Here is a 57,671-nt window from a genome sequence, read left to right as displayed (position 1 = left end):
GGAGCAGCAAGGAGAACATGGTTTTCCGTCGGCGGTGGAATCCCGGAAGCAGAACGGCCCGGAAGACCGGGCCGTTGGTGCGGAGCATCAGGATCAGTTGGCCTTGTGGATCGCGCGCTTGTCCACCGCCATGGCCGCATCGTGGATCGCTTCGGACAGGGTGGGGTGCGCGTGGCAGATGCGGGCCAGGTCGTCCGCGGAGCCGTTGAACTCCATCGTGATGACGCCTTCGTGCACAAGCTCCGATACACCCACGCCGACCAGGTGCAGGCCGAGGATGCGGTCGGTCTCGGCATGCGCGAGCACTTTCACGAAGCCGGCCGGTTCGCCCATGGCAACGGCGCGTGCGATCGCCGCGAACGGGAAGCTGCCCGCCTTGTACGGAATGCCTTCGTCCTTGAGCTGCTTCTCGGTCTTGCCGACCCACGCAATTTCCGGCTCGGTGTAGATGACCCACGGCACGGTGTCGAGGTTGACGTGGCCGGGCAGGCCGGCGATCAGTTCGGCCACCGCGATGCCTTCTTCGAAGCCCTTGTGCGCCAGCATCGGGCCACGCACGCAGTCGCCGACGGCCCACACGCCATCCACGCCGGTGTGGCAGTGGTCGTCCACTTCGATCTGGCCGCGCTCGTTGAGCTTCACGCCGGTACCGTCGGCCAGCAGGCCCTTGCTGGCGGCCTTGCGGCCGACCGCGACCAGCAGCTTGTCGACCGTCAGGGTCTTCTCGCCTTCGGCATCGGCGTAGGTGACCACGACTTCCTTCTTCTTGCCCTTGCCGGTGACTTCGGTCTTGCTGACCTTGGCACCCAGGCGGATGTCCAGGCCCTGCTTCTTGAATTCCTTGGCGGCGGTCCTGGCGACTTCCGCGTCGGCGGCGGCCAGGAAGTCGGGCAGGGCTTCAAGGATCACGACCTCGGCGCCCAGGCGCTTCCACACGCTGCCCAGTTCCAGGCCGATCACGCCGGCGCCGATCACGGCCAGGCGCTTCGGCACTTCGGTGAAGTCCAGCGCGCCGACGTTGTCGACGATGGTCTCGTTGTCGAACTTGGCGAACGGCAGTTCGATGGAATCCGAACCGGCGGCGATGATGACGTTGGTGCCCTTCAGCTCGACTTCGCTGCCGTCGTGCTGCTTCACCTTGACCACGTTGCCCGGCTGCAGCTGGCCGAAGCCGTAGTACGGGGTGATCTTGTTCGCCTTGAACAGCATCGCGATGCCGCCGGTGAACTGCTTCACGATCTTGTCCTTGCGGCCAACCATCGCTTCGACGTCGATCTTCGCGTCCTTGAAGCTGATGCCGTGGTCGCCGAACAGGTGGCCCATGTTCCAGAACTGGCGCGAGGAATCCAGCAGCGCCTTGGAAGGCACGCAGCCCACGCGCAGGCAAGTGCCGCCCAACGCGGGCTTGCCGTCCTTGCCCAGCGCGGCGTCGATGCACGCGACCTTCATGCCCAGCTGCGCGGCGCGGATGGCGGCGTGGTAGCCGGCCGGGCCGGCACCGATGACGACGACGTCGAATTGTTCAGCCATTTGGAAGTCCTTTGCTTGTCCCTTCTCCCGCCGGGAGAAGGTGGCGCGAAGCGCCGGATGAGGGTGTGGCGGAGCAGGGATGCCGGACGACGCGGCGGCGGTCGTACCCTCATCCCAACCCCTCTCCCGCAGGGAGAGGGGCTCGGTGCATCACATGCCGAGCAGCATGCGGTGCGGGTTTTCCAGCTGGTTCTTGATATCCACCAGGAACAGCACCGCGTCCTTGCCGTCGATGATGCGGTGGTCGTAGCTCAGCGCGATGTACATCATCGGCGCGGCGATGACCTGGCCGTTCTCGACGATCGCGCGATCCTTGATGGCGTGCATGCCCAGGATGGCGCTCTGCGGCGGGTTGACGATGGGCGTGGACATCAGCGAGCCGAAGGTGCCGCCGTTGGTGATGGTGAAGGTGCCACCCTGCAGGTCGTCCAGGCCCAGCTTGCCGTCGCGCGCCTTCTTGGCGTACTCGGCGATGCCCTTCTCGATGTCGCCGAAGCCCATGCGCTCGACATTGCGCAGCACCGGCGTGACCAGGCCCTTCTCGGTGGAGACGGCGATCGAGATGTCGGCATAGCCGTGGTAGATGATGTCGTTGCCGTCGACCGAGGCGTTGACGATCGGGTGGCGCTGGAGCGCATTGGCGGCGGCCTTGGCGAAGAAGCTCATGAAGCCCAGCTTGATGCCATTGGCCTTCACGAAGTCGTCCTGCAGTTCCTTGCGCATCTCCATGACCTTGGCCAGGTTGACCTCGTTGAACGAGGTGAGCATGGCGATGGAGTTCTTGGACTGCATCAGGCGCTCGGCGATGCGCGTACGGATGCGGGTCATCGGCACGCGTTCTTCCGGACGCGCGCCACCACTGACGCCGGCGGTCTTGCCGCTGGCGTAGTTGATGAGGTCTTCCTTGGTCACGGCGCCCTTGCGGCCGGTGCCTTCGACGTTGGCCGGGTCGATGCCCTGGGTGACGGCGGTGAAGCGGGCGCCCGGCGGCAGGCCGTCGGTGCTGGCGGCAGCCGGAGACGGCTTGGTGCTGGACGGCGCGGCCGCGTCGGCCTTGGCGGCTTCGGCCTTCGGCTGCACTTCCTGCGCACCGGCGGCAGGCTTCTTCTCTTCGGCGGCAGCGGGCGCGGCGGCGGCCACGGCACCTTCTTCGATGATGGCCAGCAACTGCTGGCTGGTCACCGTGTCGCCTTCCTTGAACTTGATTTCCTTCAGCACGCCATCGACGGGCGAGGGCACTTCCAGCACGACCTTGTCGGTTTCCAGGTCCATCAGGTTCTCGTCGCGCTTGACCGCGTCGCCCACCTTCTTGTGCCAGGCGGCGATGGTGGCATCGGAGACGGACTCGGGCAGAACCGGAACTTTGACTTCAGTGGCCATGGGATGGGACGTCCTGGTGGTGTTGTTCTAGGAATTTTGGGGTTTATTCGGCAACGTTGTCGTTGCCGAGCTTGTTGACCAGCGCATCGGCGACCAGCTTCAGCTGTTCCTCGACATGCTCGGCGAAATGGCCGGCGGCAGGCGAGGGTGAGCGCGGGCGGCCGGCATAGTGCAGCGACTGCTTGTCCGCCAGGCAGGCCTGCAGGTGATGCTTGATCTGGTACCACGCACCCTGGTTCTGCGGCTCTTCCTGGCACCAGACCACTTCGGTGGCCTTGCCGTAGCGCTTGAGTTCGGCGGCCAGCTGCTCGCGCGGGAACGGGTAGAGCTGCTCGATGCGCAGGAGGGCGACGTCGTCCTGGCCGCGCTTTTGCTGGTCTTCCACCAGGTCGTAGTAGACCTTGCCCGAGCACGCGACGACGCGCTTGACCTTCTTGGCATCGGCGCCGGCGTCGGGGATCAGGTGCTGGAATTCGCCATTGGCCAGTTCATCCAGGGTGGACACGGCCAGCTTGTGGCGCAGCAGCGACTTCGGCGTCATCACCACCAGCGGCTTGCGGGTGGTCATGCGCATCTGGCGGCGCAGCATGTGGTAGCACTGGGCGGGCGTGGTCGGCACGCAGACCAGCATGTTCTCCAGCGCGCACAGCTGCAGGAAGCGCTCCAGGCGGGCGGAGCTGTGCTCCGGGCCCTGGCCTTCGTAACCGTGCGGCAGCAGCAGGGTCAGGCCGCTGATGCGGCCCCACTTGGCTTCGCCGGCGGCGATGAACTGGTCGATCACCACCTGCGCGCCGTTGGCGAAGTCGCCGAACTGCGCTTCCCAGATGCACAGCGTGTTGGGATCCGTGGTCGAGAAGCCGTACTCGAATGCCATTACCGCTTCCTCGCTGAGCAGCGAGTCGATGACGGTCGCCTGTTCCGGCTGCTCCACCAACTGGCGCAGCGGAAGGTAGTAGCTGTCGGTTTTCTGGTCGTGCAGGATCGCGTGGCGGTGGAAGAACGTGCCGCGCCCCGCATCCTGGCCGACCAGGCGCAGACCATGGCCTTCGGCCAGCAATGTGGCGTAGGCCAGGTTCTCGGCAAAGCCCCAGTCGGCCGGCTGTTGGCCGGCGGCCATCTTCACGCGGTCTTCGTAGATCTTCGCCACGCGCGGATGCAGCACCACGCCTGCCGGGATCGTGGTGATGATCTTCGCCAGCGAATCCAGCGACGTGCGCTTGACCTTGGTGTCGACCGGATCGCTGAGCTTGCCGGACAGGTAGCGCGACCAGTCGATCGCCAGCTCGTCGCCCTTCTGCTTGGCCAACTCGGTGGTGTACTCGCCCGAATCCAGCTTGTTGCGGTACTCGTCCACCAGCGCCTTGCCGCCCTCGGTGGGGATGATGCCCGCACTTTCCAGCTTGGCGGCATACATCTCGCGGGTGGTCGCGTGCTTGCGGATGGTCTGGTACATCACCGGCTGCGTCGCAGCGGGTTCGTCCGCCTCGTTGTGGCCGTGGCGGCGGTAGCACACCAGATCGATCACCACGTCCTTCTTGAACTGCTGGCGGAAGTCGTACGCCATCTGCGCCACGAAGACCACCGCTTCCGGATCATCACCGTTCACATGGAACACGGGGGCGCCGACCATCTTGGCGACATCCGTGCAGTACATGGTGGAACGGGCGTCTTCCTTGTTGCTGGTGGTGAAGCCGATCTGGTTGTTGATCACGACATGCAGCGTGCCGCCGACGGCGAAGCCGCGCGCCTGCGACATCTGGAACAGCTCCATCACCACGCCCTGGCCCGCGAACGCGGCGTCGCCATGCATGATGATCGGCAGCACGGTCTGGCGCGCGGTGTCGGTGCGGCGCTCCTGGCGCGAACGCACGCTGCCGGCCACGACCGGGTCGACGATTTCCAGGTGCGACGGGTTGAAGGCAAGCGCCAGGTGGACCGGGCCGCCGGGCGTGGCGATGTCGGCGGAGAAGCCCATGTGGTACTTCACGTCGCCGGCGTGGGCCAGGCTGTTGTCGTGTTCGAACTTGCCTTCGAACTCGTCGAACAGCTTGCGCGGACTCTTGCCCAGGGTGTTGACCAGCACGTTGAGACGGCCGCGGTGGGCCATGCCGACCACGATGTCCTTGACCCCACCTTCGCCCGCGCTGCGGATCATGGTGTCGAGCAGCGGGATCAGCGCGTCGCCACCTTCCAGCGAGAAGCGCTTCTGGCCCACGTATTTGGTATGCAGGTAGCGTTCCAGGCCCTCGGCCGCCGTCAGGCGCTCCAGCGTGCGGCGCTTGGCCTCCGCGGACAGGCCGAACTGGCCACCGGCGGTTTCCAGGCGCTGGTACAGCCACTGGCGCTGGTCGACTTCCGGGATATGCATGAACTCGACGCCGATGGGGCCGGTGTAGGCCGCCTTCAGCCGAGCCAGCAGGTCACGCAGCTTCATGCGCGTGTTGCCGCCGACATTGCCGGTGCTGAACTCGCTGTCGAGATCGCGCTCGGACAGGTTGTGGAAGGCCAGGTCCAGGTCCGGCGGATTGACCGGCGGGGTCAGGCCCAACGGGTCGAGCTGCGCCCCCAGGTGCCCGCGCGAACGATAGGCGGTGATCAGGCGACCCACGTTGCGCTCGCGCTCGTCGCCGCCGGCGGCCACGACATGGCCGTTGTTGGCGGCCTGGCGGGCGGCGTCGGTGATCTGCTGGATCACCACCGAATGCGGGACATCACCCGCCTCGTGGCCCTTGAATCCGTCGAAGTAGGCCTTCCACTTGGGGCCCACGCTGTCCGGGGCGACGAGGTATTGCTCGTACAGGTCTTCGACGTAGGAGGCGTTGCCCCCGTTGAGCTGCGAGGATTGCGCGAACTGCTTCAGGAGATTGTCCACGATGGCGATGGCGTGCTGTGGGTAGTCGAGGGGGCGCTTGCGGCCCATATCGCGCTGTGTCTCACGCGCATGGACGAAAACCCGGAAATTATACCCCCATGCCGGGAGGGGGGCGTAACCGGATTGGACTAAAGGCGCAGGTTGCGGGCAGGCGATGCGGCCGGGCGTGGCGACGGCGGTGCCTGATCAGATGCCCAGCGCACGGTATTCCGTCACGGGACGCGCACGCTCCCACATCCGGGTGAACTCGTCGCTCAGCTGGCGGGCACGGCCGGCATGCGTCAGGCCGGCTTCGCCGTCGAAGCGATGGCCCAGCGGCCGGTGGTAGTAGCCGTGATCATCGTTGGCGACGAAGGCGGCCGTATAAGACAGGTCGACCGGGTCCTGCACTTCGCGGAAGGCGAACACGCTGGGCAGGCGCTGCCCGAGCCCGATCAGGGGAGCCAGCATGCGCTGGGGCGTGCCGGCATCCTGCAGCAGCACCTGGATCTGTGCGCCTGTCTGGCGGGTGGCGAAATGGCGGACTGCATCCACTACGGAGGGAGCATCCCACAGGCCCGGGTCCAGCGCGCGACTGCAGATCACCAGCGTCCGCCGGGCCTGGGCCACGATGGCCGTGGTGATGGCGACCGCTTCGGCGCGATGGGCGATGGTGGCGGGTCCGGACAATGTGCGGCGCATGCCCTGGTGCTCGATGCCGGCTTCGAAGAAGCGCTCGCCTTCGGGCAGGAAACCCAGGCGGGCATAGAAGCCTTCGGCATCGACCTGTGCGTGCAGTGACACGTCGGGCCAGTGGCGACGGCGCGCTTCCTCCAGCAGTGCGCCCAGCATGGCCGTGCCGACCCCCCGGCCACGCCAGGCCGGGAGCACCGCCATGCGACCGATCCGGTGGTCGGGCGTCAGGCGCGCAGTGCCCATGGCATGACCGGCGCCGTCGCGGGCGAGCACGTGATGGCTGAGCGGGTCCAGCGCATCGCGTTCCAGATCGCGGGGGACCTGCTGTTCCTGCACGAATACGGCATCCCGCACCTCGTGCAGCGGCGAGGAAGTGGTGGCGTAGTCGACGGCTTCGACGTGATAGTCCTGCGCGGCCTTCATGCGTCTTCGTCCTGCGGGTCGGGATCGTCGTCGTCGAACGCCAGCTGATAGTGGCCCTGCGCGGCGAGCGCCATCACCGCGTCGCGGCCGGCATCGCTGAGCGCGCCGTACGTGGTGCTATCCAGTCCTTCCAGCGCCGCCAACTGCTGGGCGTCCTTCACCGGCAGGGCATAGTCCAGGCCATTGCAGAACAGGCTGGCGCCCTGGCGGCGGCGGCGCCATGCGAAACGCGAGAAAGGATGACGCAACAGGCGTGCTCCCTGTTGCAGGTCCCATTCCATTTCGATGCGGGACGGCGTCTCCGGCGCGGGCATGACATCGCCGGACGCCCGATACGTGGTGATGAAGCGGCCGAACCAGTCCCCCACGAGGTCGGGGTCGTTCATGCGCAGGGCATTCAGCGCCTCGACCACGCGCTCCATCGCACGGGCGTCGATTTCGTTGGGGTCCTGCGGAGCCGTCAGGTCTTCGTCGTGATAACGCACGGCCTCGTCGGCATCGGCGATGAGCGTGTCCAGGTAGTCGCCGATCAGTTCCGCCGACGAGGGCGCGCGCATGCCTACCGAGAACGTCAGGCAGGCGTTTTCCGCCACGCCGTGGTGAGGCACCAGCGGCGGCAGGTAGAGCATGTCGCCTGGCGACAACACCCACTCGTGCGTGGCATTGAAGTCGCGGAGCAGCTTGATCGCCACATCGTCCTGGAATGCCAGGTTGGGGGCGGCATTTCCCATCGCCACGCTCGCATCGATCATCCAGCGTCGTTCGCCCTGTGCCTGCAGCAGGAACACGTCGTAGTGGTCCACGTGTGCGCCGACCGAACCGCCGGTGGCGGCGAAGCTGATCATGATGTCGTCCACGCGCCAGCGCGGGAGGAAGCGGAACTTCTCCAGCAGCGCGCGTACGTCGGGATCCCACTTGTCCACGTCCTGCACCAGCAGGGTCCAGTCGTGGTGCGGCAGGCCGGGGAAATCCTCTTCCTGGAAGGGGCCGGTGCGTACATTCCACGTGCCGGTGTCGCGGTCCAGGCTGATCAGCCGGGCCAGGACGCCTTCCTCGCAGGCCAGCCCGGCGAGGTCTTCAGGCTGCACCGGGGTCTCGAAATCCGGGAACGCATTGCGGATCAGCAGTGGCCGCTTGTGCCAGTAGTCGCGCAGGAAGCGTTCGGCAGGCATGCCGAGCGGGAAATCGCGGGTCGCATCGATCTCGAAGGGAAGGGAGGAGGACCGCGAGGACTTTTTCTTGTTCATGGGTTCGGATTCGCGCGGCGGCAAACCGGGCATGGGAGAGGGTGGCCAGCGTCGCGAAGGGCGAGGCGCCGGGCATTGATGCCGATCAAGGCGACGCGCTCGTCAGGGCGATGGCGTGGCGGCTTCATCGGCGAGCCGTTTGTCCAGGCGCACGGTGGCGGACTGCGCATACGCACGGCAGGCGGCGGCGTCCACGAGCGGACTGTCCGCACGGGGGCCGATCCGCGTCCACAGGCGGCTCGCGGACGGGTGGGGCGTGACGAGAATGCCGCAATCGAGCGCGGCGATGCGTGCCAGCGTGTCGCGGAAGGCCGCGACGTAGCCTGGATGCGCGGCGTCGTCGCTATAGCGATACACATCGTCGGAGATCGCGGTCAGGCTGTCGGCGTAGACCATCTTGTGGCAGGCGTCGCCTTCACAGGAGCGCCAGGTCCAACTGGTGCCGCCGGGTGTATGCCCGGGCGACGCGACCGCTTGCAGGGCCAGCGGGCCGACGCGCACCACGCCGTCATCGGCGAGCGTGATGACATGCCCGACCGGAGTGATGGGTTCCGCCACCTCCAGCTGCGGGTCGCGGCGGTCCGGCATGCCGCGTTTCAACGTGTCCACGGCGGGTGCGCGCGCATACACGGGCGCGCCGGTGGCACGCTGCAACTCCGCCAGGCTGCCGGCATGGTCGTAGTGCTCATGCGAGAACACGATGGCGCGCACATCCTCCGGCTTGAAGCCGAGCGTACGGATGTTGGCAAGGATCTGCGCGCCGGCCTGCGGCGTGGCGGCGTCGACCAGGATGTGGCCTTCGTCGGAGGTCACCAGCAGTGCGCTGATGCCGCAGGTGCCGACGTACCAGGTGTTGCCGTAGACCCGCAGCGGCGTGGCAGGGTCGTTCCAGCCGGCGTCATCGGTGCAGGCCTTGGCGGCAGGCGTGTCGGAGGCGAGCGCGGCGGTCGGAAGGGCGAGGGCAAGCAAACCGCAGAGCAGCGTGGCGCGAAGCATCATGTGGCAATCTCGTCGTAGCCGCGATTGACGAACTGCAGCAGGCACCAGCCATGGCCCCAGGGATCGGCCAGGCGGACGATGCGGCCCCAGTTCGTCTCGCGGATGGAGGTTTCCTGTACCAGACCCGCCTGCAGGGCGCGGTCGAGGGCAGGTTCAAGGGATTCCACCACCACGTCCAGGTGCACGGGCGTCCAGTGGCGGGTGTAGTCGCGCTGCGTGTCCGTCGTCGCGCCGGAACCCGCGGCGTTCTGCAGCAGGTAGATGGGCGCCTGCGCACCCAGCAGTTCCACGCCACCATCGCCGAAACGGCGCGCGGCGGCCAGGCCGAATGCGTGCGTGTAGAGCGCTTCCGCTGCGGCCAGATCGGGTACGTCGATGTTGATCAGCAGGTGCATCGTCGTCCCGTCCGGCTCGGCCCCGGTCAGATGCCGCGCGCCAGTCGTTCCGCCAGGCCGGTGTAGCTGCCGGGTGTCATCTTGCGCAGGCGCTGCTTGGCATCTTCAGGCAGGTCCAGCGTTTCGATGAACGCACGCATCGAATCGGCCGTGATGCCCTGGCCGCGGGTCAGCGCCTTGAGCTGTTCGTACGGGTTCGGCAGGCCGTGGCGACGCATCACCGTCTGCACGGCTTCGGCCAGCACTTCCCAGGCGGCGTCGAGGTCGGCGTCCAGGCGCTGCGGGTTCACTTCCAGCTTGCCCAGGCCCTTGGCCAGCGAATCCAGCGCCACCTGCGTGTGGCCGAAGGCCGTACCCAATGCGCGCAACACGGTGGAGTCGGTCAGGTCGCGCTGCCAGCGGCTGATCGGCAGCTTGGCGCTGAAATGCTCGAACAGCGCGTTGGCGATGCCGAAGTTGCCTTCCGCATTCTCGAAGTCGATCGGATTGACCTTGTGCGGCATCGTCGACGAACCGACTTCGCCTTCCTTCAGGCGCTGCTTGAAGTAGCCCAGCGAGATGTAGCCCCAGATGTCGCGGGCCAGGTCGATCAGGATGGTATTGGCGCGGCGCGCGGCGTCGCCGATTTCGGCCACGTTGTCATGCGGCTCGATCTGGGTCGTGTAGGGGTTGAACACCAGGCCCAGGCCTTCGACGAGGCGCTGGGCGAAGGCGGGCCAGTCCACGTCGGGGTAACTGGCCACGTGGGCGTTGTAGTTGCCCACCGCGCCATTGATCTTGCCGGTCAGCTCGACTGCGGCGATCTGCGCGCGCTGGCGCTCCAGGCGCGCCACCACATTGGCGATCTCCTTGCCCAGCGTGGTCGGCGATGCCGTCTGGCCGTGCGTGCGGGACAGCATCGGTTGTGCGGCCTGCGCGTGGGCCAGCGTGCGCAGCGTCGCGGCGACGCCGTCCAGTGCGGGGAGCAGCACTTCGCGGCGCGCCTGTTCCAGCATCAGGCCGTAGGACAGGTTGTTGATGTCCTCGCTCGTGCAGGCGAAGTGGACGAATTCCAGCGCCGGCGCCAGTCCGGCATCGTCCTTCAGCTGTTCCTTGATGAAGTACTCCACCGCCTTGACGTCGTGGTTCGTGGTGCGCTCGATTTCCTTCACGCGTGCGGCGTCGGCAACGCTGAAGCCATCGGCCAGCGCGCGCAGCTTCGCCGTCGCCGCCGGGGAAAAGGCGGGCAGCTCCACGATGCCAGGTTCGGCGGCCAGCGCCAGCAGCCACTCGACCTCCACCTTCACGCGGGCGCGGATCAGGCCGTATTCCGAGAAGATCGGACGCAGCGCATCGACCTTGCCGGCGTAGCGGCCATCGAGGGGGGACAGGGCGAGCAGGGACGAATCCGACATGGGCGCGGGGGAGGGAGCTGAAAGGGAGCGTTCCATTTTACCCCGGGAAAGCGGCGATCCGGCCTGGCGTATCCTGTGGCCCCCGCCAGCCGCCGGCTTCCTTGCCGTCGCGCAAGCCGTGAATCCCTCCAGGAGACGGTGATGACCCAGAAGAAGACCGCAGGCAAGCCCCGCGTCGCACGCACCCGTATCGAGCACGACAGCATGGGCGAACTGCAGGTGCCCGTGGACGCGCTATGGGGTGCGCAGACCCAGCGGGCCGTGCAGAACTTCCCGATTTCCGGGCGGCCGATGCCGCGCGGGTTCATCCGTGCGCTCGGGCTGGTGAAGGCGGCCGCCGCCGACGTCAACGCCGCCCTCGGCCTGCTGCCCAAGGGTATCGCCAAGGCCGTGCAGGCGGCCGCGCAGGAGGTTGCCTCCGGAGCGCACGATGCGCATTTCCCGATCGATGTCTACCAGACCGGATCGGGCACCTCGTCGAACATGAACGCCAACGAGGTGATCGCCACGCTGGCGACGCGTGCGGGCAAGGCGGCGGTGCATCCGAACGACCACGTCAACCTGGGGCAGAGCTCCAACGACGTCATCCCGACCGCCTTGCGCGTCGCGGCGCAACTGGCGGTGATGGAGGACCTGCTGCCGGCCATCAGGCACCTGCGCAAGACCATCGATGCGCGTGGCAAGGCGCTGGCGAAAGTGGTCAAGACCGGCCGCACGCACCTGATGGATGCGATGCCGCTGACCTTCGGCCAGGAGTTCTCCGCGTGGTCGGCGCAGCTGTCCTCGGCCCAGGCCCGCATCGAGGACACGCTCACGCGCGTGCGCCGGCTGCCGCTGGGCGGCACGGCGATCGGGACCGGCATCAACGCCGATCCGCGCTTCGGTACACGCGTGGCAAAGGTGTTGTCCACGCTGACCGGTACGCGCTTCGAAAGTGCGCAGAACAAGTTCGAGGGGTTGGCGGCGCAGGACGACGCGGTCGAACTGTCCGGCCAGCTCAGCGTGCTGGCCGTCGCGCTGACCAAGATCGCCAACGACCTGCGCTGGATGAACTCAGGGCCGTTGGCGGGCCTGGGCGAAGTGGAGCTGCCGGCGCTGCAACCGGGCAGTTCCATCATGCCGGGCAAGGTGAATCCGGTGATCCCGGAGGCCACGGTGATGGTGTGCGCGCAGGTGATGGGCTACCACACCGCCGTGACGGTGGCCGGCCAGACCGGCAACTTCCAGTTGAACGTCACCCTGCCGCTGATCGCGAACAACCTGCTGGACGGCATCCAACTGCTGTCGAACGTGACGCGGCTGCTGGCGGATGACTGCATCGCCGGCCTCAAGGTGCGTGGCGACCGTGTGCAGGAAGCGCTGGACCGCAATCCGATCCTGGTGACGGCATTGAACCCGGTGATCGGCTACGAGAAGGGCGCCGCCATCGCCAAGCAGGCCTACAAGCAGAACCGGCCGGTGCTGGATGTGGCGCGCGAAGTCACCGGGCTGCCGGAAAAGACGCTCAGGCCGCTGCTGGACCCGGCCGTGCTGGCCAAGGGTGGCATCCATGGCAAGCCGGGGGGCGGGGGCGGTTGAGGGTGTCGCCGCGCGTCAGTCGCGCGGCGGCCACTCGCCGGGGATCTTCGTCCCCGACAGCATCGCCAGCGCGCCTTCGCACATCTGCTGCTTCTGCTCGGGCGTGCCGGTGTCCAGCCGGCCCAGTCGTTGGGCCAGGGTGCGCTCCCGGTATCCGGCCAGCGTGTCGCCGGGTTCGAATTCGGCCAGTGTCAGCAGCCGTCCTCGTTCAATCTGGTCCTGGTGGGTGTTGACGTAGCGAAAGTACGCCGGCGCGGCGCGCTGCAGGTAGGTGGCATCGGCCGCGACACACTTCTCGATCAACACCGGCATCGCGAACGTCGCGACGTAGGCGATATGGTCCTGGAACGCGCGTTCGCGCACTGGATCGGCGGCATCCGCCGCATGCGCGGTGGAGATACTCAGGGCGACAGCCAGGGCGATGGGCAATAGGGTCTTCATGTCGTTTTCCGCAGGGTCGGGATGCGCACTAGGGCGCTGGCGCGCCGCCCGGGCGGCGCGGGAGGCGTCAACGGGAGGGGGATTCCGCCGGCTCAGCGGCTGCGGCCGCATCGGCTTCCGCCGCCGCGTTCACGTTCGAGCCGTCCTTCGCATCACCGTGGATGGTTTCGCCGATCGCGCGTCCGACGTCTTCACCTGCGGCATAGCTGCTGCTCTGGCTGCTGCGACAATCCTCGACGTCATCCAGGTCCATCGTCGCGTACGGCTGGAACGCGGGCAGTGACGCGGCGAGATCCTGCTGCGCCTTGTACAGGCCGGGCAGGCGCTCGCAGATCTTCATGGCCTCGGCTTCCACCTTCTTCGCTTCAGACTCGATCTGCTGCTCGATCTGGTCGGGATTGCCGCTGAAGATGCCTTTCACTGCAGCACCGACGGCCTTGCCCGCCAGCTTGGCACCTTCCTTGCCCGTCGCGATGCCCGCATCGGCGATGCCGCCGAGTTCACGGTGGTACGCCACCAGCAGCGTGCGCTGGGCATCGGTCACCTCGACCGTCTTGCCGTCGATGATGAAGTCGCCCTTGGCCGAGATCTCCGCCTTCGGGTGACCGGTGGCGTTGAGCTTGAGGTTCTGGCCCCACAAGGCACCGGATACTTCGGCGCTGTCGCCGGACTGCGGGCCCCGGGAACACGCGGCCAGCAACAGGAGGGAGAGTGCCGACGCGATCGGAATGATGCGGTTCATGTCGTTCCTTGAAAGTCAGTGATGCTTGGGAATGTCGAGCGCGCCCTTGACGCCTTCGTGGTCAATGTCGCCACTGCCGACGGAGCGGACGGTCAGGCCACCGCTGACGTTGCGGACCTCCACGCCACCGGAGCCAACCGAGCCGACTACCACGTCACCGGTGATGTCGCGCAGATCCGCGCCGCCGGAGCCGATCGAGCCGATCTCGACGTCACCGCTGCCCGCCAGGCTGAAGCCGCCCGATCCGATACTGCCGACATGGGTCGTGCCACGCACCTTGTGCGCCTCCACATCGCCCGAGCCGATCGACACCACTTTCAGGCTGCCGGCACCCTGGATATCGATATCGCCCGAGCCCACCGAGGTGGCGGCGAGTCCGCGGATGTCGCGGCCCACGGCGTGGCCGGAGCCGACATCGGCGCTGAACACCGGCGCGCCCGTGACCTCGGCTTCGCCCGAGCCGACCTTCACCTGCACGGGCAGGTGGTCGGGCAGGGTCGCCGTCAGGTTCATGTAGGCGTAGTTGCTGCCGAACGAAAGACCGCTGAAGCTGCCTTCCTGGTACATCCGCACGATCAGCTTGTCGCCGGCACGCCGCTGTTCGATCTTCAGGCGAGCGAGCCGGTCGGCGTGACTGCTGCAGGCCCTGCCATCCATCGCGGCAGGCGCACCGGCGCGCGATTCCACCGTCAGATCGTGCGGGCCGACCTCGAACACCACGGTCTTTGCGTCGCCGATGTCGAGCGTCAGCTGGCGTGGCGCTTCGTGCTTGCAGTACCTGTCCGACGCCAGCGCGGGTGCGGACAGGGAGAGCAGGGCGAGCAGCGGGGAAGCGATAAGGGCGGTACGCATCGGCGGGTCTCCGGAATCAGGTCAGTCATGCGGAAGCTGCCGGCGGCGAGGGGCGGCGCGCCCGGCGGACTCAAGGGGGTTACCGCTTGGCAAACTCGCGGCGGACTTCCTTCTCGCAGTCTTCGACATCGTCCGCTTCCAGCGTGGCATAGGGACGGAATGGCGGCAGGCTGGCGGACAGGCGTTCCTGGCTGTCCAGCAACGCAGGCAGGCTGTGGCAGATCTGCCGAACGCCTGGTTCGATGGTTTCCCTCACGGTCTTTTCCACGCGGCGCTCCAGGCTGCCGGTCATGGCGCCGAACACCAGGCTGAAGATGCCCCGGTCCACCACATCCAACGCCGCTTGCGCGCTGCGCTCGCCGATGTCGATGCCGGCCTTGGCGATGTCGATCATCTGGCCGCGATAAAGCAGCAGTTCCTGCCGCTGGCGGCCGTTGATGGCGACCGGCCTGCCTTCGATCAGGAAGTCACCAAGGGGAGTTATCTCCGCCTTCGGAAGTGATGTGTCCTTGTCGGCGGCGCGGTTGCCGGACGATGCCCCGAAGCGCATGTTCTCGCCCAGCTGCAGGTTGCCGGTTTCCAGCTCACGGCGGGCAACGGCCAGTTCTGCCCGCACCTCGTTGCGCGCGCTCGCCAGGTCGGCACTGATCTCGCGGTCGATGCTGCCTTCCTTCGTGTTCGCGGCCTGCGCGGCGAGCGGCAGCAGACTCGCCAGCAGCAGGGGCATCAGGGCGCGGTGGATGCGTGTGGAATGCATGTCGGATCTCCTTCGTATGGGGGATCTGTGCGCGTCTTGCGCGAATCCCCCGGGGCTTGCGTGCCGCGCATGATGCGGCCGACGGCAGAAAACTCAGAAGCTCCAGTTGCCGTCGCCGTTGGCATCGCCGCAGTCATCCACGTCGGACTGGTCCATGCCCGCGTAAGGCTTGAACTCGGGCAGTGCGGCGGCCAGCGCCTGCTGCGCGTTGAGCAGTCCAGGCAGGCGTGTGCACAGCTGCGCCACCATGGGCTTGATCTTCGCCTTGGCCTGTTCACCGACCTGCTGGCCGATCTCGTCGCCGGACTGGCCAGCCAGCACACCCTTCAAGGCCGAGGCCGCAGCATCGATGCCTACGCGGGCGCCTTCCATGCCGATGGCCATGCCGTCGCCGACCACGCCCAGCAGTTCGCCGCGATAGGCCAGCACCAGCGCCTTCTGTTCCGGCGTGGTCACGACCGCCTTGCCTTCGATCAACAGATCGCCGGTCGGGGTTATCTCGGCCTTGGGCAGGGATTCGTTTTCGTTGCGGTTGAGCGACAGGTTCTCGCGCGCCAGGCGTTCTCGCGCGGTGGCGATTTCCTCGCGGGCCTTCTCCATTTCCTGGCTGGCCTCGCCCAGGCCCTTGGCCACTTCGCCCATCGCTTCAGCGGCGATGCCGGTGGGCGCGTTGTCCTGCTTGTCCTGTGCCGGCTGGCAGGCCGCCAGCAGCAGGACGGCGGCGATGGAGGCGCTGCGGACCAGTAGAGCGTTCTTGCGCATGGGATGTCCCTTGTCGTGTCGGATCAAAGCGGGCGGCGGTGGGGAGCGCCGCCCCGGGGAGGCTTATTCGCTTTCGCGCCAGCGACGCAGGTAGATGGCACCGATGATCAGGGCCACGCCGATCACCGCGCCGATCCACAGATCGGCCGTGGCGAAGGCCTGCCAGCTGCGGGTCAGGTCGATGGCATTGGCCAGTTCGTCCGGGGAGTTGAAGTCGGCATGCGGGTTGGTGGCTCCGCCCGGCAGGGTGGGGAACCACGCGCCCGGGATCACGCTCGCCAGCCCGCGGTAGACCACCGTGTACCAGATCAGATCGTGGCGGACCTCCAGGCCCGGCAGGATGTCGGTCATGCTGATGATGACGCACGCCAGCACCGGCACCAGCACCGCCCAGAGGAACGGCTTGCTGCGCGACCAGGCCGAGCAGAACATCAGCCAGCCCACCGCCGGCAACGCCCAGAACACGTAGACGGGCAGGGAGGCAAGCACGCCGCCGATGATGCGCAGCGGATGCGAGTGGGTGAACACCGCGCCGCCGGCCGGCAAGCCGTTGATCGAAATGGTCAGCGCCGAGATCAGCCACATCGCCACGCCGATCAGGATGCCCACGCCCACCGCCAGCAACGGCGCCAGCAGCAGTGCCCACGCCAGCTTGGACAGCACCATGTGCGTGTCGGAGATGGGCAAGGACTTCCAGAACAGCACGCTACGGTCGCGGCGGTCGTCGTACAGCGTGCCCAGCGCATAGAAGAACACTACGAAGGCGAGGACCACGCAGGCCAGGATCACGCCGCCCAGCAGCATGCCGTCGCCGATGCCGCCGACGATCTGGTGGGCCTTTTCCGGCGCCTCCTCAACGCTGAAGCCACCGCCGTTCATCTGGCCACGTGCGGCGATGCTGCCAATGATGGCCAGGATCAGGTTGAGCACCACGAAGATGCCGCCGGTGATGACGGGTGCCCAGAAGAAGCCGCCACGGTTCTCCCAGAATTCGCGCTTCAGCAGCCACGTGAACGCGCCCGGCTTGGAGGATTTGCCCAACGTCGAAGTCACGGCGTTCATGCGTAGGTTCCTTTCATGATGGCGACGAACAGGTCAGCCAGACCAGGGGTACGGGTTTCGCCGAGGGCGGCGAGATGTCCTTTCGGCACGCCGTCGAACAGCAGCACGGTCTTGCCGAAGGGCAGGGCGCGTTCGTCGATGGGTTTCAGGGCGCGGGCCTGGTCGACCGCCTCGCCACTGACCAGCACTTCGGTGTAGCGCTCGGCCATGTCCTCCATTTGCGACGTGAGCACGATCTTGCCGTCGCGGATGAACATGACGTCGGTGAGGATGTGCTCGATCTCTTCCACCTGGTGGGTGGTGACGATGATCGTCTTCTGTTCGTCGAAGTAGTCCTCCAGCAGGCGCTGGTAGAACTGCTTGCGGTACAGGATGTCCAGGCCCAGCGTGGGTTCGTCCAGCACCAGCAGCTTCGCGTCGATGGCCATCACCAGCGCCAGGTGCAGCTGCACGATCATGCCCTTGGACATTTCGCGCACGCGCAGGTTGGGCTTCAACTGGGTATTGGCGAGGAATCGCTCGCATTTGGCGCGGTCGAAGCGCGGATGCACGCCGCCCACGAAGTCGATGGCCTCCTTGACCTTCATCCAGCGCGGCAGCACCGCCACATCGGCGATGAAGCAGACATCCTTCATCAACTCGTCGCGGTCCTTGCGCGGATCCATGCCCAGCACCTTCAGCTGGCCTTCGAATGGCGTCAGGCCCAGGATGGCCTTCAGCGCGGTGGTCTTGCCGGCCCCGTTGGGACCGATCAAACCGATGATCTTGCCCGCTTCGATCTCGAAGCTCGTGTTGTCCAGCGCAAGCTTGTTCCTGTAGGCCTTGCGCAGGCCGTGGGCCGACACCACGGCGTTGGCGATTGCGGCATTCATCACTTATTCCCCTTGGATTGCAGCAGATCTTCGATGGACAGGCCCAGGCGCTCGATGCGCTCGGCGACAGCGGGCCATTCCTCGGTCAGGAACCGCTCGCGCTCGGTGCCGCGCAGCTTCTTGGCCGCCTCGTCGGTGACGAACATGCCCAGGCCGCGGCGCTTCTCCACCAGGGCTTCATCCGCCAGCTCCTGGTAGGCACGCGAAACGGTGATCGGGTTGAGCTGGTACTCCGCCGCCACCTGGCGGACGGAGGGCAGCGCGTCACCCGGCTTCAGGATGCCGTCCAGCATCATCGCGATCACGCGATCCTTCAGCTGGCGGTAGATGGGAGCGCCGTCGCTCCATTGGATGGATGTCATGGCTCAGCTCCTCGGACGCAGTGATTGGCCAAAGGAGAAATAGGGCATGGCCAGCGATGCCCGCGCGCGGCGCTTGTGCTGCCGGGCTTCGGGCTTGCCGTCGTCGCCTGCGATCTCGAGGGCTTCGGATTCCAGCGCGCCCACCAGCGCGGCGGACTCCACCTCGGCCGTGCGTGCGCCGGTAACGGCCGCCAGCGCGCCCACCGCCAGCAGCAGGCCGCCGACGGCGATGCTGGGCAGGGCGTGGGTCAATTTCTGGTTCATGGCATCCCCCCGTGAGTTGGGTGAGTGGTGTTGTATTCAACTATAACACCAAAACACAGGGCGTCAACGGGGTGACCGGGTTTTGTCACCCAACTGAAGGCATACTTGTCATGTTCGTAATAGCGGGGTGAGGTCATGAAGTTCAAGTCATTGAAAATGCTGTCATTTCTTGCGCTCGTGAGCGTCTCCGCGACCGTGCTGGCAGCCGGTTTGCTGGACGTCGCCTACCGCCCACTGGCCGGCAAGGCACCCGTCAACCTGAAGGAAAAGTATGCGGGCCAGGTGCTGCTGGTGGTGAACACTGCCAGCAAATGCGGTTACACGCCGCAGTACGAAGGGCTGGAGGCGCTGCACAAGCGCTATGCCGGTCAGGGATTCGCGGTACTCGGGTTCCCCTCCAACGACTTCAAGGGCCAGGAGCCGGGCAGCGAGAAGGAGATCCAGGAGTTCTGCACGCTGACCTATGGCGTGAAGTTCCCGATGTTCGAGAAAGTGGTGGTGACGGGCGAGAAAGCGACGCCGCTTTACCGTTCGCTGGCGCAGGCCACGGGCACTGCCCCGGGATGGAACTTCCACAAGTACCTGATCAGCCGCGACGGTCGCGTGGTCGCGAACTTCCCCAGCAAGGTCTCGCCCGAAGACCCCGCCGTGGTGGAAGCGATCGAGCGCGAATTGAAGGCCCCACGCGCCGCGCGTTGATGCAGTGCCTTCGCGGGTGGCTGGCATGCCACAATATGGGTTTGGCGCCGCCATCGTGGCGCAGGTTCCAGGAGCAGAAAGGATGAAGCGGTCGGTCCGCGGCGCAGCCGTGTTGTTGGCAATCTCGTTTTCGATGCTGGGAGGCAGCGTGTCTGCACAGGAAAAAACCGCGCTGGTCACCGAGCGCGACAAGGTGAGCTACGCGATTGGCGTGGATGTGGGCAATTCGCTGCAGCCGGTGGGGCCATTCCTCGATGTGGCCGCATTCGAGCGCGCGATCACCAACACGTTCGCCGGCAAGCCCGCGCTGATCTCCGAGCAGGAAGCGCAGGCGACCGACCAGTTGCTGCGGGTGAACCTCGCCGTGGCCGAAGGCCAGCCGGTCCCCGGCATGCCGCCGGGCAGCACGCCGCCGGCGGTCGACAAGACCAAGGTCGGCCTGTTCCTGGGCACCTATGTGGTGGGCCCCTCGCTGATGCCGTTCAAGGATGAGCTGGACACGGCCGTGCTCGCCCAGGCCGTGCGGACGCTGACCAGCAAGAGCGGCACGCCCCTGCTGACCGTGGAGCAGGCGCAGGCCGAGATGCAGGCCTACATCGCCAAGCGCCAGGCCGGGGCGTCGCAGCGCAATCGCGACGAGGGCGCCAAGTTCCTCACCGCCAACAAGACCAAGCCCGGCGTGGTCACCACCCCGTCGGGGCTGCAGTACATGGTGCTGCGCCAGGGCAACGGACAGCGGCCGATGTCCACCAGCCGCGTGCGCGTGAACTACGAAGGCAAGCTGCTCAACGGCGAAGTCTTCGACAGTTCGTATGCGCGGGGTGAGCCGGCCGAGTTCGGCCTGAACCAGGTCATCGCGGGCTGGACCGAAGGCGTGGCCCTGATGCCCGTGGGCGCCAAGTACCGCTTCTGGATCCCGTCCAACCTGGCCTATGGTCCCAATGGTGCACCCGGCGGCAAGATCGGCCCGGATGCGACGCTGACCTTCGACGTCGAATTGATGGGCGTGCTGCAATAAGTCGCTGGTGTAATCGCGGCTCCCCCGGCCAGGAAGTGCTTTCATGCGTGTTGCGATCTTCGGTACCGGTTACGTCGGGCTGGTGACAGGCACCTGCCTGGCCGAGGTCGGGCATGACGTGGTCTGCATGGACATCGACCCCGCGAAGGTCGATGGCCTCAATCACGGCGTCGTCCCCATCTACGAGCCCGGCCTGTCGCCGATGGTGAAGGCCAACCATGCCGCGGGGCGCCTGCGGTTCACCACTGTTGCGGAAGAGGCCATCGCGCACGGTGACGTGGTGTTCATCGCCGTGGGTACCCCTCCCGACGAGGACGGCAGCGCCGACCTGCAGTACGTCCTGGCGGTGGCCCACACCATCGGCCGCAACCTCCAGCAGCCTTGCATCGTGGTCAACAAGTCCACGGTGCCGGTCGGCACCGCCGACAAGGTAAGGGCGGCCATCGACGCCGAACTCGCGGCGCGCGGCGTGGAGATCGCGTTCGATGTCGTCTCCAATCCCGAGTTCCTCAAGGAAGGCGATGCGGTCAACGACTGCATGCGCCCTGACCGCATCGTCATCGGCGCGTCGGATCCGCAGGCCGTGGAGAAACTGCGTCGTCTCTACGCGCCGTTCAATCGCAACCATGAGCGCATTGTCGTCATGGACGTGCGCTCTGCCGAGCTGACCAAGTACGCCGCCAACGCGATGCTGGCCACCAAGATCAGCTTCATGAACGAGATCGCGAACATCGCCGAACGCGTCGGTGCCGACGTGGAGCATGTGCGGCAGGGCATCGGTTCCGACCCGCGCATCGGCTGGCATTTCATCTATCCCGGCGCAGGCTACGGCGGCTCCTGCTTCCCCAAGGATGTGCAGGCACTGGCACGCACCGCGCAGCAGCATGGTTATCAGGCCGAACTGCTGCAGGCCGTGGAGGCCGTCAACCACCGCCAGAAGGCCCATCTGTTCGAATTGATACAGCGTCACTATGACTGCGGCGAAGACGAGGGCATCCGTGGCAGGACGTTCGCGGTCTGGGGGCTGTCGTTCAAGCCCAACACCGACGACATGCGCGAAGCCAGCAGCCGCAGGCTGCTCGCGGAGTTGTGGGACGCCGGTGCGAAGGTCCGCGCCTACGACCCGGAGGCCCGCGAGGAAGCCGCCCGGATCTTCGGCGAGCGCGACGACCTGGTGCTTTGCGATGACGCACGCACTGCCGTTGAGGGTGCCGATGCGCTGGTGGTGGTGACCGAGTGGAAGCAGTTCCGCAGCCCGGATTTCGCGCGCCTGCGCGACACCCTCGGCGATGCGGTGGTCTTTGACGGCCGCAACCTGTACGACCCCGGCGAAGTGGAAGCCGCGGGCATTGCGTATTACGGCATCGGGCGCGGGAGGTCCGTGCATGCAGACTGACCTGCCGTTGCAGGGCGACACGCTCGAGCGCCGCCTGGTGGAAATGGAAACCCGACTGGCGTTCCAGGAGCATTCGCTCAACGAGCTGAGCGAGGCGCTGGCGGACGCACGGGCCGAGAACCAGCGCACCGCGCTGCTGCTCCGGCACATGGTGGAGGAGCTCGGAAAGGTACGTACCTCGCTGTTCGAGGACCCTGCCAACGAACCGCCGCCGCCGCATTATTGATACGCTTGGGACACAGCAGTCCCCACGAAAGACCGATGACCGATTCACTCCGCGACCAGTTGTTGGGCCTGGGCTTCAAGCCTGCACCGAAGCCCGAGCGCAAACCCGACCGTCGGCCCGATCAGCGGCGCGACGCGCAGAAGCCGACCGGCAAGGGTGCCGCGCACCCGAAACCGGGCCACGGCGGCAAGCCGCGCCCGCCGCAGGGTGGAGGCAAGCCCAGGCCCAAGCGCAGCCAGGAAGACATCGACCTCGCCAAGGCCTACGCCATCCGCGCCCAGCGCGAGAAGGACGAGCGCATCGAAGCCGAGCGTGTGAAGCAGGAGGAAGCACGCCTGCGCCGCGAAGCGAGGGCGAAACTCGATGCGTTCCTGCAGGACAAGGGCCTCAATGACGCGGAAGCCGACATCGCACGCCATTTCCCGTATGGCGGCAAGATCAAGCGCATCTATGTCAATGCGGCGCAGTTGAAAGCACTCAATGCGGGCGAACTGGGTGTGGTGCAGCAGAACGGCCGCTACCTGCTGGTCACCGCCGCAGTGCTCGCCGAAGCCGAAGCGATCTTCGCACCCGCCGTCGCGCTGAAAGTCGATCCGGACGCCCCGGCCGATCAGGACCCCTATGCCGATCCGCAATACCAGGTGCCCGACGACCTGGTGTGGTGACGCGTACTGATCGTCGTCCCCGTCTCTGCCTGCTGCCCGGGCTGGATGGCACCGGTCGGCTCTACACCCCTTTGCTCGATGCATTCCAGGGCGATTGCGACGCCGAGGTGCTTGCGTATGACGCAGGGTGCTTCAGCGGCTATGCCGCGCTGGCGGAAGCGCTGGGTCCGGCATTGCGGCGGCACACGGATACGGTACTGATCGCCGAGTCGTTTGCGGGTCCCCTGGCCGTGATGCTCGCCCATCGCAACCCACGTCATGTCAGAGCCGTGGTGCTGGCGGCGAGTTTCGTCCGCGCACCGCTCCCTTTCAGCCACGCTTGTGCGGCGGTACTGGATCGATTGCCTGCCATGTCGTTGCCCGTGTTCGCACTGGAACGCGTTCTGGCAGGCGGGATGCTGCCGGCGCCATTGCGGAGAGAGTTGGATGCCGTCCTTGAGGCAATCCCCATCGACGTGTTGCGCCAACGCGCGCTGGCGGCGCTGCGTGTGGACGTCCGTCGTCAACTCGCTGCGCTGGACCTTCCGCTGCTCCATCTGCAGGCCCGCCGGGACAGGCTCATAGCAGCAAGGGCAGGTGACGAGATCGTTCGTCTGGCACGCAATGCGCAGCAGATCGTCATCGACGCACCGCACTTCCTGTTCCAGGTGGCACCGGTGGCGGCGGCAGGCGAGATCCGGCGATTCCTGAAGAGGGTATGCATCCTGGAGGGTGCTCGCCACGATTCTTAGGCCGAGGTGGATCGATCAGTCGTCGCTCAACTGCGCTGGAGACGTTCCGGGCCGGATCAGCCAGTTCCAGACGATGAATGCGGCGATCAACGCGATCACCGACGAAGCAAAGAATGCGGTCTCGCCCCCGAAGCGCCACAGCTGGCCTGCCAGCAATGCGCCCACCACGCCGCCCACGCCGGACGACAGACCATAGAACACGCCCTGGCCGTGTCCATTCATGCGGCCCGGGAAGAAGCGCACCAGGAGCTGCATGGCGGCAGCGAAGAACGCGCCGAAGTTGAGCGCATGCGTCAGCTGCGCCAGCACCATCACCGGCATGTTGTCGGGAAACAGGGCGGTAACCAGCCAGCGCACCGACGCACTGAGCAGCGCGACCATGAGGACGCGACTGGCATCCCAGCGCCGGAAGATGCGGCTGGCCAGGAAGAACACGCCGATCTCGGCCAGTACGCCGACCGTCCACAGCACGCCCTGTGTCGCGGTCGTGTAGCCGTGTTCGGAGAGGTAGATCGAGAAGAACGTGTAGAACGGGCCGAACGAGATCTGGGTAAGGAACGCCGCCACGAAGAACGCGATCACCCGTGGCCTGCGCAATCGCGCGCGGAAGCCGTCCTGCGGATCGATCGGGTGGTGTTCCGGCTCGCGTGCGTAGCGGTTCGACAACGCAGATGCGAAGACGGCCGCCAGCACCGGCAGCATCAGCCATGGCAATGCACCCACGCCCAGCCGGCGTGCGTCGATCAGCCAGCCGAACAGCGATACCACCAGGATGAAGCCGATCGAGCCCCAGACGCGGATCAGGCCATAGCGGTCGCTGCGCGCACCGAGATGCGACATCGTGATCGATTCGAACTGCGGCATCACGGCGTTGTAGGCAAAGCAGAAGCCGAGCATCACCGCGAACAGGCCTGCGTGTTCCAGGGGCAGCAGGAACAGCGCAAAGCAGCCGAATGCCAGCGCGCAGCCCAGGTGCAGCCAGCGGATGGGATTCGGCGAGCGCGCGGCCAGCGTGGTCCACAGGCTGGGCGAAACGATACGCGTGGCGTACCACAGGCTCATCAGCACACTGATGGCGGCCACGCTGAGGCCGCGCGATTCCAGGTACAGGCTCCAGTACGGTGTGAAGGCGCCGAGTACCGCGTAGTACGAAAAGTAGAAGCTCGACAGGCGGACCGCGGGATACGCGGTCGGCGGGATGGCATCCCTCATGTCGCTGCTCGATATGCGGCGACGGGTGACGTCCGGCCTTCGGCAGCGGGCGAGGGTGGCATGAGGGACGCAGGCACGGGCGGGATGCACATTCTAGCGGAGCGCGCATTGCGCTCCGCTCTGCCGGGCCTCTCGACAGGGGGTGAACGTGCCGCCGCGCGTGATGGCGCTTATTCCGGGTCGTAGTCCAGGTTGGACGCCAGCCATCTTTCCACCTGCGCCAGCTCCACGCCCTTGCGTTTCGCGTAGTCGGCCGCCTGCTCCTTCGATACTCGACCTACGACGAAGTACTGGCTCTGCGGGTGGCTGAAATAGTAGCCGGACACCGCCGCCGTCGGCAGCATCGCGAAACTCTCCGTCAGCGACATGCCGGCATTGCCCGGCGCGTCCAGCAGGCGGAACAGGGTGGCTTTCTCGCTGTGTTCCGGGCAGGCGGGATAACCCGGTGCCGGACGGATCCCGCGGTACTGCTCGGCGATCAAGGCCTCGTTGCCCAATGCTTCGTCGGACGCGAACCCCCAGAACTCCTTGCGCACGCGCTGGTGCAGCCGCTCGGCGAGGGCCTCGGCAAGCCGGTCGGCGAGGGCTTTCAGCAGGATGGCGTTGTAGTCATCGTGGTCGGCTTCGAACCGGGCGACATGTTCATCGATGCCGATGCCGGCGGTGACGGCAAAGGCGCCGATCCAGTCCTGCCTGCCGGAATCCTTCGGTGCGATGAAGTCCGCAAGACAGAAGTCCGGACGCTCGGCAGGCTTGTCTACTTGCTGGCGCAGGAAACACAGGCGCTCGGTGGTGCCCGCGTGCTGGAGTTCGACATCATCGCCGACGCTGTTGGCCGGCCATAGACCGAATACCGCTTTCGCCGTCAACCATTTCTCGGCAACGATGCGCCCCAGCATTGTCCGCGCGTCCTGGTACAGCTCGCTGGCCTGCGCACCCACCACGTCGTCGGTCAGGATGGCGGGATACTTGCCCGCCAGCTCCCATGCCTGGAAGAAAGGCGTCCAGTCGATGAACTCGACCAGTTCCGCCAGCGGGTAGTCCTCGAAGACGTGCAGGCCGGGCTGGTTGGGCGCGGGCGGTGAATAGTCGCCCCAACCGCCGTTGAACTTCTGGCCGCGCGCCTTTTCCAGCGAGACCAGCCGTTTCGCATCGCCACGGTTGCGGTGGCGTTCGCGGATTTCCGCGTAGTCGGCATCGTTGGCGGCCACGAACGCCGCGCGCATGTCGCGCGAGATCAGCGATTGCGCCACACCCACGGCACGCGAGGCATCCTTCACCCACACGGTGGGCGCATCGTAGTGCGGATCGATCTTCAGCGCAGTGTGCGCACGGGAGGTGGTCGCACCCCCGATCAGCAGGGGCATGGAGAAGCCTTGCCGCTGCATCTCGCGCGCCACGTGGGTCATTTCCTCCAGCGACGGCGTGATCAGGCCGGACAGGCCGATCAGGTCCGCGTTCTCGGCCTTTGCGCTGTCCAGGATCTTCTGCGTGGGCACCATCACGCCCAGGTCCACCACGTCGAAGTTGTTGCAGGCCAGCACCACGCCGACGATGTTCTTGCCGATGTCGTGCACGTCGCCCTTGACGGTGGCCATGACGATCTTGCCGTTCGACTTGCCCACGTCGCCGGTGCGCAGCTTTTCGGCTTCGATGTAGGGCAGCAGGTAGGCCACCGCCTTCTTCATCACGCGGGCGGACTTCACCACCTGCGGCAGGAACATCTTGCCGGCGCCGAACAGGTCGCCGACCACGTTCATGCCGTCCATCAGCGGGCCTTCGATCACGTCCAGCGGGCGAGCAGCCTGCGCGCGTGCCTCCTCGGTGTCCTGGTCGACGAAGGCGTCGATGCCGTGCACCAGCGCGTGCGCCAGGCGCTCGCGCACCGGCTTCTCGCGCCAGGCCAGGTTCTCCACCGGCGCTTCGCCTTTCCTGCCCTTGTAACGCTCGGCGATCTCAAGCAGCCGTTCGGTCGAATCCTTGCGACGGTTGAGGATCACGTCCTCCACGCGTTCGCGGAGCTCGGCGTCGAGGTCGTCGTAGACGGGCAGGCCGCCCGCATTGACGATACCCATGTCCATGCCGGCCTGGATGGCGTGGTACAGGAACACCGAGTGGATCGCCGCACGCACGGGCTCGTTGCCGCGGAATGAGAACGACACGTTCGACACGCCGCCCGAGACATGGCAATGCGGCAGCGTCTGCTTGATGATCCGGGTGGCTTCGATGAAGTCGACGGCGTAGTTGTCGTGTTCCTCGATGCCGGTGGCGACCGCGAAGATGTTGGGGTCGAAGATGATGTCTTCGGGCGGGAAGCCGACTTCCTCGGTCAGGATCCGGTAGGCGCGGGTGCAGATTTCCACCTTGCGCGCGCAGGTGTCGGCCTGGCCGGTTTCGTCGAAGGCCATCACCACGGCGGCCGCGCCGTAGCGCAGCACCTTGCGGGCATGCTCGACAAAGGCCTCCTCGCCTTCCTTCAGCGAGATCGAATTGACCACGCTCTTGCCCTGGAGGCACTTCAGGCCCGCTTCGATGACGCTCCACTTGGATGAATCGACCATCACCGGAATGCGGGCGATGTCGGGTTCGGACATGATCAGGTTGAGGAAGCGGGCCATCGCCTTCTCGGAATCGATCAGGCCTTCGTCCATGTTGACGTCGAGGATCTGGGCGCCGCTGGCGACCTGCTGGCGCGCGACCTCGACCGCTTCCTCGTAGCGCTCTTCCTTGATCAGCTTGCGGAACTGGGCGCTGCCGGTGACGTTGGTGCGCTCGCCCACGTTGACGAACAGCAGGTCCGGGGTGATGACCAGCGGTTCAAGGCCGGACAGGCGGGTGTGGCGGACGCGGGTATTCACGCGGCGGCCTCCAGCAGGGCAGGCAGGCGGCGGGGCGCGACGCCCGCGACGGCGTCGGCGATGGCTCGGATGTGTGCAGGCGTGGTGCCGCAGCAGCCGCCGACGAGATTGAGCAGGCCGGACTGTGCGAACTCCTTCAACGTGGCCGCCATTTCCTCGGGTGTCTCGTCGTACTCGCCGAACGCATTCGGCAAACCGGCGTTGGGGTGTGCGCTGACATACGCGTCGGCGACGGTCGACAGGGTTTCGACGTGTTCGCGGAGGTCTTTCGCACCCAGCGCGCAGTTGAGTCCGACGGACAGCGGGCGACCATGCGCGACCGACGTGTAGAACGCTTCGGCGGTCTGTCCCGACAGCGTACGGCCGGAGGCGTCGGTGATCGTGCCCGAGATCATCACGGGTAATCGTGCACCGCGCGCATCGAAGACTTCCTCGATAGCGTACAGGGCGGCTTTGGCATTGAGCGTGTCGAAGATGGTTTCCACCATCAACGTATCCGAGCCACCATCGATCAGGCCTTCAATGGCCTCGCGATAGGTGGCGCGCAACGCGTCGAAGCTGGTGTTGCGGTAGCCGGGATCGTTCACGTCCGGGCTGATCGAAGCGGTGCGGCTGGTCGGTCCCAGCACGCCGATGACGAAGCGGGGCTTGTCCGGCGTGGTCGCCTCGATGGCGTCGCAGCACTGGCGCGCGACGTGCGCCCCCGCCTTGTTCAACTCGTAGACCAGGTGTTCCAGGTGGTAGTCGGCCTGGCTTATCGAGGTTGCGTTGAAGGTGTTGGTTTCGACCAGGTCGGCACCTGCCTCCAGGTAGGCGCTGTGCACGCCGGCGATGACTTCAGGCCGGGTGAGCAGCAGGAGATCGTTGTTGCCCTTGAGGTCGTGGCCGCAGCCCGCGCCGTGCTCGTGGGTGTGCTGCGCATCGCAACCCTCGGCGAAACGGGTACCGCGGTAGTCGGCTTCCTGCAGGCCATGACGCTGGATCATGGTGCCCATCGCGCCATCGATGATCAGGATGCGTTCTTCCAGCGCCTTGAGCAGCAGGGACACGCGGGCGGGATTCAACCAGGGCAGGACGTTCATGGCTTTACCGCCGTGAGGGAAAGGACTTCGAAATGCGGTGGCCGGCGTTCACGGGTGACGGTTTCCGCATTGGCGATCTCCAGCCCGGCCTTCTCGGCGAACTTGCGGAGCTCCCTGTCCGAGAACCCGAGATTGACGTGCCCGTAAGCTTCCACGACCGAGCGGTGCTCGTGCTTGCCCAGGCTGCTGAGCAGCAGGCGGCCTCCCTTGCGCAGCACGCGTGCGGCCTCGGCCACGGCCTGTGCGGGTTTGCTGGAATAGGTCAACGCATGCATCAGCACGACCAGGTCGAAGCTGCCGTCCTTGAATGGCAGTGCGTGCATGTCGCCTTCGCGCACTTCCACGTTCGGGAAGCGCCGCAGGCGTTCTCCGGCCGCCGCCACCACGCGGGTGCTGGTGTCGATGCAGACGTAGCGGCTCGCATGTGGCGAGAGCAACTCGGCCAGCACGCCGTCGCCGGATGCGATGTCCAGCACGTCGCCGGTCTCGAGCAGCGGCAGGGCGGTCCGGGCCAGGGCCTCCCAGGTGCGGCCGGGCGAATAGTGGCGCTCCATGTCGCCGGCCACGCTGTCGGCCCAGTTCTGGTCGGCGGCACGGTTGGCCAGCACGTTGTCCACGCGCTCGGCGTCCTGGCGCAGCAGCGGATCGTCACTGCCATCGCGCAGGCTGCGCCACAGTTCACGCTGTACCGTGTCCAGGTTGTCTTCGTCGAAACGGTAGTAGGCCGACACGCCCGCGCGACGGTCGCGTACCAGCCCGGCCTCCTTCAATTTTGCCAGGTGGGTGGAGACGCGCGGCTGGGCCAACTGGGTGATTGCCGACAACTCGGCGACAGTCAGCTCTTCGCGCGACAGCAGCGCCAGCAGGCGCACGCGGGTGGCGTCGGCGAAGACTTTCAGTCGGGCCGACCAGGCCTCCAGATCCATAAATATCTTCCTATCGCGATATAGAGATATTTTGCTCCCGTGGCGGCGGCAAGGTCAACCAGTGGCATACGCCCGCGGATGGTCGCGGGTTACAATTGGTATTCAAGTACGTATGCCGAGGGGTACCCGTGGATTTCGCATTCACCGAAGAGCAGTTGATGATCCAGGACGTCGCGCGCCGGATCGCCCAGGAAAAGATCGCGCCCAGCGCGGAGCACCACGACAGGACCGGCGAGTTCCCGCTGGACAACATCCGCCTGCTGGGCGAGAACGGCCTGATGGGCATCGAGGTGCCGGCCGAGTACGGTGGTGCGGGCATGGATCCGATCGCCTACGTGCTGGCGATGATCGAGATCGCCGCAGGCGATGCGGCCCATTCGACCATCATGTCGGTCAACAATTCGCTTTTCTGCAACGGCATCCTGAAGTTCGGTACCGAGGAGCAGAAGCAGACCTGCGTGCGCGCCATCGCCGAAGGCCGCGAGATCGGCGCGTTCGCGCTGACCGAGCCGCAGTCGGGTTCCGATGCCACCGCGATGCGTTGCCGCGCGGTGAAGCAGGCCGATGGCAGCTTCGTCATCAATGGCAAGAAGAGCTGGATCACCTCCGGCCCCGTGGCCAAGTACATCGTGCTGTTCGCGATGAGCGAACCCGACAAGGGCGCGCGCGGCATCACGGCCTTCCTGATCGATACCGCCAAGGCCGGTTTCCACCGCGGCAAGACCGAGCCCAAGCTCGGCATCCGTGCCTCGGCCACCTGCGAGATCGAGTTCACCGACTACGTGGCTACGGCGGACGACGTGCTGGGCAAGGAAGGCGAGGGCTTCAAGATCGCCATGGGCGTGCTGGATGCCGGCCGCATCGGCATCGCGTCCCAGGCCATCGGCATCGCCCGCGCCGCCTACGAGGCCACCATCGCCTACGTGAAGGAGCGCAAGGCGTTCGGCGCGCCGATCGGCACGTTCCAGATGACCCAGGCCAAGATCGCCGACATGAAGTGCAAGCTGGACGCGGCCACGCTTCTGACGCTGCGCGCGGCGTGGGTGAAGGGCCAGGACCAGCGTTTCAGCAACGAGGCGGCGATCGCCAAGCTGACCTCGTCCGAGGCCGCCATGTGGATCACCCACCAGGCCCTGCAGATCCATGGTGGCATGGGCTATTCCAAGGAAATGCCGATCGAGCGCTACTTCCGCGATGCCAAGATCACCGAGATCTACGAAGGCACCAGCGAGATCCAGCGCCTGGTCATCGCCCGCAATGAGACCGGCCTGCGCTGAATCCAGCGCCTCCGGAAAACGAGCGCCGCCTACGGGCGGCGTTTTTTTTCCGCAGATCCGTGAGCGAGGCCACATCGCGACCCCCATCTTTGGTCATGGGACGGGGCGGGGCGGGTTGGGTAGAGTGTCCGAATGCGGGGGTCTGTCCTCCGTATCCTTCCTGGAGACCCCGATGCGCAAAACCCTGATTGCCTGTGCCCTCGCACTTGCCCTGACCGCTTGCGACCGCGCCGCCACGCCGGAGACCGGCGCCGCCGGCGCCCCGGCCGTCGCTGCGTCCGCCGCCGACATCGCCGCCGAGAGCCAGCGGCTGAATGCCTGGTTCGAAACGAAGTACGAGGAACAGTTGAAGTTCAGCCCGATCCAGCTGACCTTCCAGGGTCGCAAGGACCTGTACGATCAGGTGGACGACATGTCCGAACAGTCGCAGCGCGATCAGGTGGCCTGGGCCAAGGCCAGCGTCGAGGAGATGGAGAAGACCTTCGACTACGCCAAGCTCGACGATGAGGCCAAGTTCTCCTACGACCTGTGGAAGCTCCAGTACGAAAACGCGAGGGACGGACTGGCCTTCCTGCAGGACGGCTACGCCTTCGACCAGATGAATGGTGCCCAGGGTTTCTGGCCGACCTTCCTGATCAGTTTCCACAAGGTCGACGAGGAAGCGGACTACACCGCCTACATCGCCCGCCTGAAGGCGACCAGCCGCGCCTTCGACCAGTTGCTGGAGCGCGCGCGCGCATCGGCCGGGCAGGGTATCCGTCCGCCCAAGTTCGCCTATGAAGGCGTGATGGAGCAGGCCAGGAAGGTCATCGCCGGTGCGCCGTTCTCGACCGGCAAGGATTCCGCGATCTGGGCTGACGCGCAGGCCAAGGCCGATGCGCTGGTCAAGGCCGGCAAGATCGATGCCGCCCGCGCCACCGCGCTGAAGGACGAGGCGCGCAAGGCGTTGCTGGAGCAGTTCAAGCCTGCGTACGACCGCCTGATCGCGTGGAGCGAGGAGGAGCTTCCGAAGGCCGCCGTCAACGCCACCGGCGTGGGCGCGACGCATCCGAACGGCAAGGCGTACTACGAGTACCAGCTGCGCCAGATGACCACCACCGGCATGACCGCGGACGAGATCCATGCGCTGGGACTGAAGGAAGTGGAGCGCATCAAGGGCGAGATGACGGCGCTGAAGGACAAGGTGGGCTTCAAGGGTGATCTGGATGCTTTCTTCGCCTTCATCGACAGCGATGCGCAGTTCAAGTATCCCAATACCGACGCCGGCCGCCAGGCCTATATCGATGACGCCACGGCGGCCATCGACAACATCAAGAAGGTGCTCCCGGACTACTTCGGCCTGCTGCCGAAGGCCGACCTGGTGGTCAAGCGCGTGGAGCCGTTCCGTGAGCAGGACGGCGCCGCCCAGCACTACTACCCGGGTACGCCGGATGGTTCGCGCCCGGGCGTGTACTACGCGCATCTGTCGGACATGGGCGCGATGCCCAAGCCCGAGCTGGAGGTGATCGCCTACCACGAGGGCCTGCCGGGCCACCACATGCAGATCGCCATCGCGCAGGAGCTGACCGGCGTGCCGAAGTTCCGCACGCAGTACGGCGTCACCGCGTATGCGGAAGGCTGGGGCCTGTATTCGGAGTGGCTGGCGAAGGAAATGCCGGGAACCTACAAGGACCCGTACTCCGAGTTCGGTCGCCTGAGTTCCGAGATGTGGCGTGCGATCCGCTTGGTGGTGGATACCGGGCTGCATGCCAAGGGCTGGACCGAGCAGCAGGCGGTGGAATACTTCGATGCCAACAGCGCGGTGCCGCGCGCGGCGATCGAGTCCGAAGTGAAGCGCTACCTGATCATGCCGGGGCAGGCCACGGCCTACAAGATCGGCATGATCAAGATCCAGGACCTGCGCAGGAAGGCGGAAACCGAACTCGGCGACAAGTTCGACATCAAGGGTTTCCACGACACCGTGCTTGGCGGGGGCGCGCTTCCGCTGACGTTGCTGGAGCGTCGCGTTGATCAGTGGATCGCGAAGCAGAAGGCGGCCAAGCCGGCCTGATCATCGATCTCCAGTGATACCGAGAACCCCGGCGTTGCGCCGGGGTTCTTGTTTTCGGACTCAGTGCGCCTTGGTCAGCAGGTCGAGGTTTGCCGGCAGCCACGCATCCAATGCGGTCGGCGACCGGCCGGTGAGCCGGCGGTAGTCGTCCGTGACCTCGCCGAGATCGCCGGCAGCGGTCGCGGCGTCGAACGAGGCGAACACGTCGGCCAGCACCGGCGGAAAGCCGTGCGCTTTCAGGCCTTCGATCAACTTCTCTGGCGTGATGTCGACGGCGGCAAGCGGCTTGCCGGTGAGTGCCGAGGCGCGCGCGGCGACGTCGCGCGCCGACCACGCCTGTTCACCGGTCAATGTGAGGATCTGGTTCGACGTATCCTCGGATGACAGTGCTACCGCCGCGGCGTGCGCCAGATCTTCGCGCGCGATGTAGGCGATGCGTCCTTCGCCCGCCGCCGTCGCCCACTCTCCGGATGCCAAGGCGCCCGGCAGGGAATAGGCCAGGTTCTCGAAGTACCAGGCGTTGCGCAGTACCGTCCAGCCGAGGGACGAGGCGGACAATGCCTGCTCAGTGCCCCAGTGGTCGGGCGCGAATGACACGTGCGATGTGGCGGCCGACGGCAGCGAGGTATAGACGACATGCCCGACGCCCACATCCGCGGCGGCCTGCACGGCGGCGCGGTGCTGGGCGAGGCGCTTGCCCGGTTCCATCAAGGCATCGGTGCTGACGAGCAGCAGCCGGTCGGCCCCGGCGAAGGCGGCCGCCAGCGTGGCCGGCTGGTCGAAATCGGCGGCACGCACGGTCACGCCGCGCGCAGCCAGGTCCGCCAGCGATTCCGGAGTGCGACTGGTGACGATGAGCCGGTCGGCAGGAATCTGCAGCGTATCCAGCAGATGGCGGACGACGGCGCTGCCCAGCTGTCCGGAAGCGCCGGTGACCAGCAGGGTGGGGGCGGGGGCGTTCATGACAGGCTCCTGTTTTGGTAACGGAAAGGATGTTGGTTACGATATGGTAGTAAAGGCTGCCGCCCCTACAAGCAGGGAGCCTGAAGTAACCGGGTTACCGGTCAGTAACCATGCCCTGGAGTCGGACCATGACCCTGCATCGCCAATCGCTGATCCTCGTCGAAAACTGCCCTATCCGCGATGTGCTGGACCGGCTGGGCGACCGTTGGACGGTCCTGGTCCTGCACGAGCTGTCGGCGGGGACGCTGCGCTTTTCCGAGATCCGCAAGCGCATCGCCGACATCTCGCCGCGCATGCTGGCCCAGACGCTGCGGCACCTGGAACAGGACGGGTTGGTCAGCCGCGAGGTATTCCCGACGGTGCCGCCGCGCGTGGATTACGCGCTGACGTCGCTGGGGCTGTCGTTCTTCGAGCGGGTGGAGATGCTGGCGCAGTGGGCTTCTGACCATCACGATGAGGTGCGTGCGGCGCGCAGGGCGTACGTGGCGCCGGCGGCCAACGCGCCCAAGTAACCCTCTGTAGGAGGGGTTTCAGCCCCGATCGTGTACCTGTCTCGTCGGCTGTCGGGGCTGAAGCCCCTCCTACAAGAAAGCCCCGGCATGGCCGGGGCTTTTCTTCATTCCATCGACTGCATGCCTGGTCAATGCCCGTGCGCGGGCTCAGCATCCACTGATGGCGACGCGTCATCCGCATCCTTGCGGTCGTGCGCGTGGTCGCGGGCCAGGTACAGGTAGAACGCCGGCAGCACGAACAGGGTGAACAACGTACCGATGGTCATGCCCGAGGCGATCACCACGCCCATCGAGAAGCGCGACGCCGCACCCGGGCCGCTGGCGATCAGCAGCGGGATCATCGCGAACACGAGCGCGGCGGTGGTCATCAGCACCGGGCGCAGGCGGATGGCGGCCGCTTCCTCGATCGCTTCGCGCTTGGACAGGCCACGCTCGATCTGCAGCTTGTTGGCGAACTCCACGATCAGGATGCCGTGCTTGGAGATCACGCCGACCAGCGTCACCAGGCCCACCTGGGTGTAGATGTTGATGCTCATGCCGGGGAAGGCTTCGATCTGCATCATGCCCAGGATGCCGCTGAGGATCGCCAGCACGTTCACCGTCAACAGCGCGCCGCAGATCGCCATCGGCACGGTCAACAGCATGATCAGCGCATCGCGGAAGCTCTCGAACTGCGCCGCCAGCACCAGGAAGATCACGATCAGCGCCAGTGCCAGCGTGACCAGCATCGCCGCGCCTTCCTGCTTGTACTGTCGCGACTCGCCCGCGTAGTCCACCGAGTACCCCTGTGGCAGCACTTCCTTCGCGGCCTGCTCCAGGATGGCCAGCGCCTCGCCCTTGCTCACGCCGGGGCGCGGGGCGAAGGTGATGGACACCGCGTTGAGCTGCTGGAACCGCTTCAGCGATTGCGGCTGCGCGCTTTCCTTCAGCGTGACCAGGGTCGACAGCGGAATCAGTTCGCCGTCGCGGGTGCGCGTGTAGTAGTTCTCCAGGTCGCTGGCGTTGAGGCGGTCGCTGCGCTGCACCTGCGGGATAACCAGGTACGAGCGGTTCTGCATCGCGAAGCGGTTGGTATAGCCGCCGGACAGCATCGCCGCCATGTCGGCCGCCAGCGTACGCATGTCGATGCCCAGGCTGGCCGCCTTGTCGCGGTCGATGTTGACCTCGATGCGCGGCTTGTCGATCTTCAGGTCCTTGTCCAGGAAGATGAAGCGCTTGCTCTCCATCGCCTTCATCAGGATCTGGTCGGCCAGTTCCGCCAACTGGCTCAGGTCGCCCACGCCCCCGATGACGAACTCGCCACCACCACCATCGCCGCCCGCGCTGGGCAGGGAGGGCGGGACCAGGGCGAAGATGTTCAGGCCGCTGACCTGGCTCATCTTGGGCTGCAGTTCCTGCTGCAGCACCGCGTTGGTCGAACGATCACGCTCGCTCCAGGGCTTCAGCACGAATCCGGCCATTGCCATCGGGCTGGCACCGCCGCCGCTGCCGCCGAAGCCGCCGTTGAACAGGAAGTAGTCCTGCACTTCCGGCACGCCCTTGGCGATGGCGGTCACTTCCTCGGTGTAGCGCTCGACATAGTCCAGCGTGGAGTAGGGGTCCGCGCTGGCGACGGAGAAGATGAAGCCTTCGTCCTCCAGCGGCGCCGGCTCCTTGGGTGCGGTCATGTACAGGAACACGCACGACACCAGCACCAGGATGCCGAACACGCCGATCACCGACTTGGTTTCCATCGTGCCGTGCAGGCGGCGCTGGTAGCCGGCATTGATCTTCTCGAAGCGCTCGTCCAGCCACTTCTCGAGCTTGCCCTTGCCGCCTTCGCTGTGCGGCTTGAGAATCTTGGCGCACATCATCGGGGTCAGCGTCAGCGCGATGACACCGGACAGCAGCACCGAGCCGGCCAGGGTGAAGGCGAACTCGGTGAACAGCACCCCGGTCATGCCGCCCTGGAAGCCGATCGGCAGGTACACCGCCACCAGCGTGGTGGTCATGGCCACGACCGGCCAGGCCAGTTCGCGTGCGCCCTTGATCGCCGCCTCGTACGGCGACATGCCTTCCTCGATGTGGCGGTGGATGTTCTCCAGCACGATGATCGCGTCATCCACCACGATGCCGATCGCCAGCACCATCGCTAGCAGGGTCAGCAGGTTGATGGTGAAACCCATCAGCAGCATCAGGAACAGCGCGCCCACCAGCGACAACGGCACCGTCACCGCGGGAATCAGCACACTGCGCAGCGAGCCCAGGAACAGGAAGATCACCACGATCACGATGATCACCGCTTCCACGATGGTGCTGACGACCTCGTCGATGGCATCCTGGATCTGCTCGGTACTGTCGTAGGGGATCGTGGCCTTGATGCCTTCCGGCAGCTGGGGGACGATCTCGTTGTCCCACAGCGTGCGCACGTCCTTGATGACGTCCAGCGAGTTCGCGTCCGGCGACACGAAGATGCCCATGAACGTGGCGGCTTCGCCGTTGATGCGGACCGACGTGCCGTAGCTCTCCGAGCCCAGCTGCACATCCGCCACGTCGCCCAGGCGGACGATGGCGCCGTTCTGCTCGCGGATGATCAGCTGGCGGAACTCGTCGGCATTGCGCAGGTCGGTGCGCGCGGTCATGTCGATGGCGACCATCTGTCCCTTCGTCGAGCCGACCGCGGCCAGCACGTTGTTGGACGACAGCGCCGTGGCCACGTCGCTGGCGGTCACCTGCAGTGCCGTCATGCGATCAGGCTTCAACCATACGCGCATGGCGAACGTGCCGGCGCCGAGGATGTCGGCACGCTGCACGCCCGAGACCGTCACCAGCTTGGGCTGCACCACGCGGGTCAGGTAGTCGGTGATCTGGTTGTTGTCCAAGGTCTCGCTGGCAAAGGACACGTACATCGCCGCGATCTGCTGGCCCTGTTGCAGGTCGATCACCGGATCCTCGGATTCCGGCGGCAGCTGGCCGCGCATCTTGTTGACCTTGGCGGCGATCTGCGTGAGTGCCTCGTTCGGATCCTGGTCCAGCTTGATGTAGGCCTGGATCAGGCTGACACCGGCCGAACTGGTCGAACTCAGGTACTCGATGCCTTCGGCACTCGCCACCTCGCGTTCCAGCGGCGTGGTGATGAATCCCTGGATCAGGTCGGCGTCGGCACCGTAGTAGGTGGTGCTGATGTTCACCACGGCGTTGCGCAGCTCGGGATACTGGCGCACGTTCAACTCGGTGAACGAGCGCAGGCCGAACAGCAGGATGAACAGGCTGACGACGATCGCCAGCACCGGTTTGTTGATGAAGATGTCGGTGAATTTCATGCCGTCGCTCCGTCAACGGTTTTCGGGCTTGGGCTGGGCCTCGGTCACCGGCTGCACCTTGTTGTTCACCACCACTTCGGCGTCATTGCGCAGCTTCAGCAGGCCACTGGTGGCCACGCGTTCGCCGGGCTTCAGCCCTTCGGTGACGGCGATCAGGTCGCCGCGGGTGGTCCCCGTCTTCACGAAGCGCTGACGTACCACCAGCTTCTTGCCGGTCAGCGGCTTGCCCTGCATGTCCTTTTCGCCTTCGGCGCGCTGGACTTCCTGGATCACGTACACCGCGTTGCCGTAGGGATTGAAGCTGATCGCGGTCTGCGGCACCACCACCACCTTGCGGCTGTCGCCGGTATCGAAGCCCACGTGCGCGAATGCGCCGGGTCGCAGGTTGTATTCGGGATTGGCCAGCGTCGCCTGCACCTTGAAGTTGCGCGTGGCCGGGTCGACCTGCGGTTCCACCGCCGTGACTTCGCCTTCGAACACCTGGCCGGGCAGGGCGTCGACGGTGGCACGGATCTTCGCCCCCGGCAGCATCTGGCCCACGCGCTGCTCGGGCAGGGTGAAGTCGAGGTAGATGGGGTCCAGTGCCTGCAGGCTGACAATGGCATCGCCGGGCGTGAGGTACTGGCCCAGGTTGACCCTGCGGATGCCGAGCACGCCGTCAAACGGGGCGCGGATGGTCTTCTGCGCGATCAGGGCGCGCTGGGCCTCCACCTGTGCGAGCGATGTGGCGGCCACGGTGGCGCGCTCTTCGGCCTCGGCCTGCGAGACCAGCTTGTCGCGCGCGAGGGCCTGCCAGCGGTCGCGCTGCACCGCCGCCAGCCTGGCGGAGGCTTCGAGCGACTTCATCACGGCCAGTTCGTTGGCGGTGTTGAGCTGGGCCAGCACGGTGCCGGCCTTGACCGGCTTGCCGACGTCGATGGACAGGCTGCGCACCACGCCCCCGGCTTCTGTGGTCACGTCGGTGCCGTTGATGGCCACGAACGTACCGACCGCCTGCTGGGCGTCGACCCATTCCTCCTGCTTGGCGGTCCAGTCGGTCACCGCCGCGGCCGGCTGCGGCATGTTGTCGAAGAAATCGTTCATGCCCTTGCCCATGATCGCCTTGACGGCGAACACGCCGCCGAAGATCACCACGACGGCGATCAGCATCAGGATCATGCGGCGGGTGGTGGAGGGCGTTTTCCTTGCGTGCGGATCTTTCCGTGTCATGGAGGGGTCTTCGTCAAGTCGGGGGAAGTCGTCAGGTCGACGAACGAGCGATGGCACGATCGACATGATCAGGCGCGCGATTATCACGGATCGAGACCGGCGCACATAGTGCAGGAGGGCATGGCGCGTGGCCGGGCGCTGGCCAGCACGCTTGCCCGCGGCCCCGGAGGCCCGGGATGGAGCGGCATCGCGGACAGCAGGGCGAGCCCCGTGCCCGCGATGGGGTGGCCCGCAAAAGGAAAGCCCCGGCATGGCCGGGGCTTTCTGCACCTCCACCCGTCTCAGCGTGAGGCGGGGTTTTCCTGCTCCAGCAGGTACTCCTTCGAGGGCTCGTCCATCTTGTCGCCCAGCATGCGCCGCACCGCGATGAAGAACACCGGGATCAGCAGCAGGCCCAGGAACGTGGCGAAGAACATGCCACCGATGACACCGGTGCCGATCGCATGGCGCGCGTTGGCGCCGGCGCCGGTCGAGATCGCCATCGGTACCACGCCCATGATGAAGGCGAACGAGGTCATCAGGATCGGCCGGAAGCGCAGGTGCGAGGCCGAGATCACCGCTTCGCGCAGCGTCTTGCCCTGCTTGCGCTCCATCACCGCGAACTCGACGATCAGGATCGCGTTCTTCGCCGCCAGGCCGATGATGGTGATCAGGCCGATCTTGAAGAACAGATCGTTGGACAGGCCACGCAGCAGCGTGAACGCGAGCGCGCCCAGGGCGCCCAGCGGGACCACCAGCAGCACCGCCACCGGGATGGACCAGCTCTCATACAACGCCGCCAGGCAGAGGAATACCACCACCAGCGACAGCACCATCAGCAGGGTGGCGCTGTTGCCGGCCAGGATCTCCTGATAGGACATGCCGCTCCAGTCGTAACCGAAGCCTTGCGGCAACTGGTCGGTGACGATGTTCTCCATCGTGGTCATCGCCTGCCCGGACGAACCGCCCGGCGCCGCGGAACCGTTGATGTTCACCGCCGAATACCCGTTATAGCGCGACAGCGAAGGAGGCACGGAAGCCCACTGCGACTGCACCACGTTGGACAGCGGGATCATCGCGCGACCGCCGCTGGCGTCGGTCTGCTGGCTGCTCGGCGTGTAGATACGCGAAAGCGAATCGGCGCCGGTGCGGTAGGCGGCGTCGGCGCGCATGTTCACGCGCTTGATGCGGCCTTCGTAGAAGAAGTCGTTGACGTACACCGGCGCCAGCATCAGCTGGATGCCGTTGTAGATGTCGCTGACCGACAGCCCCATTGCCTGCGCCTGCACGCGGTCCACATGCAGCTGCAGCTGCGGCGCGTTCTCCAGCGTGTTGGGACGCACCGCCATCAAACTCGAGTCCTGCGCTGCCGCGCCCAGCAGCTGGTTGCGGGCGGCCATCAGCGCCTCCTCGCCCAGGCCCGCGCGGTCCTGCAGCCACATGTCGAAGCCGCCGAACTGGCCCAGGCCCTGGATGGTCGGCAGGTTCACCACGAAGATCTGCGCACCCTTGATCCCGTACAGGCGCTGGTTGGCCTGCTGGATGAACTCCGGCACGGTCACGTCGCGGTCGTCCCAGGCCTTGAGCCGGATGAAGGCCATGCCGACGTTCTCGCCGCGGCCGACGAAACTGAAGCCCGCGATCTCCATCACGCCTTCGAACCCGTCCATCTGCTGCAGCGTGCCACGCACCTGGTTGAACACCTGCTTGGTGTTCTGCAGGGTGTTGCCCGGCGGCAACTGCACGATAGCCAGGGCATAGCCTTGGTCTTCCTCGGGCACGAAGCTGCTCGGCAGGCGCGTGAACAGGAAGCCGCACAGTACGGTCAGCAGGGCGAACACCACCATCCAGCGCGGCGCATGCTTGATGGCCGAGCCGATGTGGCCCACGTAGGTCTTCTCGACCTTGCCGTAGTACTTCTCGAAGACGCGGAAGACGATGTTCTTCTTCTCGTGGCTGTCGTGTTCGTGCTGCTTCAGGAAAGTGGCGCAGAGCGCCGGCGTGAAGCCCAGCGCCAGGAAGGCCGAGAAGGCCATCGAGATGGCGATGGTCAGGGCGAACTGCTTGTAGATCTCGCCCGAGGCGCCACCCTGCAGCGCGGACGGGATGAACACCGCCGCCAGCACCACGGTGATCGCGATCACCGCGCCGGTGATCTGGTCCATGGCCTTGATCGTGGCTTCCCGCGGCGGCAGTTTTTCCTCCGCCATGATGCGTTCGACGTTCTCGATCACCACGATGGCGTCGTCCACCACGATGCCGATGGCGAGCACCATCGCGAACATCGTCAGCTGGTTGATCGTAAAGCCGATCAGGCTCAGGCCCCAGAACGTGCCGAGCAGCGCGACCGGGATGACCAGGGTGGGGATGATGGTGGCGCGGAAGTTCTGCAGGAACACCAGCATCACCAGGAACACCAGGATGACGGCTTCGATCAGCGTCTTGACCACTTCCTCGATGGAAATCTTCACGAAGGTGGTGGTGTCGTACGGCGAGAACCAGCTGACGCCCGACGGGAAGCTGGGCTGGAGCTCATCCAGCTTGGCGCGCACGGCCTCGGCCACGTTCAGCGCGTTGGCACCGGGCAGCAGCTGCACCGCGAAGGCACCGACCGGTTTGCCGTTGTACTGCGTGTCGAAGCCATAGCCCTGTGCGCCGAACTCCACGCGCGCGACGTCCTTCAGGCGCACGGTGGAGCCGTCGCTGTTGGCGCGCAGGATGATCTGCTCGAACTGCTCCGGCGAGTTGAAGCGGCCCTCCGCCGACACCGTGGCAGTGAAGGCCTGGCCCTCGGGAGCCGGGTCCGCACCGATGGAGCCCGCGGCGAACTGCACGTTCTGGCCGCGCACGGCGGCCAGGACTTCGGTGGCCGACAGGTTGTAGCCCTGCAGCTTGCCCGGGTCCAGCCACAGGTTCATGGCGTACTCGGAGCCGAAGTGCTGTGTGCTGCCGACGCCGGGCACGCGCGAGATCTGGTCCAGCACGCGCGAGGCGATGATGTCGTTCAGGCGATTGCGGTCGATGCTGGGGTTGTCGGACTGCAGGCCCACCACCATCAGGAAGCCGGCGTTGGCCTTGGCCACCACCACGCCCTGGGCCGTGACTTCGCTGGGCAGTCGCGGCGTGGCCAGCGACACCTTGTTCTGCACCTGCACCTGGGCGATGTCCGCGTCGGTGCCGGTTTCGAAGGTCAGCGTGATCGAGGCCTGGCCGGAGGAACTGGAACTCGAACTGAAGTACAGCAGGTTGTCGATGCCGGTCAGCTGCTGCTCGATCACCTGGGTGACCGACCGTTCGGTGGTCTGGGCACTGGCGCCGGGGTAGGTCGCGCTGACCGTTACCTGCGGCGGCGCGATGGAAGGATAGGATTCAACGCCGAGGTTGAGGATCGCGATCACGCCGGCGAGCGAGATCAGGATCGACACGACCCAGGCGAAGATCGGGTGGTTGATGAAGAACTTGGGCATGGGGGAGGGTCCTTCTTACTCGGCCTTGCCTTGCGCCGGGGCGGCCTTGGCCTGCGCAGCCTTGGCGGCAGCGGCCTGCTCGGCGGTGATGCCCTTGGCGGGCGCGCCTTCCTTGACCTTCTGCAGTCCCTCGACGATCACCTGGTCGCCGGCGGCCAGGCCGTCGGTGATGAGCCAGTCATTGCCGACGGCCTGCTGCGTGGTCACGTTCTTGCGCACGACGTTGCCATCCTTGCCGACGATCATCGCGTAAGCGCTGACGGTGTCGCGCTGGATCGCGCTCTGCGGGATCAGGAAGGCGCCCTTCTGTTCGCCCAGCGTGGCACGCAGCGTGACGAAGGTGCCCGGCAGCAGGGTGCGGTCCGGGTTGGGGACGGTGGCGCGCAGGGAGACGCTGCCGGTGGCGGGGTCGACGACGGTGTCGGAGAAGTCCAGCGTACCGGTCTGGTCGATGGCCTGCCCGTTAGGCAGGAGGACCTGCACCGTGCGCTGGCCTTCGGCGGCCAGTTGCACCTGGCCTGCGCCCTGCGCCTGGCGCAATGTCTGCAACTCGCTCGAGCTCATCGAGAAGTTCGCATACAGCGGATCGATCTGGTCGATGGTGGTCAGCAGCGTGGCATCGCCCTGGCCGACCAGGGCGCCCTCGGTGACCTGCTGCTTGCCCGCGCGGCCGGAGATCGGCGCGGTGACGCTGGCGTAGCCCAGGTTGATGCGCGCGGTCTGCACGTTGGCACGGGCCTGCTGCACGGCAGCGGCGGCGCTGCGCTCGGCGGCTTCCGCGTTGTCCAGGTCGGACCTGGAGACGAACTTCTGCGGCGCCAGCTGGCGCGCACGATCAGCGGCCGCCTTCGAATTCGCGTAGGTGGCCTGCGCCGACGCGAGATTGGCCTGCGCGGCGCTCAACGAGGCCTGCAGCGGGGCGGGATCGATCAGGAAGAGGGTCTGGCCTTCCTTCACGTCGCTGCCTTCCTGGTACACGCGCTTCTGCACCACGCCCGCCACGCGGGCGCGGACATCGGAGCTGCGGAACGGCGACAGGCGACCCACCAGCTCGCGCTCCAGCGGCACGTCCTTTGGCGTCGCACTCATCACCACCACTTCGGGTGGGGGCATCTGCTGCTGTTCGGGCTTGCTGCACGCGGCCAGGGCCGCGAACAGGGCGCTGGCCAGTACCAGGGAACGGATGGGGGCGGTCATGGGGAAGCTCCGTTTCTTTTTCTTGATGTCGGGGAAGGGGTAGGCAGGGATCGCAGGCGCCGGCCGGGCACGGCAGGCGTGGGACTTTCGTGGTCTGGCGTGGCGGGAGCGAAGGCGCGCAGGAAGGCATCGACCGCAAACCCGGCCCAACGGCCGCGCGCTTTCGCGCTGACGCGATGCGGTACGCCGAAATGCTGCCTGTCGAAATCGAGTCCCGTCATCATGCTGAGCAGCAGCTCCGCGGCGTAGTGCGGGTCGTCATGCCTCAGCCTGCCCTGGTCCATCGCGTGCTGCAGCCAGGCGGCAAGGCGCTGCACGAGAGTATCGCAGGCGTCACGGTAGAGCGCCTGCGCTTCCTGGGGAAATTGGTGCGCTTCTGCCATCAGCAGCCGGCGCGTGGCGACCACCGAGGGATCGCACAGGCGCCGCAGGTGTTCTTCGGCGAAGGCCAGCAGCGCCTGGCGCGGGTCTTCGACCGCGGGCGACAGGCGGGCCGTGGCGGGTTCCTGGTGTTCGGCGATCACGCTGCGCAGCAGTTCCTGCTTGCTGCCGAAGTGCGCGTACAGCGTCTGCTTCGAACAGCCCGCGCGTGCGGCCACGGCGTCCATGCTGATGCGGAAGCCCTGCTCGGCCATGAGCTCGCGCACAGCGTCGTGGACACGGCTGCGACGCTGATCGAGCGCGGGAGTGGTGGCGGGTTGCATGCGGGCTAGACTATACCGTCCAGTTTAGAATTGCGACAGCCTTGTATTTGCGGCATTTCCGTGCACAAAGAGGCCGCTCGCCCGGTAAAGACCGCGTGACGATCCGGCGCTCCGTCCATGCGGCGGCGCACGGTGCGTCTTGCGATGGGCACTGCTCGCACGCGGCGGAGGTCACGGAGCGTGTGCAGCTAAACAATCATCCGCGCGATTGCAAGCCTTGCTTATGACGCCTCGCAGCAAGTTTTGTCATGGCGCCGGGGGATACAATGACCATTCGACTACCAATTGTTGAGCCACTCTCTGCATGAACGCTGTGCGCAGCCCGAAAAAAGCCTCGAAAAAGACGCCCAAACCGGAAGCCATCAAGGCCACCAGATCGGTGACCCCGAAGGCGACGCCCACCAAGAAGGTGGCCGCCCGACCGGTGAAGGCGGCGAAGGCCGCGGTGGAGAAGGGCAAGGCGGCGGCCGACGCGTTCTCCCTGTCGCCGATCCTCGCGGCGATCCGCAAGCGGGTGTCGGGGGCCTCCGCGCAGGCCGAGGCACAGACATTCGCCGAAGCGTTCTACAAGCGCATGGAAGAAGACGAGTATCCGCACCACACGGCGGACGGATGGGCGGCGATCGCCGCCGACACCCTGGCGTTCGCGCGCACCCGCAAGTCCGGCACCGCCAATGTGCGGATCTTCAATGCCATGCTGAAATCGCATGGCTGGGAATCGCCGCATACCGTGCTGCAGATCGTCAACGACGACATGCCGTTCCTGGTGGACTCCGTCAGCATGGCGCTGGCCGAGATGGGGGTGGGCGTACACGTGCTGGGCCATCCGCTGGTGCGCTTCACGCGCGACAAGGCCGGCAAGGTGCAGGCCGTGGGCGAGGGCAAGCCCGAATCGCTGATGCTGCTGGAGATCGATCGCCTGCCACCCGATGAGATGGCGGCCATCGAGAAGCGCATCCGTGCCGTGCTGGAGGAAGTCCGGGCGATCGTCCGCGACTGGAGCGCCATGCGCGAGAAGATGCTGTCGCTCGCCGACGACATGGCCACCCGCCGCATGCCGGTGGATGACGACGGGCGTCGCGAAGCGCAGGAGTTCATGCGCTGGGCCGCCGCCGACCATTTCACCTTCTTCGGCTATCGCGAATACCGGGTCGAGAAGGGCACCGGCATCCTGGCGGCCGTCGAGGACAGCGGCCTGGGCCTGCTGCGCGAAGGCGATACCACGCCGCCGCGCAACATCAAGACGCTGGCCGCGCACTACCTGCCGCAGGGCGGTTCGGTGGATGCGCTGATCCTCACCAAGACCAATCGCCGGTCCACCGTGCACCGCCCGGGCAACATGGATTACATCGGCGTGCTCGAGTTCGATGCGAAGGGAAACCCCATCGCCGAGCAGCGCTTCATCGGCCTGTACACGTCCAGCGCCTACAACCGCCGTCCGTGGGAAATCCCGCTGGTGCGCGAGCGCCACGAATACGTGATGCAGAAGTCCGGCCTGTCGCCCAGCGGCCACAGCGGCAAGGCGCTGCGCCACATCCTGGAAACGCTGCCACGCGAGGAACTGTTCCAGTCCAGCGACGAAGAACTCTACCGCACGGCGATGGGCATCCTGGGTCTGCAGGAGCGTGTGCGCAGCAAGCTGTTCCTGCGCCGCGATCGTTATGGCCGCTTCTATTCGGCCTTGGTCTACATCCCCCGCGAGCGCTTCAATACGGATGTGCGCCTGCGCATCGAATCGCTGCTGAAGGACGCCATGCGGGGCGAGTACGTCGACAGCAGCGTGCTGCTCGGCGAGTCGCCGCTGGCGCAGCTGCACATCACCATTCGCCCGAAGGCGGGCGAGCAGGTCGAAGTCGATACCTCCGCGCTGGAAGGCGACATCGCCCACCTGCTGCGCAACTGGCAGGACGACCTGCGTGAAACCCTGATCACGCGCCACGGCGAGTCGAAGGGCCTGTTGCTGGCGGGCGGCTATGGCCGTGCGCTGCCGGCGGGCTACATCGAAGTGGTGTCGCCGGAAGGTGCCGCGCGCGACGTGGAGCATCTCGCTGCACTCACCGGTCCGGACGACCTGCGCCTGAGCCTGCACGAGTCGCGCCGCAAGCGCCCAGGACAGGGTCGCCTGCGCCTGAACCTGTATCGCCAGGAAACCGACATCCCGTTGTCCGATGCGCTGCCGCTGATGGAGAACATGGGACTGCGCGTGATCTCCGAGCATCCGTTCCGTCTGGAGACGGGACAGGGCGCGCGTTACATCCAGGAATTTGAGGTGGAACCGCTCAGCGGCGAGTTCGACATCGCGCGCCTGGCCTCCACCTTCGAGGAGGCCTTCGCCCGGGTGTGGCGCGGCGATGCGGAGAACGACGGCTTCAACAGGCTGGTGCTGGGCGCCGGCCTGGCCTGGCGCCAGGTCGCCCTGCTGCGCGGCTACTGCAAGTACCTGTTGCAGACTGGTGTGCCGTTCTCGCAGAGCTACGTCGAGGAAACCCTCAACCGCTATCCGCTGCTTGCGCGCCTGCTGGTGGAACTGTTCGAGGCACGCTTCGATCCCGCCACCGGCAGCGAGAGCAAGGCGCAGATCAAGGAGGGCCAGGACCGTTTCGCTGCCGAACTCAAGGCGTTGGCCGGCAATGACGACGCCGCGCAGAAGATCCTGACCATGCTGGTCGACGCGCGCGGTGGCAAGCGCGACCTGCAGGTCGAGATTGCGCACCGGGCACTGATCAAGCTGATGGACCGCGTGTCCAGCCTGGACGAGGACCGGATCCTGCGCGGTTTCATGGGCGCTATCGAAGCCACGCTGCGCACCAGCTTCTACCAGCGCGGCAAGGACGGGCAGCCGGCACACACCATCAGCTTCAAGTTCGACTCCGCCAAGGTGCCGGACCTGCCCAAGCCGCGTCCCTATCGCGAGATCTTCGTGTACGGCCCACGCGTGGAAGGCGTGCACCTGCGCTTCGGCCCGGTGGCGCGTGGCGGCCTGCGCTGGTCGGACCGCCGCGAGGACTTCCGCACCGAGGTGCTGGGACTGGTGAAGGCGCAGATGGTCAAGAACACCGTCATCGTGCCGGTCGGCGCGAAGGGCGGCTTCTTCGTCAAGCGTCCGCCCGCCGGCGGCGACCGTGACGCCGTGTTGGCCGAAGGCATCGCCTGCTACAAGCTCTTCATCCAGGGCCTGCTCGACATCACCGACAACATCGTCGGCAACAGGATCGTGCCGCCGGTGGACGTGGTGCGCCACGACCAGGACGACCCGTACCTGGTGGTCGCCGCCGACAAGGGCACGGCCACGTTCTCCGACATCGCCAACGGCCTGGCCATCGCGCACGGTTTCTGGATGGGCGATGCGTTCGCGTCCGGCGGCTCGGTGGGCTACGACCACAAGGGCATGGGCATCACCGCGCGCGGCGCGTGGGAGTCGGTCAAGCGCCATTTCCGCGCGATGAATCGCGACAGCCAGACCGAAGACTTCACCTGCGTCGGCATCGGCGACATGTCGGGCGACGTGTTCGGCAACGGCATGCTGCTGTCGGAACACATCCGCCTGCTGGCCGCATTCGATCACCGCCACATCTTCCTGGACCCGAACCCCGATGCGGCGAAGTCGTTCAAGGAACGCGACCGCATGTTCAAGGTGCCGCGCTCCAGCTGGGCCGACTACGATGCCAAGCTGATTTCCAAGGGCGGCGGCATCCATCCGCGCAGCGCGAAGTCCATCGACATCACCCCGGAAGTGCGCGCCGCGCTCGGCATCGCCGACGGCGTGAAGTCGATGACGCCCAACGAACTGATGAGCGCCATCCTGAAGTCGCCGGTGGACCTGCTGTGGAACGGCGGCATCGGCACCTACGTCAAGGCCGCCAGCGAGACCCACGCTGATGTGGGCGACCGTGCGAACAACGGGCTGCGCGTCGATGGCCGCGACCTGCGCTGCAAGGTGGTGGGCGAGGGCGGCAACCTGGGCCTGACCCAGCTGGGCCGCATCGAGGCCGCGCAGCACGGTGTGCTGCTCAACACCGACTTCATCGACAACTCGGCCGGCGTGGACACTTCGGACCACGAGGTGAACATCAAGATCCTGCTCAACGGCGTGGTGCAGGCCAAGAAACTGGGCATGGATGCGCGCAACAAGCTGCTGGCCGACATGACCGGCGAAGTGGCCGAGCTGGTGCTGTGGGACAACTACCGCCAGAACCAGGCGATCAGCCTGATGGAGCGCATGAGCGTCTCGCGCCTGGGCTCCAAACAGCACTTCATCCAGACGCTGGAATCGCAGGGTCTGCTGGACCGGCAGATCGAATTCCTGCCATCCGACGCCGAACTGGCCGAGCGCAAGGCGCGTGGACAGGGCCTGACGCGTCCCGAACTGTCGGTGCTGTTGTCGTACTCCAAGCTGGTGGCGTTCCAGCAATTGCTGGAATCCGACATCCCCGAGGATCCTTACCTGTCGAAGGAGCTGCAGCGCTACTTCCCGCAGCCGCTGCAGAAGAAGTACGCCTCGGAGATGGAGAAGCACCGCCTGAAGCGCGAGATCATCGCCACGGCGGTCACCAACACCACCATCAACCGGATGGGGGCCACCTTCCTGCTGCGCATGCAGGAAGACACGGGCCGCTCGCCGGCGGAAGTCGCCAAGGCCTTCACCATCACCCGCGAGACGCTGGACGCGCGGGCGCTGTGGAACCAGATCGACGCGCTGGACGGCAAGGTGCCGGAATCGGTGCAGATCGATGCCCTGCAGGTCATCTGGCAGGTGCAGCGCAACTTCACCCGCTGGCTGCTGACCCGCCAGGGTCCAATCCCGGCCATCGCCACCGCGGTGGAGCGCTACCACGACGGCTTCAACGAGATCCGTGCGGCCGACGGCGTGCTGCCGGACTCGCTGCGCCCGGCGTACAACGCCAGCCTGCAGGAGTGGAAGGACAAGGGTCTGCCGCCTGCGCTGGCCGGCCAGATAGCGGCGCTGCCGTACCTGGAGCCCTCCTGCGACATCATCGAACTGGCCCGGGCGCGCAAGCTCAAGCCGGTCGAGGTGTCGAAGGCGCACTACCGCCTGGGCGAGGCGCTGCACCTGCCTTGGCTGCAGGACCAGATCGAAGCGTTGAAGGTCGATGGCCGCTGGCATGCCGTCGCGCGCGGCGTGCTGCGTGATGAACTGGCGGCCCACCAGCGCACGCTGACCAACCAGCTGCTGTCGCTGCCGGGCGGCAACGCCGACGCCAAGGTCAAGGCCTGGCTGGGCCGCGACGACGCCGGGCTGCGCTTCACGCTGAACATGCTCAACGAGCTGGCCGCGCAGAAGACGCTCGACTACCCCACCGCATCGGTGGCGGTGCAGCGGCTGGGGCAGCTGGCGTCCCAGGGCTGATTGCACGTCATGTGAGTGGAACGAGGCGGCCTTCGGGCCGCCTTTTTTGTGGCCGCCTTCCATGGCAGCCACCCGGTGAGCCAACGCTGCGCGTTGTCGAAAAACGCTCCCGGCGTTTTTTTCTGTACGCTGTGCAGGCCACGATGGAGCCACGGATGTCCACACCCCGCATCGCCTTCCTCGCCAGTCCCACGCCTGAGGCACAGGAGGCGCTGGCGACACTGCAGCGCGAACACGGTGCGCATGTGCCCGACCAGGCGGACGTGCTGTGTGCGCTGGGCGGCGATGGGTTCATGCTGCAGACGCTGCATCGGCACGGCGCGCTCGGCAAGCCGGTGTTCGGCATGAAGCTGGGCACCGTGGGTTTCCTGATGAACCACTATCGCTCGGACGGCCTGTTCGACCGGATTGCCGCGGCGGAACCGGCCAAACTGCGGCCGCTGGAAATGCAGGCACTGACCGAGTCCGGCACGTCCACGTCATCCCTGGCCTACAACGAAGTGTCGCTGCTGCGCCAGACACGGCAGGCGGCGCACATCCAGATCGACCTCAACGGCGAAACCCGCCTGGACGAGCTGATCTGCGATGGCGTGCTGACCGCGACGCCGGCGGGCAGCACCGCCTACAACTTCTCCGCGCACGGGCCGATCCTGCCGCTGGGTTCGCACACCATTGCGCTGACGCCGATCGCGCCGTTCCGTCCGCGCCGCTGGCGTGGCGCCATCCTCAAGGCCGATACCGAGATCCGGTTCCGCGTGCTCGACCCGTACAAGCGCCCGGTCAGTGCCACCGCCGATTCGCACGAGGTGCGGGACGTGGTGGAGGTGACCATCCGCGAGTCGCGTGACCGCACGGTCACCCTGCTGTTCGACCGCGAACACAATCTCGAGGAACGCATCCTCAGCGAGCAGTTCATGACCTGAGGATTGTCCTGGCGGACATCGTGGTTTCGCCGCATTGCGGCTTGCCGGGTCATCCCACGCATGGTATCCAGCGCCCCATAGCGATTCGGTTCGCATCCGCCCGGGGAGGGGTCACGATGCAGTTGAAGTGCGCGTTGGCGCTGTGCGCCATGCTTGCCGCGACCGACGTGGCGGCCTGCAATCTGTCCACGGGCACCACCGCGTTCGCGGCCGGCGGTGCGTCGTCGGCGCTGGTCGAAGACGGCACCCTGAAGCCGCCCTTGCTGGAGGTGGTCAGCCTGACGCGCGGCGTGGACGGACACGCCTCGTGCGATGCCAGTGGCCTGCTGACGCTGGGCGTGGAGTGGCCTCGCGGCACGGATTACAAGCTGCGTGAACTGGGGTTCGAGTTCCGCGTGCTCGGTGAGGACGCCCTTGCGATCTTTCCCCGCGAGCCGGTGGCGGGGCGCGTTGAGGGCCGTCGCAGCGAGTTCGTGTTCCTCTGGCGCGATGGACCGCCTTCGGAACAGTCGCCGATCGACCTGTTGGTCGAAGTACGCGCCATCACGCCCGACAATCGCAGGGGGCCGCCGGCACAGGTGCGTATCGCCGCTGCACCGGGGGGATAGGGGCACGGCGTCTCGCGTCATGCGCCATAGATCGCCGATACTGTGCGCATGGCCGACAACACCCCCCGTTTGCTGACCGTCGCGGTCACGTCGCGCGCCCTGTTCGATCTGGAGGAAAGCCACGCGCTGTACGAGCGCGAGGGCGTACAGGCCTATTCCGACTACCAGCGCACGCACGAAGACGATGTGCTGGCGCCGGGCATCGCCTATCCCGTCGTGCGCAAGCTGCTGGCACTCAACGTAGGGGCGCCTCCGGAAGCGCCGCGCGTCGAAGTGATCCTGCTCTCGCGCAACTCGGCCGATACCGGCCTGCGCATCTTCAACTCCATCCAGCACTACGGCCTGGGGATCGTGCGTGCCACGTTCACGGCCGGCGAGCCCACCTGGCCCTACGTCAAGCCGTTCGGCACCGACCTGTTCCTGTCGGCCAACCCGGAATCGGTGCGGCGCTCACTGGAGCACGGCATCGCGGCGGCGACCATCCTGCCGGCAGGCGCACCGCAGCAGCGCCACGAACATCAGCTGCGCATCGCGTTCGATGGCGACGCGGTTATCTTCGGCGACGAGAGCGAGCGCATTTCCCGCGAACAGGGCGTGGAGGCATTCGGCCGGCACGAGCAACAGCGTGCACGCGAGCCCTTGTCCGGTGGTCCGTTCCGCAACTTCCTGTCGGCATTGCACCAGCTGCAGCAGGTATTCCCGCCCGATGAGCGTTCGCCTATCCGCACCGCACTGGTCACCGCGCGTTCCGCGCCGGCGCACGAGCGGGTGATCCGTACGCTGCGCGAGTGGGGCGTGCGCCTGGACGAGGCGCTCTTCCTCGGCGGCCGCCACAAGGGGCCGTTCCTGGAAGCCTTCGGCGCCGACATCTTCTTCGACGATTCGCAACACAACATCGACAGCGCGCGCCACCATGTGGCCGCGGGTCATGTTCCGCACGGGGTGGCGAACCCGTAGGGCGGGCCTTCGCTCGCCCTAAAGCGGCAGGCGGATGTCGGTCAGCTGCCAGCGCAGGCCCTGGCGCGTGAAGACGAACACCACCGGGTCGCCCTCATCGTCGTGCACGGTGGCAGTGAAACGGGACAACGACTCGTATCGGTGGCTGGCCTGTCTGAGCGGATCTGCCGGGGTCGGCGGGGCGTAGGTGTCGCCGCCCACGGTGTCGCCGACGGCGCGTTTCCATGTGGCGCGGCCTTCCAGGATCGCGGCGATACCCATCGGCGTAACCATCGTATCCACGCCGCGCCCCAGCATGCTGTTGGCGATCGAAAGCGCCGCGGCACCGAACAGGTTGCCGCTGAGCTCCGGTCCGGCGCGCCGTGCGAGCGAGTCCTCCACCTGCGCGCGCAGGTTCACGCGCAACGAAGCGAAATCGACATGCTTCTGCAGCTTGCCGGTGTCCTGCTCCGCCAGCGCCGTACGGATGCCATGGATGGCCAGGTAGGGCCCGGCGGCCACATAGCCCGCCAACCCCAGCAGGAGGGCGACCACCACTCCGATCACGAGCCACTTCTTCATCGGCAAACCTCCGGGTCAGAACTCCAGGTCCAGCGCAGCGCACAGGTAGTCGACGAACGGGCCAAGCGCCTTGAGATCGGCCGCCACGGTCTGGCGCAGCTTCGGACCGGTCATGGTGGCGTCGTCCAGCGAGCGCCAGAACACGAAATTGCGGTGCTTCAGGTCTTCGATGAACTCGAAGTCGGCGGGAAACCCGCGCGGAGGGCGTACCAGTTTCTCGCTCTCTTCGAACTCGAATCGCCGCCGGAAAGGCGCATCGTGCGCCGCCTTCTTCCAACTGCCCGGGTTGTCCAGGATGAACTGCCGCACCCGCCGCTGCGTGTCCGGCTCGGGATGCCAGAGTCCGGCACCGACGAAACACTCGCCAGGCTGCAGGTGAAGGTAGAACGAGGGCGCGGGCACCTGTTTGTGGCGCTCGTGGAACAGGCGTGCACCCTGCCAGGACTTGTACGGGGATTTGTCGTTGGAAAAGCGTGCGTCACGATAGATGCGGAACAGCGACCCGCCTACCGTCTTCGGTTCGGAGCGGAAGTGCAGGCTCACTGCCGCCAGGTCGGGCTGCAGGTCCGTCAGGAGCCGGAGGAATGGCTGTCGGACGTGATCCTCGTACTGCGCCTTGTGGTCGTTGAACCAGGTCTTGTCGTTGTGACGGGCCAGCCCGCGCAGGAACTTGAAGCTGGCATCGGAGAAGTAGGTGGCCATGGCCGCCATTCTAGACAAGCCGGCGTCATCCGGCCGACAAGGCTGCCCTCGATGTCGCCTGGCGTACTAGAGGCCGGCCTGCAGGTCCTGGCGCCATTGCTGGATCCTGTCCAGCAGCACGAGCCGGTCCGCATCGGCGGCGTGCGTCATCCGCAGTTCCGCAAGTTCGGCGTCGAAGCTGGCGAAGCTGTATTCGGACATCCCGGTGTCGGTCGCGAGGCGCTGCCGGCGATAGTCGTCCCAACGCTGGCGCTCGGCGGGAGACAGCGAGCCGGGCCAGTTGCGCGCGCGATAGCGGAACAGCAATTCGGGCAGGCGGGCATCGCGGAAGCCGAAATCGCGTTGGCCCAGCAGCGCAGGCGGCGTGGTCCGTACCTCGGTGAACCGGCGTTTGTCCGCGTCCGCCAGGAAAGCATCGTAAAGCGAGGCATCCACATCGCCGGGAGTGAACTGCCGCTCGCCGGCAAACACCTGCCGCACCTTCTCCGCAAGCTCCGGGCCGGCCTCGCGCAGGACTTCCGCATGGCGCTCGCAGCGCACGGGATCGATGCCGAGCCGGTCCATGTCGGCGGGGCGCAGATGCGACCAGGCGACCAGCGCCGGTGCACGGTTCAGATGGACTTCCTTCAGCGGGATCCGCTGCTCGCTGTCCGGCAGATCGGCGGCCGGGGTGTAAAGACGGTCGGCGATCTCGTCGGGCGCCAAGGCCAGCAGCGCGGCCGGATCGCTTTCCAGGTCGAACACCACCACGCGATTGTCGATGCGCGGATGCCGCGCCAAGGGCAGCACCGGCGCCGCACAGAGGCGGCTGGCGGGATAGCGCTGCGAGACATGCAGTACCGGTTGCATGGCCGTCACATCCAGCAGGCGCGCGGCGAAGCGCTTGTCGCGCAGTTGCAATGCGTAGTCCCACAGGCGGGGTTGGGCCTGCCGCATCAGCCGGGCCAGGCCGATGGTGGCGTACACATCCGACAGAGCCTCGTGCGCATCGCCTTCGCGGACGCGGTTGGCCAGCGCCAGGTGTTCCAGCCTGAAGGACGTGGCACCGTCGTCCCGCTTCGGCCACACGATGCCGTCCGGCCGCAGCGCATGCATCAGCCGCATCACGTCCAGCAGGTCCCAGCGCGAGTTTCCGCCACGCCACTCGCGCTCGTAGGGCTCATGGAAATTGCGGAACAGGCCGTGACGCACGAACTCGTCATCGAAGCGCAGGCTGTTGTAGCCCAGCGTGCAGGTTTCCGGCCGCCCCATCTCGTCGGCAATGCGGGCGAAGGCTTCTGCTTCGTTGACGCCGTCGCGCAGCGCCTGCTGCGGCGTGATGCCGGTGATCAGCGTGGCGATGGGCGAGGGCAGCAGGTCATCCGCTGGCTGTACGAAGAAGCTGACCGGCTCCTCCATCAGTTCCAGCGCGGGCGTGGTACGCACGGCCGCGACCTGCGCGATCCGGCTGCGGCGCGGATCCGCGCCGAAGGTCTCGAGGTCGTAGAACAGGAAGCTGGCGCTCACCCCGCCATTTCCTCCAGCACCGGCAAGCGCGCGAGCACATCGGCATCGACCGCTGCCCAGTCGATGCCGTCGAGGGCACCGCGCCCGGCGGTATGCCGTACCAGAAGGTCGCGCTGCACGTGGCTGCGATGCTGCGCCACCGAGTACGGGATGCGCATGAAACTGACCATCGTGTAGTGCGGCACGAAGCGGTGCGGATGGCGCTCCTGCAGCGCGCGCTCCAGTTCCCGCTGCAGCAGGAAGCCGCTGTCGTCCACCTTGTCGCGCATCTCCACGTAGTTCTCCAGCGCCATTTCCTGGATCGCCAGTGCATTGGGCTTGCGCTCGGCTTCGAAGGCGGCGAAAGCCTCCGCGAGGTCTTGCGTGGATTGCAGGTGGTGGGCGAGGGCGACGCAATCCTCGAACGCGCAGTTCATGCCCTGGCCGTGGAACGGCACCATCGCGTGGGCGGCGTCGCCCAGCAGCACGGCCTGGCCCTGCAGGTGCCAGCGTTCGAGATACAGCGTGGCGAGCAGGCCAGTGGGGTTGGCGTCCCAGTCCTGTTCCAGTCGCGGGATCAGCGGCACCGCATCGGCGAAATCGCGCAGGAACAGCGCCTTCGCATCCGCGCCGCTGCGCACGCTGTCGAAGCCCGGATCACCTTCGTTGGGCAGGAACAGCGTCACCGTGAACGTGCGCTCGTCGTTGGGCAACGCGATGCACATGTAGTGGCCGCGCGGCCAGATGTGCAGGGCGTTCGGTTCCATGATGAAGCTGCCGTCGGCGGCAGGGGGAATCTCGAGCTCCTTGTAGGAGTGGTCGAGGAACTCGGTACGTTCACCGAGATCCTCCCGCTGTTGCATGGCGCCACGCAAGGACGAGCCGGCACCGTCGGCGCCGATCAGGGCGGTGAACCCGACAGGGTGGACGCCGCCATCCTGCTCGTCGACGAAGCGGGCGATGTGCGCGTCGAAATCCACGGATTCCAACCGGCGGTTGAACTGGATGACGGCGCCTGCGCGTTCGGCCAGATCCAGCAGCGTGATGTTCAAGTCGCCGCGATGGATCGACCAGATGACCTCGGAGTCGTCGCGCCCGTAGCGCTGCAACTGCAGCCGTCCGTCGAGGGCATGCACCATGCGCCCGCGCATCATTACTGCCTGCCGCATCACTGCATCGTCCGCATCCGCCATCCGCAGCGCATGGCGGCCACGTTCGGTCAGTGCCAGGTTGATCGAGCGGCCTCCCGCATAGCCTTGCACGCGCGGGTCGCCGCGTTTTTCGAACACCTCCACGCGCCACCCTGCGCGCGCCATCAGGGTGGCCAGCAGCGCACCGGCGAGGCCGGCGCCGATGATGGTGATGTGTCGCTTGCCGTCAGTGACCAAACTCGTTTCTCCGGATCAGAACCCCCGCCACGTCTCGACTTCCTCGACGAAGCGGTGGACATCCATGTAGCGGTTGTACAGCGGGGCGGGCGAGATGCGGATCACGTCCGGTTCGCGCCAGTCGCCGACCGTACCGACGGACAGCAGGTACTCGAACAGTTCGCGGCCGCGTTCGCGTCCGCCGGTCACTCGCAGCGAAAGCTGGGCGCCGCGCTGGGAGGTGTCTGCGGGCGTGATGATCTGCAGCACGTCCGACAGCCTTGCCTGGATCAGCGCTTCCAGCAAGCCGGTCAGCTTGAGCGACTTCGCGCGTATCGCCTCCATGCCACCCGCTTTCTCGAACAGCTCGAGCGAAGCGCGCAGCGGCGCCAACCCCAGGATCGGCGGGTTGCTGAGCTGCCAGCCCTCGGCGCCGGGCGTGGGCACGAAGGCCGGCTCCATCCGGAACCGGGTCTCCTTCTCGTGACCCCACCAGCCCGCAAACCTTGGCCTGTCCGTCCGGGCATGGCGCGCATGCACGAAGCAGCCCGCGACCGCGCCCGGCCCCGAGTTCAGGTACTTGTAGTGGCACCACACCGCGAAATCCACGCCGCTGTCGTGCAGGCGCAAGGGCAGGTTGCCCACCGCGTGCGCCAGGTCGACGCCGACGACGGCGCCCTGCGCATGGCCCAGCCGCGCGATCTCCACCAGATCGAAGGCCTGTCCGGTCCGGTATTGGACACCGGGCCACAGCACCAGCGCCAGGCGTGGGCCGTGCTCGACGATGGCGCGTTCGATGGCCGCCATCGATAACGTGCCATCGGGCAGATCCGGTTCCACTTCGATCAGGTCGGTGGCGGGATCGAAGCCGTGGAAGCGTACCTGCGACTCCATCGCATGCCGGTCGGACGGGAATGCGCCGGACTCCATCAGGATCGCCGGACGTTCCGCCGTCGGACGGTAGAAGCTGACCATCATCAGGTGCAGGTTGGCGGTCAGCGTGTTCATCGCCACCACTTCCGCCGGCTCCGCACCGACCAGGCGCGCCAGCGGTTCGCGCACGAGTTCGTGGTAGGTCATCCACTGCGCGTTGCCCGTGAAGTGGCCTTCAACGGCCTCGTTGGCCCATTTGTCCAGCACCTCGTTGAGGTAGGTGCGCGCTGCCTTCGGTTGCAGGCCGAGCGAGTTGCCGCAGAAGTAGACCTGGTCGTTGTGCTTGTGGCGCGGAATCAGGAACTCGTTGCGCAACGGACGCAAGGGGTCGGCGGCATCAAGGGCGATGATGTGGGTGCGGGACAGCGGGTCGGTCATGGAATGTGGTTTGGAGATGATCTTTGGGTTGTAAGAGCGACGTGAGTCGCGACCGTGGAGTGTCGGTGGAGATGACGTCGAATGGGCTGGTCTCCCCCGAAGATACTGAAGGTCCTGGCAAGATCGTGCCGTGCGGTCGCGACTGACGTCGCTCCTAAAAGGAGCCCTTTCACAGGAACCTCGAGGCGGGCAAGCCAAGCCATTCCAGCGCGGTGCCGTGATACAGGCGCGCCTGCCGGGCCTCGTCCAGGCCCAGGGCGGCGATGCCGGCACCGGGCTCCTGTTCGCCCAGCGGGAACGGGTAGTCGG

Annotated in this window: 46 protein-coding genes and 1 pseudogene (1 of these 47 cut by a window edge); 14 read left to right on the top strand and 33 right to left on the bottom strand. The window is 66.3% G+C overall.

Annotation, left to right across the window (positions count from 1 at the left end; genetic code table 11):
* Positions 1 to 93 precede the first annotated feature (93 nt).
* From lpdA to purB, 8 genes and pseudogenes are all read right to left on the bottom strand, one after another.
* Positions 94 to 1,530: a dihydrolipoyl dehydrogenase gene (lpdA, locus tag AC3DET_RS00725; RefSeq protein WP_337729889.1), complete on the bottom strand. Its 1,437-nt coding sequence runs from the start codon at positions 1,528 to 1,530 to the stop codon at positions 94 to 96.
* Positions 1,531 to 1,680: 150 nt separating this feature from the next.
* Positions 1,681 to 2,910, bottom strand: coding sequence for a dihydrolipoyllysine-residue succinyltransferase (gene sucB, locus AC3DET_RS00720; protein ID WP_337729888.1), 1,230 nt, complete (start codon positions 2,908 to 2,910; stop codon positions 1,681 to 1,683).
* A gap of 43 nt (positions 2,911 to 2,953) precedes the next feature.
* Positions 2,954 to 5,782, bottom strand: a complete 2,829-nt coding sequence (locus tag AC3DET_RS00715) for a 2-oxoglutarate dehydrogenase E1 component (RefSeq protein ID WP_446537977.1) — start codon at positions 5,780 to 5,782, stop codon at positions 2,954 to 2,956.
* A gap of 186 nt (positions 5,783 to 5,968) precedes the next feature.
* Complete coding sequence (locus AC3DET_RS00710; protein ID WP_488390404.1) at positions 5,969 to 6,880, bottom strand: GNAT family N-acetyltransferase; 912 nt, start codon at positions 6,878 to 6,880, stop codon at positions 5,969 to 5,971.
* Positions 6,880 to 8,127: pseudogene (locus AC3DET_RS00705) on the bottom strand (ribosomal protein uL16 3-hydroxylase); the annotation flags it as partial. The gene AC3DET_RS00710 and the pseudogene AC3DET_RS00705, both read right to left, overlap by 1 nt.
* A 102-nt stretch (positions 8,128 to 8,229) precedes the next feature.
* Complete coding sequence (gene bla, locus AC3DET_RS00700) at positions 8,230 to 9,126, bottom strand: subclass B3 metallo-beta-lactamase (protein WP_488390403.1); 897 nt, start codon at positions 9,124 to 9,126, stop codon at positions 8,230 to 8,232.
* Entirely contained in the window at positions 9,123 to 9,521 is a 399-nt protein-coding gene (locus tag AC3DET_RS00695; protein WP_446537174.1) for a VOC family protein, read from the bottom strand. Before AC3DET_RS00695 ends, bla begins: the two co-directional genes overlap by 4 nt.
* Positions 9,522 to 9,547: 26 nt before the next feature.
* On the bottom strand, positions 9,548 to 10,915 hold the full coding sequence (gene purB, locus AC3DET_RS00690) for an adenylosuccinate lyase (protein ID WP_488390402.1): 1,368 nt from the start codon (positions 10,913 to 10,915) through the stop codon (positions 9,548 to 9,550).
* A gap of 141 nt (positions 10,916 to 11,056) precedes the next feature.
* Between purB and AC3DET_RS00685 the strand changes: the two genes are divergently transcribed.
* A complete protein-coding gene (locus AC3DET_RS00685) occupies positions 11,057 to 12,493 on the top strand; it encodes a class II fumarate hydratase (RefSeq protein ID WP_488390401.1) in 1,437 nt (478 codons plus the stop codon).
* A 15-nt stretch (positions 12,494 to 12,508) separates the two neighbouring features.
* Here the strand turns inward: AC3DET_RS00685 and AC3DET_RS00680 are convergent, their stop codons facing one another.
* From AC3DET_RS00680 to AC3DET_RS00640, 9 genes are all read right to left on the bottom strand, one after another.
* Entirely contained in the window at positions 12,509 to 12,934 is a 426-nt protein-coding gene (locus AC3DET_RS00680; RefSeq protein ID WP_488390400.1) for a hypothetical protein, read from the bottom strand.
* 67 nt (positions 12,935 to 13,001) lie between these two features.
* The gene (locus AC3DET_RS00675) at positions 13,002 to 13,676 is read right to left on the bottom strand and encodes a YggN family protein (RefSeq protein WP_488390399.1); all 675 of its coding nucleotides are present in this window, start codon (positions 13,674 to 13,676) and stop codon (positions 13,002 to 13,004) included.
* Between the two features lie 15 nt (positions 13,677 to 13,691).
* Positions 13,692 to 14,528, bottom strand: coding sequence for a hypothetical protein (locus AC3DET_RS00670; protein WP_488390398.1), 837 nt, complete (start codon positions 14,526 to 14,528; stop codon positions 13,692 to 13,694).
* A 79-nt stretch (positions 14,529 to 14,607) separates the two neighbouring features.
* The gene (locus AC3DET_RS00665; protein WP_488390397.1) at positions 14,608 to 15,285 is read right to left on the bottom strand and encodes a hypothetical protein; all 678 of its coding nucleotides are present in this window, start codon (positions 15,283 to 15,285) and stop codon (positions 14,608 to 14,610) included.
* 93 nt (positions 15,286 to 15,378) lie between these two features.
* Positions 15,379 to 16,047: a hypothetical protein gene (locus tag AC3DET_RS00660; RefSeq protein WP_488390396.1), complete on the bottom strand. Its 669-nt coding sequence runs from the start codon at positions 16,045 to 16,047 to the stop codon at positions 15,379 to 15,381.
* Between the two features lie 63 nt (positions 16,048 to 16,110).
* Positions 16,111 to 17,109 (bottom strand): ABC transporter permease, encoded by a 999-nt coding sequence (locus AC3DET_RS00655; protein WP_337729877.1) that lies wholly within the window; start codon positions 17,107 to 17,109, stop codon positions 16,111 to 16,113.
* Positions 17,106 to 17,981 (bottom strand): ABC transporter ATP-binding protein, encoded by an 876-nt coding sequence (locus AC3DET_RS00650; RefSeq protein WP_192201065.1) that lies wholly within the window; start codon positions 17,979 to 17,981, stop codon positions 17,106 to 17,108. The genes AC3DET_RS00655 and AC3DET_RS00650 overlap by 4 nt, the downstream gene beginning before the upstream one ends.
* Positions 17,981 to 18,343, bottom strand: a complete 363-nt coding sequence (locus AC3DET_RS00645; protein WP_192201066.1) for a GntR family transcriptional regulator — start codon at positions 18,341 to 18,343, stop codon at positions 17,981 to 17,983. Before AC3DET_RS00645 ends, AC3DET_RS00650 begins: the two co-directional genes overlap by 1 nt.
* 3 nt (positions 18,344 to 18,346) lie before the next feature.
* Positions 18,347 to 18,607, bottom strand: a complete 261-nt coding sequence (locus tag AC3DET_RS00640) for a hypothetical protein (RefSeq protein WP_488390395.1) — start codon at positions 18,605 to 18,607, stop codon at positions 18,347 to 18,349.
* A 156-nt stretch (positions 18,608 to 18,763) separates the two neighbouring features.
* Here AC3DET_RS00640 and AC3DET_RS00635 point away from each other — a divergent pair, with 156 nt between their 5' ends.
* The 6 genes from AC3DET_RS00635 (at position 18,764) to AC3DET_RS00610 (ending at position 23,342) form a co-directional block, all read left to right on the top strand.
* The gene (locus AC3DET_RS00635) at positions 18,764 to 19,306 is read left to right on the top strand and encodes a glutathione peroxidase (protein ID WP_446537976.1); all 543 of its coding nucleotides are present in this window, start codon (positions 18,764 to 18,766) and stop codon (positions 19,304 to 19,306) included.
* An 82-nt stretch (positions 19,307 to 19,388) separates the two neighbouring features.
* The gene (locus AC3DET_RS00630) at positions 19,389 to 20,324 is read left to right on the top strand and encodes an FKBP-type peptidyl-prolyl cis-trans isomerase (protein WP_488390394.1); all 936 of its coding nucleotides are present in this window, start codon (positions 19,389 to 19,391) and stop codon (positions 20,322 to 20,324) included.
* A gap of 43 nt (positions 20,325 to 20,367) precedes the next feature.
* The gene (locus AC3DET_RS00625; RefSeq protein WP_488390393.1) at positions 20,368 to 21,720 is read left to right on the top strand and encodes a UDP-glucose dehydrogenase family protein; all 1,353 of its coding nucleotides are present in this window, start codon (positions 20,368 to 20,370) and stop codon (positions 21,718 to 21,720) included.
* On the top strand, positions 21,710 to 21,946 hold the full coding sequence (locus AC3DET_RS00620) for a SlyX family protein (protein WP_142125341.1): 237 nt from the start codon (positions 21,710 to 21,712) through the stop codon (positions 21,944 to 21,946). The genes AC3DET_RS00625 and AC3DET_RS00620 overlap by 11 nt, the downstream gene beginning before the upstream one ends.
* Positions 21,947 to 21,981: 35 nt before the next feature.
* Positions 21,982 to 22,611: a DUF2058 domain-containing protein gene (locus AC3DET_RS00615; protein WP_192201072.1), complete on the top strand. Its 630-nt coding sequence runs from the start codon at positions 21,982 to 21,984 to the stop codon at positions 22,609 to 22,611.
* Complete coding sequence (locus AC3DET_RS00610; RefSeq protein ID WP_488390392.1) at positions 22,608 to 23,342, top strand: alpha/beta fold hydrolase; 735 nt, start codon at positions 22,608 to 22,610, stop codon at positions 23,340 to 23,342. The genes AC3DET_RS00615 and AC3DET_RS00610 overlap by 4 nt, the downstream gene beginning before the upstream one ends.
* A gap of 15 nt (positions 23,343 to 23,357) precedes the next feature.
* On the opposite strand, the gene AC3DET_RS00605 is transcribed toward AC3DET_RS00610, so the two are convergent.
* The 4 genes from AC3DET_RS00605 to AC3DET_RS00590 form a co-directional block, all read right to left on the bottom strand.
* A complete protein-coding gene (locus tag AC3DET_RS00605; RefSeq protein ID WP_488390391.1) occupies positions 23,358 to 24,554 on the bottom strand; it encodes an MFS transporter in 1,197 nt (398 codons plus the stop codon).
* 170 nt (positions 24,555 to 24,724) lie between these two features.
* Positions 24,725 to 27,412, bottom strand: a complete 2,688-nt coding sequence (gene metH / locus AC3DET_RS00600; protein WP_488390390.1) for a methionine synthase — start codon at positions 27,410 to 27,412, stop codon at positions 24,725 to 24,727.
* Positions 27,409 to 28,494 (bottom strand): homocysteine S-methyltransferase family protein, encoded by a 1,086-nt coding sequence (locus tag AC3DET_RS00595; RefSeq protein WP_488390389.1) that lies wholly within the window; start codon positions 28,492 to 28,494, stop codon positions 27,409 to 27,411. The genes metH and AC3DET_RS00595 overlap by 4 nt, the downstream gene beginning before the upstream one ends.
* Positions 28,491 to 29,420 carry an ArsR/SmtB family transcription factor gene (locus AC3DET_RS00590; protein WP_488390388.1) on the bottom strand — a complete coding sequence of 310 codons (930 nt, stop codon included), beginning with the start codon at positions 29,418 to 29,420 and terminating at the stop codon, positions 28,491 to 28,493. The genes AC3DET_RS00595 and AC3DET_RS00590 overlap by 4 nt, the downstream gene beginning before the upstream one ends.
* Positions 29,421 to 29,548: 128 nt before the next feature.
* Between AC3DET_RS00590 and AC3DET_RS00585 the strand changes: the two genes are divergently transcribed.
* Together AC3DET_RS00585 and AC3DET_RS00580 are read left to right on the top strand one after the other, a co-directional pair.
* Positions 29,549 to 30,697: an acyl-CoA dehydrogenase family protein gene (locus AC3DET_RS00585; protein ID WP_488390387.1), complete on the top strand. Its 1,149-nt coding sequence runs from the start codon at positions 29,549 to 29,551 to the stop codon at positions 30,695 to 30,697.
* A 172-nt stretch (positions 30,698 to 30,869) separates the two neighbouring features.
* Positions 30,870 to 32,747 carry a DUF885 domain-containing protein gene (locus tag AC3DET_RS00580; RefSeq protein ID WP_488390386.1) on the top strand — a complete coding sequence of 626 codons (1,878 nt, stop codon included), beginning with the start codon at positions 30,870 to 30,872 and terminating at the stop codon, positions 32,745 to 32,747.
* Between the two features lie 60 nt (positions 32,748 to 32,807).
* Here the strand turns inward: AC3DET_RS00580 and AC3DET_RS00575 are convergent, their stop codons facing one another.
* Complete coding sequence (locus AC3DET_RS00575; protein ID WP_488390385.1) at positions 32,808 to 33,710, bottom strand: SDR family oxidoreductase; 903 nt, start codon at positions 33,708 to 33,710, stop codon at positions 32,808 to 32,810.
* A 128-nt stretch (positions 33,711 to 33,838) separates the two neighbouring features.
* Between AC3DET_RS00575 and AC3DET_RS00570 the strand changes: the two genes are divergently transcribed.
* On the top strand, positions 33,839 to 34,222 hold the full coding sequence (locus AC3DET_RS00570) for a winged helix-turn-helix transcriptional regulator (RefSeq protein ID WP_277729726.1): 384 nt from the start codon (positions 33,839 to 33,841) through the stop codon (positions 34,220 to 34,222).
* Positions 34,223 to 34,350: 128 nt separating this feature from the next.
* On the opposite strand, the gene AC3DET_RS00565 is transcribed toward AC3DET_RS00570, so the two are convergent.
* The 5 genes from AC3DET_RS00565 to AC3DET_RS00545 form a co-directional block, all read right to left on the bottom strand.
* Positions 34,351 to 37,524: an efflux RND transporter permease subunit gene (locus AC3DET_RS00565; RefSeq protein WP_488390384.1), complete on the bottom strand. Its 3,174-nt coding sequence runs from the start codon at positions 37,522 to 37,524 to the stop codon at positions 34,351 to 34,353.
* A 12-nt stretch (positions 37,525 to 37,536) separates the two neighbouring features.
* Positions 37,537 to 38,733, bottom strand: coding sequence for an efflux RND transporter periplasmic adaptor subunit (locus AC3DET_RS00560; RefSeq protein WP_488390383.1), 1,197 nt, complete (start codon positions 38,731 to 38,733; stop codon positions 37,537 to 37,539).
* A gap of 281 nt (positions 38,734 to 39,014) precedes the next feature.
* Complete coding sequence (locus tag AC3DET_RS00555) at positions 39,015 to 42,179, bottom strand: multidrug efflux RND transporter permease subunit (RefSeq protein ID WP_337729861.1); 3,165 nt, start codon at positions 42,177 to 42,179, stop codon at positions 39,015 to 39,017.
* 15 nt (positions 42,180 to 42,194) lie between these two features.
* A complete protein-coding gene (locus tag AC3DET_RS00550) occupies positions 42,195 to 43,376 on the bottom strand; it encodes an efflux RND transporter periplasmic adaptor subunit (protein ID WP_337729860.1) in 1,182 nt (393 codons plus the stop codon).
* Positions 43,373 to 44,080, bottom strand: coding sequence for a TetR/AcrR family transcriptional regulator (locus tag AC3DET_RS00545; RefSeq protein ID WP_488390382.1), 708 nt, complete (start codon positions 44,078 to 44,080; stop codon positions 43,373 to 43,375). Before AC3DET_RS00545 ends, AC3DET_RS00550 begins: the two co-directional genes overlap by 4 nt.
* A 304-nt stretch (positions 44,081 to 44,384) precedes the next feature.
* On the opposite strand from AC3DET_RS00545, the gene AC3DET_RS00540 reads away from it, so the two are divergent.
* From AC3DET_RS00540 to AC3DET_RS00525, 4 genes are all read left to right on the top strand, one after another.
* Positions 44,385 to 49,448 (top strand): NAD-glutamate dehydrogenase, encoded by a 5,064-nt coding sequence (locus AC3DET_RS00540; protein WP_488390381.1) that lies wholly within the window; start codon positions 44,385 to 44,387, stop codon positions 49,446 to 49,448.
* Positions 49,449 to 49,603: 155 nt separating this feature from the next.
* Positions 49,604 to 50,371, top strand: coding sequence for an NAD kinase (locus tag AC3DET_RS00535; RefSeq protein WP_337729858.1), 768 nt, complete (start codon positions 49,604 to 49,606; stop codon positions 50,369 to 50,371).
* 116 nt (positions 50,372 to 50,487) lie between these two features.
* The gene (locus AC3DET_RS00530; RefSeq protein ID WP_446537153.1) at positions 50,488 to 50,979 is read left to right on the top strand and encodes a hypothetical protein; all 492 of its coding nucleotides are present in this window, start codon (positions 50,488 to 50,490) and stop codon (positions 50,977 to 50,979) included.
* 48 nt (positions 50,980 to 51,027) lie between these two features.
* Positions 51,028 to 51,936: a 5'-nucleotidase gene (locus AC3DET_RS00525; RefSeq protein WP_142125360.1), complete on the top strand. Its 909-nt coding sequence runs from the start codon at positions 51,028 to 51,030 to the stop codon at positions 51,934 to 51,936.
* Positions 51,937 to 51,954: 18 nt separating this feature from the next.
* Here the strand turns inward: AC3DET_RS00525 and AC3DET_RS00520 are convergent, their stop codons facing one another.
* The 6 genes from AC3DET_RS00520 to AC3DET_RS00495 form a co-directional block, all read right to left on the bottom strand.
* The gene (locus tag AC3DET_RS00520) at positions 51,955 to 52,497 is read right to left on the bottom strand and encodes a DUF2939 domain-containing protein (RefSeq protein WP_488390380.1); all 543 of its coding nucleotides are present in this window, start codon (positions 52,495 to 52,497) and stop codon (positions 51,955 to 51,957) included.
* A 15-nt stretch (positions 52,498 to 52,512) separates the two neighbouring features.
* On the bottom strand, positions 52,513 to 53,199 hold the full coding sequence (locus tag AC3DET_RS00515) for a DUF2461 domain-containing protein (RefSeq protein WP_337729855.1): 687 nt from the start codon (positions 53,197 to 53,199) through the stop codon (positions 52,513 to 52,515).
* Between the two features lie 66 nt (positions 53,200 to 53,265).
* A complete protein-coding gene (sbcB, locus tag AC3DET_RS00510) occupies positions 53,266 to 54,705 on the bottom strand; it encodes an exodeoxyribonuclease I (RefSeq protein ID WP_488390379.1) in 1,440 nt (479 codons plus the stop codon).
* Positions 54,702 to 56,072 (bottom strand): FAD-dependent oxidoreductase, encoded by a 1,371-nt coding sequence (locus tag AC3DET_RS00505; protein WP_488390378.1) that lies wholly within the window; start codon positions 56,070 to 56,072, stop codon positions 54,702 to 54,704. The genes sbcB and AC3DET_RS00505 overlap by 4 nt, the downstream gene beginning before the upstream one ends.
* Positions 56,073 to 56,087: 15 nt before the next feature.
* Positions 56,088 to 57,362 carry a kynureninase gene (gene kynU, locus AC3DET_RS00500; RefSeq protein ID WP_488390377.1) on the bottom strand — a complete coding sequence of 425 codons (1,275 nt, stop codon included), beginning with the start codon at positions 57,360 to 57,362 and terminating at the stop codon, positions 56,088 to 56,090.
* A 169-nt stretch (positions 57,363 to 57,531) separates the two neighbouring features.
* Positions 57,532 to 57,671, bottom strand: the 3' portion of a protein-coding gene (locus AC3DET_RS00495; protein ID WP_337729851.1) for an amidohydrolase family protein. The gene runs 871 nt beyond the window's last position; only the last 140 of its 1,011 coding nucleotides appear in the window; its start codon lies off the right edge, out of view — the gene reads right to left on this strand; it ends in the stop codon at positions 57,532 to 57,534.

The organism is Pseudoxanthomonas sp. 97-1-1, assembly GCF_057773125.1.
This window is presented reverse-complemented; position numbering and strand designations above follow the sequence as displayed.

Coding starts and splice junctions, on each gene's coding strand:
- AC3DET_RS00590 (WP_488390388.1), bottom strand. CDS start 29,420: ATGGATCTGGAGGCCTGGTCGGCCCGACTGAAAGTCTTCGCCGACGCC.
- kynU (WP_488390377.1), bottom strand. CDS start 57,362: ATGACCGACCCGCTGTCCCGCACCCACATCATCGCCCTTGATGCCGCC.
- sucB (WP_337729888.1), bottom strand. CDS start 2,910: ATGGCCACTGAAGTCAAAGTTCCGGTTCTGCCCGAGTCCGTCTCCGAT.
- AC3DET_RS00640 (WP_488390395.1), bottom strand. CDS start 18,607: ATGAACCAGAAATTGACCCACGCCCTGCCCAGCATCGCCGTCGGCGGC.
- AC3DET_RS00545 (WP_488390382.1), bottom strand. CDS start 44,080: ATGCAACCCGCCACCACTCCCGCGCTCGATCAGCGTCGCAGCCGTGTC.
- AC3DET_RS00530 (WP_446537153.1), top strand. CDS start 50,488: ATGCAGTTGAAGTGCGCGTTGGCGCTGTGCGCCATGCTTGCCGCGACC.
- AC3DET_RS00595 (WP_488390389.1), bottom strand. CDS start 28,494: ATGAACGTCCTGCCCTGGTTGAATCCCGCCCGCGTGTCCCTGCTGCTC.
- AC3DET_RS00605 (WP_488390391.1), bottom strand. CDS start 24,554: ATGAGGGATGCCATCCCGCCGACCGCGTATCCCGCGGTCCGCCTGTCG.
- AC3DET_RS00520 (WP_488390380.1), bottom strand. CDS start 52,497: ATGAAGAAGTGGCTCGTGATCGGAGTGGTGGTCGCCCTCCTGCTGGGG.
- AC3DET_RS00580 (WP_488390386.1), top strand. CDS start 30,870: ATGCGCAAAACCCTGATTGCCTGTGCCCTCGCACTTGCCCTGACCGCT.
- AC3DET_RS00685 (WP_488390401.1), top strand. CDS start 11,057: ATGACCCAGAAGAAGACCGCAGGCAAGCCCCGCGTCGCACGCACCCGT.
- AC3DET_RS00550 (WP_337729860.1), bottom strand. CDS start 43,376: ATGACCGCCCCCATCCGTTCCCTGGTACTGGCCAGCGCCCTGTTCGCG.
- AC3DET_RS00665 (WP_488390397.1), bottom strand. CDS start 15,285: ATGCATTCCACACGCATCCACCGCGCCCTGATGCCCCTGCTGCTGGCG.
- AC3DET_RS00565 (WP_488390384.1), bottom strand. CDS start 37,524: ATGAAATTCACCGACATCTTCATCAACAAACCGGTGCTGGCGATCGTC.
- AC3DET_RS00525 (WP_142125360.1), top strand. CDS start 51,028: ATGGCCGACAACACCCCCCGTTTGCTGACCGTCGCGGTCACGTCGCGC.
- AC3DET_RS00570 (WP_277729726.1), top strand. CDS start 33,839: ATGACCCTGCATCGCCAATCGCTGATCCTCGTCGAAAACTGCCCTATC.
- AC3DET_RS00670 (WP_488390398.1), bottom strand. CDS start 14,528: ATGCGTACCGCCCTTATCGCTTCCCCGCTGCTCGCCCTGCTCTCCCTG.
- AC3DET_RS00560 (WP_488390383.1), bottom strand. CDS start 38,733: ATGACACGGAAAGATCCGCACGCAAGGAAAACGCCCTCCACCACCCGC.
- AC3DET_RS00655 (WP_337729877.1), bottom strand. CDS start 17,109: ATGAACGCCGTGACTTCGACGTTGGGCAAATCCTCCAAGCCGGGCGCG.
- AC3DET_RS00620 (WP_142125341.1), top strand. CDS start 21,710: ATGCAGACTGACCTGCCGTTGCAGGGCGACACGCTCGAGCGCCGCCTG.
- AC3DET_RS00645 (WP_192201066.1), bottom strand. CDS start 18,343: ATGACATCCATCCAATGGAGCGACGGCGCTCCCATCTACCGCCAGCTG.
- AC3DET_RS00555 (WP_337729861.1), bottom strand. CDS start 42,179: ATGCCCAAGTTCTTCATCAACCACCCGATCTTCGCCTGGGTCGTGTCG.
- AC3DET_RS00660 (WP_488390396.1), bottom strand. CDS start 16,047: ATGCGCAAGAACGCTCTACTGGTCCGCAGCGCCTCCATCGCCGCCGTC.
- AC3DET_RS00675 (WP_488390399.1), bottom strand. CDS start 13,676: ATGAACCGCATCATTCCGATCGCGTCGGCACTCTCCCTCCTGTTGCTG.
- AC3DET_RS00575 (WP_488390385.1), bottom strand. CDS start 33,710: ATGAACGCCCCCGCCCCCACCCTGCTGGTCACCGGCGCTTCCGGACAG.
- AC3DET_RS00635 (WP_446537976.1), top strand. CDS start 18,764: ATGCTGTCATTTCTTGCGCTCGTGAGCGTCTCCGCGACCGTGCTGGCA.
- AC3DET_RS00695 (WP_446537174.1), bottom strand. CDS start 9,521: ATGCACCTGCTGATCAACATCGACGTACCCGATCTGGCCGCAGCGGAA.
- AC3DET_RS00625 (WP_488390393.1), top strand. CDS start 20,368: ATGCGTGTTGCGATCTTCGGTACCGGTTACGTCGGGCTGGTGACAGGC.
- AC3DET_RS00650 (WP_192201065.1), bottom strand. CDS start 17,981: ATGAATGCCGCAATCGCCAACGCCGTGGTGTCGGCCCACGGCCTGCGC.
- bla (WP_488390403.1), bottom strand. CDS start 9,126: ATGATGCTTCGCGCCACGCTGCTCTGCGGTTTGCTTGCCCTCGCCCTT.
- AC3DET_RS00535 (WP_337729858.1), top strand. CDS start 49,604: ATGTCCACACCCCGCATCGCCTTCCTCGCCAGTCCCACGCCTGAGGCA.
- AC3DET_RS00680 (WP_488390400.1), bottom strand. CDS start 12,934: ATGAAGACCCTATTGCCCATCGCCCTGGCTGTCGCCCTGAGTATCTCC.
- AC3DET_RS00540 (WP_488390381.1), top strand. CDS start 44,385: ATGAACGCTGTGCGCAGCCCGAAAAAAGCCTCGAAAAAGACGCCCAAA.
- AC3DET_RS00615 (WP_192201072.1), top strand. CDS start 21,982: ATGACCGATTCACTCCGCGACCAGTTGTTGGGCCTGGGCTTCAAGCCT.
- AC3DET_RS00630 (WP_488390394.1), top strand. CDS start 19,389: ATGAAGCGGTCGGTCCGCGGCGCAGCCGTGTTGTTGGCAATCTCGTTT.
- AC3DET_RS00515 (WP_337729855.1), bottom strand. CDS start 53,199: ATGGCCACCTACTTCTCCGATGCCAGCTTCAAGTTCCTGCGCGGGCTG.
- AC3DET_RS00710 (WP_488390404.1), bottom strand. CDS start 6,880: ATGAAGGCCGCGCAGGACTATCACGTCGAAGCCGTCGACTACGCCACC.
- lpdA (WP_337729889.1), bottom strand. CDS start 1,530: ATGGCTGAACAATTCGACGTCGTCGTCATCGGTGCCGGCCCGGCCGGC.
- purB (WP_488390402.1), bottom strand. CDS start 10,915: ATGTCGGATTCGTCCCTGCTCGCCCTGTCCCCCCTCGATGGCCGCTAC.